At 62.9% G+C, this 56,466-nt stretch carries 54 protein-coding genes, 1 tRNA gene and 1 pseudogene (2 of these 56 cut by a window edge); 27 read left to right on the top strand and 29 right to left on the bottom strand.

The window, feature by feature from the left end:
* Nucleotides 1–586, bottom strand: partial view of a glutamate synthase large subunit gene (gene gltB, locus NKG99_RS00850; RefSeq protein ID WP_352863272.1) — the start only. It extends 4,166 nt beyond the left edge of the window; 586 of the gene's 4,752 nt are visible here — the first part of the coding sequence; it begins with the start codon at nt 584–586; its stop codon lies beyond the left edge, outside the window.
* A gap of 502 nt (nt 587–1,088) precedes the next feature.
* Here gltB and NKG99_RS00845 point away from each other — a divergent pair.
* Entirely contained in the window at nt 1,089–2,138 is a 1,050-nt protein-coding gene (locus NKG99_RS00845) for a threonine aldolase family protein (RefSeq protein ID WP_352863271.1), read from the top strand.
* A gap of 70 nt (nt 2,139–2,208) precedes the next feature.
* Here the strand turns inward: NKG99_RS00845 and NKG99_RS00840 are convergent, their stop codons facing one another.
* Nucleotides 2,209–2,676 (bottom strand): Hsp20 family protein, encoded by a 468-nt coding sequence (locus NKG99_RS00840; protein WP_352863269.1) that lies wholly within the window; start codon nt 2,674–2,676, stop codon nt 2,209–2,211.
* 478 nt (nt 2,677–3,154) lie between these two features.
* On the opposite strand from NKG99_RS00840, the gene NKG99_RS00835 reads away from it, so the two are divergent.
* Nucleotides 3,155–4,132, top strand: a complete 978-nt coding sequence (locus NKG99_RS00835; RefSeq protein ID WP_352863267.1) for an alpha/beta fold hydrolase — start codon at nt 3,155–3,157, stop codon at nt 4,130–4,132.
* Nucleotides 4,117–4,374, top strand: a pseudogene (locus tag NKG99_RS00830) (AraC family transcriptional regulator); the annotation flags it as partial. The gene NKG99_RS00835 and the pseudogene NKG99_RS00830, both read left to right, overlap by 16 nt.
* Nucleotides 4,375–4,383: 9 nt before the next feature.
* On the opposite strand, the gene hisN reads toward NKG99_RS00830, so the two are convergent.
* Nucleotides 4,384–5,157: a histidinol-phosphatase gene (hisN, locus tag NKG99_RS00825; RefSeq protein WP_352863266.1), complete on the bottom strand. Its 774-nt coding sequence runs from the start codon at nt 5,155–5,157 to the stop codon at nt 4,384–4,386.
* A gap of 355 nt (nt 5,158–5,512) precedes the next feature.
* Nucleotides 5,513–6,460, bottom strand: a complete 948-nt coding sequence (locus tag NKG99_RS00820) for an N-formylglutamate amidohydrolase (RefSeq protein ID WP_352863264.1) — start codon at nt 6,458–6,460, stop codon at nt 5,513–5,515.
* Between the two features lie 163 nt (nt 6,461–6,623).
* On the opposite strand from NKG99_RS00820, the gene cpdR reads away from it, so the two are divergent.
* Together cpdR and NKG99_RS00810 are read left to right on the top strand one after the other, a co-directional pair.
* Nucleotides 6,624–6,986, top strand: a complete 363-nt coding sequence (cpdR, locus tag NKG99_RS00815) for a cell cycle two-component system response regulator CpdR (RefSeq protein WP_010911372.1) — start codon at nt 6,624–6,626, stop codon at nt 6,984–6,986.
* Nucleotides 6,987–7,102: 116 nt separating this feature from the next.
* Nucleotides 7,103–7,177, top strand: a tRNA-Val gene (locus NKG99_RS00810).
* 155 nt (nt 7,178–7,332) lie between these two features.
* Here NKG99_RS00810 and NKG99_RS00805 read toward each other — a convergent pair.
* Nucleotides 7,333–7,542, bottom strand: coding sequence for a hypothetical protein (locus tag NKG99_RS00805; RefSeq protein ID WP_352863263.1), 210 nt, complete (start codon nt 7,540–7,542; stop codon nt 7,333–7,335).
* Between the two features lie 227 nt (nt 7,543–7,769).
* Nucleotides 7,770–8,924, bottom strand: coding sequence for a dihydrodipicolinate synthase family protein (locus NKG99_RS00800; RefSeq protein WP_352863262.1), 1,155 nt, complete (start codon nt 8,922–8,924; stop codon nt 7,770–7,772).
* A gap of 241 nt (nt 8,925–9,165) precedes the next feature.
* Between NKG99_RS00800 and NKG99_RS00795 the strand changes: the two genes are divergently transcribed.
* The 13 genes from NKG99_RS00795 (at nt 9,166) to NKG99_RS00735 (ending at nt 23,993) form a co-directional block, all read left to right on the top strand.
* The gene (locus tag NKG99_RS00795) at nt 9,166–10,224 is read left to right on the top strand and encodes a LacI family DNA-binding transcriptional regulator (RefSeq protein ID WP_352863261.1); all 1,059 of its coding nucleotides are present in this window, start codon (nt 9,166–9,168) and stop codon (nt 10,222–10,224) included.
* Nucleotides 10,221–11,237, top strand: a complete 1,017-nt coding sequence (locus NKG99_RS00790) for a Gfo/Idh/MocA family protein (RefSeq protein WP_352863260.1) — start codon at nt 10,221–10,223, stop codon at nt 11,235–11,237. The genes NKG99_RS00795 and NKG99_RS00790 overlap by 4 nt, the downstream gene beginning before the upstream one ends.
* Nucleotides 11,234–12,835, top strand: coding sequence for an acyl CoA:acetate/3-ketoacid CoA transferase (locus NKG99_RS00785; RefSeq protein WP_352863259.1), 1,602 nt, complete (start codon nt 11,234–11,236; stop codon nt 12,833–12,835). The genes NKG99_RS00790 and NKG99_RS00785 overlap by 4 nt, the downstream gene beginning before the upstream one ends.
* The gene (locus NKG99_RS00780; protein WP_352863257.1) at nt 12,828–13,604 is read left to right on the top strand and encodes an enoyl-CoA hydratase/isomerase family protein; all 777 of its coding nucleotides are present in this window, start codon (nt 12,828–12,830) and stop codon (nt 13,602–13,604) included. Before NKG99_RS00785 ends, NKG99_RS00780 begins: the two co-directional genes overlap by 8 nt.
* 9 nt (nt 13,605–13,613) lie before the next feature.
* Nucleotides 13,614–15,125, top strand: a complete 1,512-nt coding sequence (locus NKG99_RS00775) for an aldehyde dehydrogenase family protein (RefSeq protein ID WP_352863255.1) — start codon at nt 13,614–13,616, stop codon at nt 15,123–15,125.
* Nucleotides 15,126–15,183: 58 nt separating this feature from the next.
* On the top strand, nt 15,184–16,437 hold the full coding sequence (locus NKG99_RS00770) for an ABC transporter substrate-binding protein (RefSeq protein ID WP_352863254.1): 1,254 nt from the start codon (nt 15,184–15,186) through the stop codon (nt 16,435–16,437).
* Nucleotides 16,438–16,526: 89 nt separating this feature from the next.
* The gene (locus NKG99_RS00765) at nt 16,527–17,483 is read left to right on the top strand and encodes a carbohydrate ABC transporter permease (RefSeq protein ID WP_352863252.1); all 957 of its coding nucleotides are present in this window, start codon (nt 16,527–16,529) and stop codon (nt 17,481–17,483) included.
* Nucleotides 17,480–18,424, top strand: a complete 945-nt coding sequence (locus NKG99_RS00760; RefSeq protein ID WP_352863250.1) for a carbohydrate ABC transporter permease — start codon at nt 17,480–17,482, stop codon at nt 18,422–18,424. Before NKG99_RS00765 ends, NKG99_RS00760 begins: the two co-directional genes overlap by 4 nt.
* A 4-nt stretch (nt 18,425–18,428) precedes the next feature.
* Nucleotides 18,429–19,544: an ABC transporter ATP-binding protein gene (locus NKG99_RS00755; RefSeq protein WP_352863249.1), complete on the top strand. Its 1,116-nt coding sequence runs from the start codon at nt 18,429–18,431 to the stop codon at nt 19,542–19,544.
* Nucleotides 19,545–19,549: 5 nt separating this feature from the next.
* Nucleotides 19,550–21,064 carry a GMC oxidoreductase gene (locus tag NKG99_RS00750; RefSeq protein ID WP_352863247.1) on the top strand — a complete coding sequence of 505 codons (1,515 nt, stop codon included), beginning with the start codon at nt 19,550–19,552 and terminating at the stop codon, nt 21,062–21,064.
* 208 nt (nt 21,065–21,272) lie between these two features.
* The gene (locus NKG99_RS00745) at nt 21,273–22,034 is read left to right on the top strand and encodes a 3-ketoacyl-ACP reductase (protein ID WP_352863246.1); all 762 of its coding nucleotides are present in this window, start codon (nt 21,273–21,275) and stop codon (nt 22,032–22,034) included.
* A gap of 12 nt (nt 22,035–22,046) precedes the next feature.
* Nucleotides 22,047–23,675, top strand: coding sequence for a GMC family oxidoreductase (locus tag NKG99_RS00740; protein ID WP_352863245.1), 1,629 nt, complete (start codon nt 22,047–22,049; stop codon nt 23,673–23,675).
* Between the two features lie 9 nt (nt 23,676–23,684).
* On the top strand, nt 23,685–23,993 hold the full coding sequence (locus NKG99_RS00735; RefSeq protein WP_352863244.1) for a Dabb family protein: 309 nt from the start codon (nt 23,685–23,687) through the stop codon (nt 23,991–23,993).
* A gap of 99 nt (nt 23,994–24,092) precedes the next feature.
* Here the strand turns inward: NKG99_RS00735 and NKG99_RS00730 are convergent, their stop codons facing one another.
* The 3 genes from NKG99_RS00730 to NKG99_RS00720 all read right to left on the bottom strand — a co-directional run bounded on the left by NKG99_RS00730 (nt 24,093) and on the right by NKG99_RS00720 (nt 27,592).
* Nucleotides 24,093–24,938: an EamA family transporter gene (locus NKG99_RS00730; protein WP_352863243.1), complete on the bottom strand. Its 846-nt coding sequence runs from the start codon at nt 24,936–24,938 to the stop codon at nt 24,093–24,095.
* Nucleotides 24,935–25,849 carry an endonuclease/exonuclease/phosphatase family protein gene (locus NKG99_RS00725; RefSeq protein WP_352863242.1) on the bottom strand — a complete coding sequence of 305 codons (915 nt, stop codon included), beginning with the start codon at nt 25,847–25,849 and terminating at the stop codon, nt 24,935–24,937. Before NKG99_RS00725 ends, NKG99_RS00730 begins: the two co-directional genes overlap by 4 nt.
* A 192-nt stretch (nt 25,850–26,041) precedes the next feature.
* Nucleotides 26,042–27,592, bottom strand: a complete 1,551-nt coding sequence (locus tag NKG99_RS00720; RefSeq protein ID WP_352863241.1) for a cation:proton antiporter — start codon at nt 27,590–27,592, stop codon at nt 26,042–26,044.
* A gap of 87 nt (nt 27,593–27,679) precedes the next feature.
* Between NKG99_RS00720 and NKG99_RS00715 the strand changes: the two genes are divergently transcribed.
* A complete protein-coding gene (locus tag NKG99_RS00715; protein WP_352863240.1) occupies nt 27,680–27,841 on the top strand; it encodes a hypothetical protein in 162 nt (53 codons plus the stop codon).
* 16 nt (nt 27,842–27,857) lie between these two features.
* Here the strand turns inward: NKG99_RS00715 and NKG99_RS00710 are convergent, their stop codons facing one another.
* The 12 genes from NKG99_RS00710 to NKG99_RS00655 all read right to left on the bottom strand — a co-directional run bounded on the left by NKG99_RS00710 (nt 27,858) and on the right by NKG99_RS00655 (nt 39,955).
* A complete protein-coding gene (locus NKG99_RS00710; RefSeq protein ID WP_352863239.1) occupies nt 27,858–28,922 on the bottom strand; it encodes an ABC transporter ATP-binding protein in 1,065 nt (354 codons plus the stop codon).
* A gap of 11 nt (nt 28,923–28,933) precedes the next feature.
* Nucleotides 28,934–29,725: an ABC transporter permease gene (locus tag NKG99_RS00705; protein WP_352863238.1), complete on the bottom strand. Its 792-nt coding sequence runs from the start codon at nt 29,723–29,725 to the stop codon at nt 28,934–28,936.
* A complete protein-coding gene (locus NKG99_RS00700) occupies nt 29,722–30,636 on the bottom strand; it encodes an ABC transporter permease (RefSeq protein ID WP_352863237.1) in 915 nt (304 codons plus the stop codon). Before NKG99_RS00700 ends, NKG99_RS00705 begins: the two co-directional genes overlap by 4 nt.
* A 66-nt stretch (nt 30,637–30,702) precedes the next feature.
* Entirely contained in the window at nt 30,703–31,809 is a 1,107-nt protein-coding gene (locus tag NKG99_RS00695; protein ID WP_352863236.1) for an ABC transporter substrate-binding protein, read from the bottom strand.
* Between the two features lie 242 nt (nt 31,810–32,051).
* Nucleotides 32,052–33,224, bottom strand: a complete 1,173-nt coding sequence (locus tag NKG99_RS00690) for an iron-containing alcohol dehydrogenase (protein WP_352863235.1) — start codon at nt 33,222–33,224, stop codon at nt 32,052–32,054.
* A gap of 33 nt (nt 33,225–33,257) precedes the next feature.
* Nucleotides 33,258–33,746: a DUF2569 domain-containing protein gene (locus tag NKG99_RS00685; protein ID WP_352863233.1), complete on the bottom strand. Its 489-nt coding sequence runs from the start codon at nt 33,744–33,746 to the stop codon at nt 33,258–33,260.
* Between the two features lie 41 nt (nt 33,747–33,787).
* Nucleotides 33,788–35,173, bottom strand: coding sequence for an aldehyde dehydrogenase family protein (locus NKG99_RS00680; protein WP_352863232.1), 1,386 nt, complete (start codon nt 35,171–35,173; stop codon nt 33,788–33,790).
* A gap of 15 nt (nt 35,174–35,188) precedes the next feature.
* Entirely contained in the window at nt 35,189–35,608 is a 420-nt protein-coding gene (locus tag NKG99_RS00675; protein ID WP_352863230.1) for a type II toxin-antitoxin system VapC family toxin, read from the bottom strand.
* Nucleotides 35,598–36,035 carry a helix-turn-helix domain-containing protein gene (locus tag NKG99_RS00670; protein ID WP_352863229.1) on the bottom strand — a complete coding sequence of 146 codons (438 nt, stop codon included), beginning with the start codon at nt 36,033–36,035 and terminating at the stop codon, nt 35,598–35,600. The genes NKG99_RS00675 and NKG99_RS00670 overlap by 11 nt, the downstream gene beginning before the upstream one ends.
* 60 nt (nt 36,036–36,095) lie before the next feature.
* Nucleotides 36,096–37,466 (bottom strand): glutamine synthetase family protein, encoded by a 1,371-nt coding sequence (locus NKG99_RS00665; RefSeq protein WP_352863228.1) that lies wholly within the window; start codon nt 37,464–37,466, stop codon nt 36,096–36,098.
* An 86-nt stretch (nt 37,467–37,552) separates the two neighbouring features.
* Complete coding sequence (locus tag NKG99_RS00660) at nt 37,553–39,115, bottom strand: amino acid permease (RefSeq protein WP_352863227.1); 1,563 nt, start codon at nt 39,113–39,115, stop codon at nt 37,553–37,555.
* 21 nt (nt 39,116–39,136) lie between these two features.
* Nucleotides 39,137–39,955 (bottom strand): N-formylglutamate amidohydrolase, encoded by an 819-nt coding sequence (locus NKG99_RS00655; protein WP_352863226.1) that lies wholly within the window; start codon nt 39,953–39,955, stop codon nt 39,137–39,139.
* A 235-nt stretch (nt 39,956–40,190) separates the two neighbouring features.
* Here NKG99_RS00655 and NKG99_RS00650 point away from each other — a divergent pair, with 235 nt between their 5' ends.
* From NKG99_RS00650 to NKG99_RS00640, 3 genes are all read left to right on the top strand, one after another.
* Nucleotides 40,191–41,018, top strand: coding sequence for a MurR/RpiR family transcriptional regulator (locus NKG99_RS00650; RefSeq protein WP_352863225.1), 828 nt, complete (start codon nt 40,191–40,193; stop codon nt 41,016–41,018).
* Nucleotides 41,019–41,174: 156 nt separating this feature from the next.
* Nucleotides 41,175–42,338 (top strand): efflux RND transporter periplasmic adaptor subunit, encoded by a 1,164-nt coding sequence (locus NKG99_RS00645; protein WP_352863223.1) that lies wholly within the window; start codon nt 41,175–41,177, stop codon nt 42,336–42,338.
* Entirely contained in the window at nt 42,335–45,466 is a 3,132-nt protein-coding gene (locus tag NKG99_RS00640; protein ID WP_352863222.1) for an efflux RND transporter permease subunit, read from the top strand. Before NKG99_RS00645 ends, NKG99_RS00640 begins: the two co-directional genes overlap by 4 nt.
* A gap of 35 nt (nt 45,467–45,501) precedes the next feature.
* On the opposite strand, the gene NKG99_RS00635 is transcribed toward NKG99_RS00640, so the two are convergent.
* The 6 genes from NKG99_RS00635 to NKG99_RS00610 form a co-directional block, all read right to left on the bottom strand.
* Nucleotides 45,502–45,912 carry a GtrA family protein gene (locus NKG99_RS00635; RefSeq protein WP_352863220.1) on the bottom strand — a complete coding sequence of 137 codons (411 nt, stop codon included), beginning with the start codon at nt 45,910–45,912 and terminating at the stop codon, nt 45,502–45,504.
* Nucleotides 45,909–46,730: a ChbG/HpnK family deacetylase gene (locus NKG99_RS00630; RefSeq protein WP_352863219.1), complete on the bottom strand. Its 822-nt coding sequence runs from the start codon at nt 46,728–46,730 to the stop codon at nt 45,909–45,911. The genes NKG99_RS00635 and NKG99_RS00630 overlap by 4 nt, the downstream gene beginning before the upstream one ends.
* Complete coding sequence (locus tag NKG99_RS00625) at nt 46,727–47,716, bottom strand: glycosyltransferase family 2 protein (RefSeq protein WP_352863217.1); 990 nt, start codon at nt 47,714–47,716, stop codon at nt 46,727–46,729. Before NKG99_RS00625 ends, NKG99_RS00630 begins: the two co-directional genes overlap by 4 nt.
* Complete coding sequence (locus NKG99_RS00620) at nt 47,709–48,872, bottom strand: glycosyltransferase family 87 protein (protein ID WP_352863216.1); 1,164 nt, start codon at nt 48,870–48,872, stop codon at nt 47,709–47,711. Before NKG99_RS00620 ends, NKG99_RS00625 begins: the two co-directional genes overlap by 8 nt.
* A 218-nt stretch (nt 48,873–49,090) precedes the next feature.
* Nucleotides 49,091–50,128 (bottom strand): zinc-binding dehydrogenase, encoded by a 1,038-nt coding sequence (locus NKG99_RS00615; RefSeq protein WP_352863214.1) that lies wholly within the window; start codon nt 50,126–50,128, stop codon nt 49,091–49,093.
* Nucleotides 50,129–50,180: 52 nt separating this feature from the next.
* Nucleotides 50,181–51,422: an acyl-CoA dehydrogenase family protein gene (locus tag NKG99_RS00610; RefSeq protein WP_352863212.1), complete on the bottom strand. Its 1,242-nt coding sequence runs from the start codon at nt 51,420–51,422 to the stop codon at nt 50,181–50,183.
* Between the two features lie 114 nt (nt 51,423–51,536).
* Here NKG99_RS00610 and NKG99_RS00605 point away from each other — a divergent pair, with 114 nt between their 5' ends.
* The 5 genes from NKG99_RS00605 (at nt 51,537) to NKG99_RS00585 (ending at nt 55,233) form a co-directional block, all read left to right on the top strand.
* Nucleotides 51,537–52,352, top strand: a complete 816-nt coding sequence (locus NKG99_RS00605) for an SDR family oxidoreductase (RefSeq protein ID WP_352863211.1) — start codon at nt 51,537–51,539, stop codon at nt 52,350–52,352.
* 39 nt (nt 52,353–52,391) lie between these two features.
* The gene (locus NKG99_RS00600; protein ID WP_352863209.1) at nt 52,392–52,877 is read left to right on the top strand and encodes a MaoC family dehydratase; all 486 of its coding nucleotides are present in this window, start codon (nt 52,392–52,394) and stop codon (nt 52,875–52,877) included.
* Nucleotides 52,874–53,908, top strand: a complete 1,035-nt coding sequence (locus NKG99_RS00595) for a phosphotransferase family protein (protein ID WP_352863208.1) — start codon at nt 52,874–52,876, stop codon at nt 53,906–53,908. The genes NKG99_RS00600 and NKG99_RS00595 overlap by 4 nt, the downstream gene beginning before the upstream one ends.
* A 232-nt stretch (nt 53,909–54,140) precedes the next feature.
* Nucleotides 54,141–54,785 (top strand): TetR/AcrR family transcriptional regulator, encoded by a 645-nt coding sequence (locus NKG99_RS00590; RefSeq protein ID WP_352863207.1) that lies wholly within the window; start codon nt 54,141–54,143, stop codon nt 54,783–54,785.
* A gap of 205 nt (nt 54,786–54,990) precedes the next feature.
* The gene (locus tag NKG99_RS00585; protein WP_352863206.1) at nt 54,991–55,233 is read left to right on the top strand and encodes a DUF680 domain-containing protein; all 243 of its coding nucleotides are present in this window, start codon (nt 54,991–54,993) and stop codon (nt 55,231–55,233) included.
* A 43-nt stretch (nt 55,234–55,276) separates the two neighbouring features.
* Here the strand turns inward: NKG99_RS00585 and NKG99_RS00580 are convergent, their stop codons facing one another.
* Together NKG99_RS00580 and NKG99_RS00575 are read right to left on the bottom strand one after the other, a co-directional pair.
* Complete coding sequence (locus NKG99_RS00580) at nt 55,277–56,326, bottom strand: Gfo/Idh/MocA family protein (protein WP_352863204.1); 1,050 nt, start codon at nt 56,324–56,326, stop codon at nt 55,277–55,279.
* Between the two features lie 43 nt (nt 56,327–56,369).
* A protein-coding gene (locus NKG99_RS00575) for a ThuA domain-containing protein (RefSeq protein ID WP_352863203.1) crosses the window boundary here: on the bottom strand, nt 56,370–56,466 show its final stretch. The gene runs 689 nt beyond the window's last position; the window shows 97 of its 786 coding nt (coding positions 690–786); its start codon lies beyond the right edge, outside the window; its stop codon occupies nt 56,370–56,372.

Here is a 56,466-nt window from a genome sequence, read left to right as displayed (position 1 = left end):
TGTCTGGCGTGCGTCCGATGAAGATCTGCCGGTGGAACGGCTCGGACGCCACGATATCAGCCGCCTTCGACAACGACGAATTGTCGACGGGCACGTCACGGAAACCGATGAGCGGAAGCCCCTCGGATTGCGCCGATTCGGCGATGATGTCCTCGATATGGGCGCGAAGTGCCGCGTCCTGCGGCATGAACCAATGTCCGACTCCGTACTGGCCCGCCGGTGGCAGGTCGATGCCCTGGGCCGCCATCTCCTCGCGGAAGAAACGATCGGGAAGCTGCACCAGCACGCCGGCGCCATCGCCGACCAGGGGATCGGAACCGACGGCGCCGCGATGCGTCAGGTTTTCGAGCACGGCAAGCCCGTCCTTGACGATCTGATGCGACTTCACGCCCTTCATGTTGACGATGAAGCCGACGCCGCAGGCGTCATGCTCGTTGCGCGGATCGTAGAGGCCTCGGGCGGAAAAGCCGTTGCCGGTGCGGCCAATGTTGGATCTACCGATATTGGTCAGGGACGTATTTTTGACGGCTGCCGCTTTCGTCTGCGCGGCCTGGCCGTTCGTCGCAGAGTGCGTCATGTCCGTCATCTCCTGTCCTCCGTTCCCAGCCCGTCGGGCGCTGGTTTGCCTCGGCAAGCGCTTGGCTCACCCTGATCCTTGCGGCACGTCTTGCGAAATCCTTGCCGGACCAGGCGGCTTTCCACATGGTTCGTATCGTACAGGCCAGATTGAGGCCGTCCACCTGTCGCTCGCGGCAACAGCCGGAGAGGCCCAAATGATACGCCAATCCAGCTCGTTTTGTGCGACAAAATAAGACAGCACTACTGTCCTAAATTTTTATGACAGAAATTCCGGACGCATACAAGACCGATTCACAAAAAACTTGGGCCTTTCGCGACAGAAAATTACGTGAAGTCGGGTAAAAACGTAAGGTTCAGTCGCCAATCTCTGCCCTGCCGGCCTGGCTGGCGTTACCGATTTTCCGGCGTCTGGCCCCTTGCGATCAGCACGCGAAACCGGTCAACTTCAGGCTGACTTCCCCAAACCCCGATTTCCCCAAAACCCCGATTCCCTAGACATAGGCAGATGCATGTTCTTCGCTTCCGACAATTGGGCAGGCGCCCATCCCAATATCGTTGCTGGCCTGTCGGCCAATGCCGGCGGCTTTTCCAACGCCTATGGCGACGGTGCGCTCGACAAGGCAGTCTATCAGCGATTCAATGAGATTTTCGAACGCGAGGTCGCGGTGTTCTTCGTCGCAACCGGCACTGCCGCCAACTCGCTGGCGCTGACCGCCTATAACAAGCCTGGCGGCATCTCCTTCGCCCACCGCGAATCGCATGTCATCGAGGACGAATGCGGCGCGCCGTCATATTTTTCCGGCGGCTCGCGCCTGCATGAGATCGATGGCGCGCTTGGCAAGATCGACCCGCACAATCTGGAACGGACCATCGGCCGTTTCGCGCCCGAAATCGTCCATTGGGGACGGCCGATGGCCGTTTCGATCACCCAGTCGACCGAGGTCGGCACTATCTACGGGCTGAATGAGATCGCGACGATCTCGGTGATCGCCAAACGACATTCGGTGCCCCTGCACATGGATGGCGCCCGCTTCGCCAACGCGCTCGTCGCGCTCGACACGACGCCAGCCGAAATGACCTGGAAACGCGGCGTCGACATCCTCTCCTTCGGCGGCACCAAGAACGGCTGTTGGTGCGCGGAGGCGATCGTGCTGTTCGATCTCGACCGCGCCAGGGAATTGGCCTTCCTGCGCAAGCGCGCCGCCCAGCTGTTTTCGAAATCCCGCTTCGTCGCGGCGCAGTTCGAGGCCTATTTCAAGGATGGATTGTGGCTGGACACCGCCCGCCACGCCAACGCCATGGCCGCGCGCCTTGCGGCGGCGATCGAGGATTCGGCCACGGCAAAGCTGGCCTGGCTGCCGCAGGCGAATGAGGTGTTCGCGGTGATCAAGAAAGCCGACGCCGAAAAGCTGCAGGCAGCCGGCGCTGCCTTCTACGACTGGCATAAGCCACATGGCTTTGACGGCCACATCAGCGAGGACGAGCTGCTCTATCGCTTCGTCACCAGCTTCGCCACCACGGCAGGGGAAGTCGACCGCTTTGGTCAGTTGATCGCTTGATAATCGATGTCCCGGACAACAAAAAAGGCGACGCCTTTCGGCGCCGCCTTTGCCTTGGGAGGCTACAGGTTTAATTGGCGGACTTGGCCTCGATCTGCTTGGCCTTGGCCGGAGCCGAGGTGATCGCAATCTTGCGCGGCTTCAGTTCCTCGGGAATGTTGCGCGTGAGGTCGACGAAGAGCAGGCCATTCTTCAGCGCGGCGCCGACAACTTCGACGTGATCGGCAAGCTGGAAGCGGCGCTCGAAAGCCCTCGAAGCGATACCGCGGTAGAGCAGTTCGGACCCTTCGCCGGTGCCCTCGTCCTTGCGCTCACCCTTCACGGTCAACACATTGCGATGGGCTTCGATCGAGATTTCCTCGTCCGAGAAGCCGGCAACCGCCATCGAGATGCGATAGGAATCCTCGCCGGTGCGCTCGATGTTGTAGGGCGGATAGGTCTGCGCGCCATCCGGCTGCGCAAGCGAATCGAGCATGGTGAAGAGACGGTCGAAGCCGACGGTCGAACGATAGAGCGGGGAAAAATCAACGTGACGCATGAGTGTTCTCCTGTTGAGCAACATGGTTTGCGTATGGCCGGTGCGAAACCCTTGAGCGGCGTTTCGGCTGGACCAGCGGCCCCAACATTGGCGGCCGCACCAGACATTTGGGGAGCGCTCGAATGCATTTCAAGATTACATCCGGTGGCAAAGAAGCCGTGCGGCTGGTGCCTTGATGAACGGCAGATGAACCGTCGCTTCGGCGCGCGTTCAGACAACCGGGGCTAAGGTGCATTCCAGGATCAAGGATTGGCGGCGCCGATTGCACAACAGGCACCGCACCGAGGCCGACCGGGTGTCAACGTCCCTTCCTCCCGGATCGACAGAGGCCGGAAGCATGCTTTCAAGCGGCTTCCGGCCTTCCCCGTTCCAGCCTCCGTTGCCGTGAATTGCTTTGCTTTTGGCGCATGGGCGTCTATCACCTTAGCGAGCCGGCCGGCACAGGCAGGCATGCGAGACGCCAAGCACGAAGCGCCGAATGACGGATCTTTTCAACGACAACCCCCTTTTTCACGAAATTGAGGGCAATCCGCGGCCGGAAAACGCTTCCGGCGGCTTCTTCACCACGCGCGAAGGCAAGAAGATCCGCTACGGCCTGTTCGGCGCGGTCGCTCGCCCGATGAAGGGCACCGTGGTCCTGCTGTCTGGCCGCAACGAGTGCATCGAGAAATATTTCGAAACCATCCGCAACCTCGCCGATCGCGGCTTTGGCGTCGCCACCCTCGACTGGCGCGGCCAGGGCGATTCCGACCGGCTGATCCGCGATCGCCAGCGCGGCTATGTCAGGAGCTTCGGCGACTATACCGCGGACCTCGAACAGTTCTTCGAGGAGATCGTGCTGCCCGACTGCCGGGGTCCCTACTACATCCTGGCGCATTCGGCGGGCGCATTGATCACCCTGCTTGCCGCGCGGTCGATGGTGAACCGCGTGCGGCGCATGGTGCTGATCGCGCCCTTCCTGACGCTGCCCGATCTGCCGGTCTCGATATCGACGGTTCGCCGCGTGTGTTCGCTGTTTTGCGCTGTCGGCCTCGGCCGGCTCTATGCCGCCTGGGGCCCGCGGCCGAAGGTGACGGCCCCGTTCGAGACCAACAAGCTGACGAGCGACCCGGTGCGCTATCGGCGCAACACGCGGATCTACGAAGAGTACCCGCAACTGGCACTTGGGGGCCCCACGATCCGCTGGCTGCGGGCAGCCGCGAAAGCCTCTGAAGCCGTCAGCGACCCCGACTTCATGGCTCGGATCCAGATTCCGCTGCTGATAATCGCCGCCGGCGCCGACCAGGTCGTCTCGACCAGGGCCGTGGAAGCCTACGCCAGGCGTCTGCGGCTCGGTTCGCTGCTGATGATCGACGGTTCCCGTCACGAAATCCTGCAGGAAGCCGACATCTACCGTGAGCAGTTGCTCGCCGCCTTCGATGCCTTCATTCCCGGCAGCGACGACCCGACTGCCTGATAAGCGCCGATCGCTGGCTGTCACGGCGCTGGACATTGGCTGACATTGCCGCCGAGGTCGGCGTCTCGCCGGTCTATCTGACGCAAGTCTTCCAGCAGGTCGAGGCCATGCCGCTCTACCGCTACCATCTGCGCCTGCGGCTGGCGCGCGCGCTCTCCAGCCACAGCCATTTCAGTTCCGCTTTCAGACAGGTTTACGGCCGCACGCCAGCGGAATTCCAGCGCTCGATAAGGTCGCGCTGAAATATAATATCAGCCGCGCAAGGCGGCCATGGCAGCCGCGTGAAGCTCCGGCGTTGCTGCGGCGAGCACGTCACCGCCCTGTTCCGCTGGTCCGCCATCGAATGTGGTGACGACACCACCGGCCTTCTCGATGATCGGGATCAGCGCCACGATGTCGTAGGGCTTCAAACCGGGATCGGCGACGATATCGACGCTTCCCGACGCGATCATGGCAAAGGCGTAGCAATCGGTGCCGTAGCGAGCGAGCTGAACCTGTTTCTCGAACTGGTCGTAGCGATTGCGCGCCTCGTCCTTGAACAGTGCCGGCGTGGTGGTGAATAGCGTCGCCTCGGCCAGCTTCGTCGTCTTGCGGGTTGTCAGTTTTCGCGGACCGCCTGGACCCTCATAGTGAGAGCCGGAGGCGTTGGCGTAGAAAAGCTCACCGGTGAAGGGCTGTGACATCATGCCGGCCACAGCATCGCCATCTACCGTCAGCCCAACCAGCGTCCCCCATACCGGCAGGCCGGAAATGAAGGCGCGGGTGCCGTCGATCGGGTCGATCACCCAGACATGCCGGCTCGAAATGTTCTCGCTACCGTGCTCCTCGCCGAGGATACCATGGTCGGGATACCGCGCCGATATCAGCGTCCGGATGGCGCGCTCAGCCTCGCGATCGGCCTCGGTGACCGGGTCGAAACTGCCCTTTTCCTTGTTGGCGACAGTCCCCTGGCTACGAAAGCGCGGCAAGGTCTCCGCCGCCGCTGCCTGCGCGATGCGGCGCATGAAATCGATGCTGATGTCCAACTGATTCTCCCGCATTGCAGCATGCTCAAGCCGTGCTCTGCCGCCAATTTTGTGCCAAAACAAGGGTGTTCGACGATTTTTCCGCAGCGCCATCTGTTGCCTGGATGTCACACAAGCACCGTCGAAACGCAATTTCCACATCAGAGTGAATTAAAAAAGCCTGAAGGTCGCTTGACATTTGTGCAGCGCACAATACCCTCATCCTCGGACAGGTTTTCCTGTCCATGCCCTCCTTGGGCGTTTCCTCCCTAGACTTCGACCGTATCGTGCAAACGATGCGGTCTTTTTTTACGCCGCGATTTCCAATGCATGTCGCCCAAAAGCATGGGGCAACGACATGCATACAAGGCGGATTTCACTCCGCGGCCAGTGGCAGGTCGACGAAATGATGGTCGGGCATCGACATCAGGTCGGCTGAAAATCGCGTCAAATCGTCGGCCAGAGCGTCGAAGCCGGCGGCCTTCTCGAATGTCCGCTCGTTCATGTAGAGCCCGCGATTGACCTCGATCTGCAGCGCATGCAGATGGCGCGCCGGGCGGCCATAGTGCTCGGTGATGAAGCCGCCGGCATAGGGCTTGTTGTGGGCGACGGTATAGCCCATGGCGGTGAGCAGGCCGATCGCGGTCTCGGTCAGGGCCGCGGCGGCCGAGATGCCGAAACGATCGCCGATGATGAAGTCGGGCCGCACGCCGCTGTCGCCGACACGAATGCTCGCCGGCATCGAGTGGCAATCGATCAGCACGGCGAAGCCGAAACGCGCATGAGTCCTGGTCAAAAGCCGCTTCAGCGTCTCATGATAAGGCTTGTAGACGGCCTCGATGCGGGCGACCGCTTCGGCCAGCGGCAAGCGGCCGGGATAGATATCGAGCCCCTCGCCGACCAACTTCGGCACCGTGCCAAGTCCACCGGCCACCCGCGCCGAGCGGATATTGCAGAAGGACGGCACCGGCTCGGCGAACATACGCGGATCGAGCTCCCACGGCTCGCGGTTGACGTCGAGATAGGCCCGCGGGAAATTCGCCGCCAGCATCGGTGCGCCGAGCGCGACGGCGCCGCCGAACAGCTCATCGACGTAACAGTCTTCCGATCGGCGGATGGCGTTGCGGTCCAGCCTCGCCATGGCCAGGAAGCGTTCTGGATAGTGGCGGCCGCTATGCGGTGAGTTGAAGAGGAAGGGGGAGGGGACGCGCTGCTCGGCGCCCAACCGGATTTCGAAGGGTGGAAAGACCGAAAAATCCTCGGCTGCCGTCTTCAATTTGAACGAACCCGAAAACACCAGTGCATCATCATGTGAAAGTGCCACCTTGCTGGCCGCGTGTCCAGCATTTCAGCGGCCGCGCAGCCGGGGCAAATATGGATCATCGCCTTCCGCGTTCACTTGATGTTTACCCTCACCTCCTCATATACAGGATGGTTAACGGGCTTGCCCAACGGCAACCTCGGGCGGGTGATTCGGACGGGATATCATGGCACGCATTCTTCTGGCGGAAGACGACGACGATATGCGTCGGTTCCTCGTCAAGGCGCTTGAGCGCGCGGGTTACCAGGTTAGCGATTTCGACAATGGCGCCAGCGCCTATGAGCGGCTGCGCGAGGAGCCGTTCTCGCTGCTGCTGACCGACATCGTCATGCCGGAGATGGATGGCATCGAGCTGGCACGCCGCGCCACCGAGATAGATCCTGATTTGAAAGTCATGTTCATCACCGGTTTCGCCGCCGTTGCGCTGAACCCGGATTCCAAGGCACCGAAAGACGCCAAGGTGCTGTCGAAGCCGTTCCACCTGCGCGACCTCGTCAACGAGGTCGAGAAGATGCTGCACGCGGCCTGAGCCGCTTTCCAAGCGAGGCGCCGCACCTCTTCGCCACTGCGGCGAGACGACGCCTTCTTTCCTTTTTCCTGCTATTGACGCGCTGGATCAAAAATGGTGTATGCGCGGCTTCGGATGGGCGTGTAGCTCAGCGGGAGAGCACTGCATTGACATTGCAGGGGTCACAGGTTCAATCCCTGTCACGCCCACCATCCAATCCAGACAGTCAGATCTTAAAGCGGCACCCTGGCCGGCTCGCCAGAGCTGGACGATTTCGTTCGCCCCAAGGGAAACTGGACGTTGGCGGGCTTTTCGAGCGCAACGCGCCCGTCCCGGCGCCAACCGGAACGGGCTGCGGGCGATCAGATCATTGCGGCTCTGGATCGGGTGTATTTCCCGGCCTGTCCGGCGTGCCGCCCTTGCCTTCGCGGCAAGGCTCGCCGGTGCCGCAGCATTTGCCGTTGTAGGTTACGCCAGGCTTCTGCCTGTCGCATTCCCTGGGACTGGTTGTCTTGCAGCCGGCCAGCACCGAAACGGCGATGGCGGCCAAAAGGACGTTTCTCGAAACAGTAAACATGAGACATTCTCCTTGATGGACCATGTTTGGACACATCGCTTGGTCGCGCCTCGGGAGAAATTTGTTCAAAGAGAATTGCGCATGCCGGCGAAGATCATTTTGTGCCGCATGGCGACGAAGGGCCTCACGAGACCTCCATGCCCCGGAGCTATTGTTTGAAGCAGGCGCGGCGTTCGCGTGACAGCAAGTCCCGCACGACCGGCTACTTCGAGGGCCTCGTCGCGGACCTAGACACCCGCGACGGCGCAAAGACTTTTCATCCTGGCAACCGCCAGGTCCGGAGCGGCCAGCAATCCGGCTTGGTCGGCAAGGCGGAAGACATCGGCATAGTGACGGATGCCGCGCGCCGACTGCATGCCGCCGACCATCGCAAAATGGTCCTGATGGCCGTTCAGCCAGGCCATGAAGACGATGCCGGCCTTGTAATATTCGGTCGGCGCCTCGAAGATCTTTCGCGACAGCGGCACGGTCGGCGCCATCAATGCGTCATAGCCGGCGCGGTTCCCCTCCGCCAGTTTCGCCAGTGCTGCATTGGCGACGGGCGCGATGGCGTCGAAGATACCGAGCAGCGCATGCGAATGCCTTTGCTCGTCGCCGGCGATCAGTTCGGGGTAGTTGAAGTCGTCACCGGTGAACATGACGACGCCCTCCGGCAGGCGGTTCCTGAGCGCGACCTCCTTGCCGGCATCGAGCAGCGAGATTTTTATCCCTGCCACCTTGTCGGCGTGGCGTTCGATGATGGCGACGACTGTGTCGAGCGCGGCCTCGAAATCGCTGCTGCCCCAATAGCCCTTGAGCGCCGGATCGAACATGTCGCCCAGCCAGTGCAGGATGGCCTTGCCGGATGCCTGGGACAGGATGCGGTCGTAAACACGCGCATAGTCATCCGGGCCCTTGGCCGTCGCCGCGAGCGCCCGGCTGGCCATCATGATCGCCTTGCCGCCAAGTCCTTCGATGAAAGCGAACTGCTGCTCATAGGCGGTGATCACGTCATCGAGCGTCCTGGCAGCGGCCGGCGCCAGATGATCGGTGCCGGCGCCCGAGGCCAGGTCGGCGCCATCGATGGTACGCGCCTCGGCGATCGAGCGGCGGATCAATTCCTGCGCGTTTGTCCAGTCGAAGCCCATGCCGCGCTGCGACGTGTCCATCGCCTCGGCGATGCGGAAGCCGAGCCGCCACAGATGGCGCCGGAACGCCATCGTCCTGTCCCAGTCGACCACCGGCCTGGACCACGGATCGGTCATCGCAAGCGGATCGGCAACGACATGCGCGGCGGCATAGGCGATGCGGGAAAACCGCGCGCCGATCACAGGCTGCACCGGCTGGCCGGCAAGCGCGTAGCGGGTACTGCGGCCATCCTCACCAGGCAAGGAAATGTCCATCGATCTCTCCTTTCCCGCGCCTATTAAATGGAACGTTCCAATAAATCAAGAAGCTTTGAGATTCAGGGTTCATTCACAGGCGAATGCTGCATTGCAACACAGAAAGCCTTATAACACATGCCGTTTGAGCGCATACAGTCGATCATTCAGCACCATTGAAAAATCCGGATTGACTCGGGATCGACGCGATGATTAGAACGTTCCAATAGATTTGACCATCAAATCGGAAGGGTGCATCTGAATGGCCAGCCGGGCCAAGGCGACGATATTCGACATCGCCCGCGAAGCGGGCGTGTCCAAATCGACGGTATCGCTCGTGCTCCAGGGCAGCGGGCTGATCCGGCCTGAGACCGCAAGCAAGGTGCGCAAGGCGATCGAGGATGTCGGCTACGTCTACAACCGCGGCGCCGCCAATCTGCGCAAGGCTCACTCCAATGTCATCGGCATGGTCATCAACGATCTCACCAATCCTTTCTTCGCGGAACTGGCGGTCGGCATGGAACGCGTCTTTCAGTCGGCCGGCATCGTGCCATTCATCGCCAACACGGCGGAAAATCCGGTGCGCCAGGAAGAAGTGCTGAAGTCGCTGATGGAGCAAGGTGTCGCCGGCCTCATCGTGTCGCCGGCGCGCGGCACGACGCCGGGCGCCTTCCGCAGGATCGAGACGGCGGGCCTGCCGGTGGTCTTCGCCATGCGCCGGCTACCGGAAAGCCGCATCCCCGTGATCGCGCCCGACAATCATCGCGGTGCCTATCTCGCCACCGCTCATCTGATCGGCAAGGGACATCGCCGGCTGGTCTTCTTCGGCGGCTCGTCCGATATGGTGGTCTATCACGAGCGGCTTGGCGGATTTCGCGAAGCCTGCGAGACGCAGGGCATTGCCGCCGGTGACGCGCTTGTCGTCGAAGGCGAGACCAGCCGCAGAGGTGGTATCGCGTGCCTGGAGACCGCTCTCATGATGGCTGAACCGCCGACCGCGGCACTCTGCTTCAACGACGCCGTCGCCTTTGGCGCCATGCTGGCGCTGCGCAAGCGTGGGCTTGAGCCGGGCGCTGATTTCGCCATCGTCGGCTTCGACGACGTGGCCGAGGCCGAGCATTACATGCCGGCTCTGACCAGCGTCGCGGTGGACTCGGCGGGCCTCGGCGAACGTGCCGCCCATGTCATGCTGAAAATGATCCAGTCGCGCACCACGCGGGCCGAGGATCATATCGGCGCGGTCAATCTCGTGGTCAGGGAAAGCTGCGGCCCGGATCGCCGCGCCCGAAACAGGCCCGCGGGTTCGGGGGACGCGGCATGAGCGTCAGATGGGGGTTGATCGGCGCCAGCACGATCGCCAGACAGTTCATGATCAACGCCATCCGTGCGCAAGGCGACGGCGAGATCGCGGCGGTGATGAGTTCCAGCCCCGAGCGCGCCACCGCCTATGCCGGGGAAAACAACATTCCGCTTGCCGTCTCGACGCTCGATGCCCTGCTCGGCGCCGACATCGACGCCGTCTACATCTCGACCACCAACGAATTGCACCTCGAGCAGGCGCTCGCCGCGATCAAGGCGGGAAAGCACGTTCTGTGCGAAAAGCCACTGGCGCTGAGCAGTGCCGGTGCGCGCACGATGGTCGCTGCCGCCAGGGCCGCCGGCGTCGTACTCGGCACCAACCATCATCTGCGGAACGCCGGCGCGCATCGCGCCATGCGCGAGGCGATCGCCGCCGGCCGCATCGGCAAGCCGATCGCCGCGCGTGTCTTCCATTCCGTCTATTTGCCCGAAAGCCTGCAGGGCTGGCGCATTGCCAAGCCCGAGGCAGGCGGCGGTGTGGTGCTCGATATCACCGTGCATGACGCCGACACGCTGCGTTTCGTGCTCGGCGACGACCCGGTCGAGGTGTCTGCTTTCACCCAGTCGGCCGGCATGGCCGGCAACGGGCTGGAAGATGGCGCCATGTGCATCTGGCGCTTCAAATCGGGCGTCATTGCCCAGTCGCATGAGGGCTTCACCACCAAGTTCGCCGGCACCGGCTTCGAGGTGCATGGCTCGGAAGGCTCGCTGATTGCCGGCAATGTGATGACACAGAGGCCGGTCGGCTCGGTGATGCTTCGCACCGCGGCAGGCGAAGAGGAATTGAGCTTCGACCGCGAGGATCTTTATGCGCGCTCCGTGCGCCAGTTCCACACCGCGATCCGTGGCGAGGGTCAGCCCTCCGCCACCGGCGAGGACGGCATTTGGTCGCTGACCGCTGCCGAAGCAGCGCTGCAATCTGCCAGTTCCGGCAAGTCCGTCAAGATCGACCCGAAACTCGGGAGCATGAATTGAGCAAGGTCGTTTCCGCAGCTGAAGCCGCCGGCCTGATCAAGGATGGCATGGTCGTGTCCGTGTCCTCATCCAGCGGCCTCGGCTGCCCGGACGCCGTGCTGGCCGCCATCGGCGAGCGCTTCGATGGGGAAGGCCATCCAAAGAACATCACCACACTGCATCCTATCGCCGCCGGCGACATGTATGGCATTAGGGGTATCGACCATCTTGCCAAACCCGGCCTGCTGAAGCGCACTTTGTGCGGCTCCTATCCGTCCGGCCCCTCCTCTTCCGAGCCGCCGCAGATCTGGAAGATGATCGGCGACAATTCGGTCGCCGCCTACAACGTGCCGTCCGGCATCCTATTCGATATGCACCGCGAAGCCGCCGCCAAGCGGCCGGGCGTGCTGACCAAGGTCGGTCTCGATACCTTCGCCGACCCCCGACACCAGGGGTGCGCCATGAACGCCGCCGCCAGCGAGCCGATCGTTTCGGTGCAGCAGTTCGATGGCGAGGAATGGCTCTATTTCCGCTCGATCGTGCCTGATGTCTCGATCATCCGCGCCACCACGGCCGACGAGCGCGGCAACCTCACGTACGAGCACGAGGGCGCCTATCTCGGCGGCCTCGAACAGGCGCTCGCCGCCCGCAACAATGGCGGCGTCGTCATTGCTCAGGTCAAGCGCGTCGTCGAAAACGGCACACTGAAGCCTCATGATGTGCGCGTTCCCGGCGTGCTGGTCGACCATATCGTCGTCGCGCCCGACCAGTTGCAGACGACGCTGACGCCCTACGACCCGGCCATCTCGGGTGAAATCTTCCGGCCGCTGTCGAGCTTCCGCAATGCCGAGATGAACGTCCAGAAGGTGATCGCGCGCCGCGTCGCCATGGAGCTGCGCGACGGCATGGCCGTCAACATCGGCTTCGGCATCTCCGCCAATGTGCCGCGCATCCTTCTCGAGGAAGGCCAGCACGGCAAGGTCACCTGGGTGATCGAACAGGGCGCGGTCGGCGGCGTGCCGCTGCTCGACTTCAAATTCGGCTGCTCATCGAACGCCGACGCCTTCATGCCCTCGCCGCACCAGTTCATCTACTTCCAGGCCGGCGGCTTCGATGCCTCGCTGCTGTCCTTCCTGCAGATCGACCGCCACGGCTCGGTCAACGTCTCGAAGCTTTCGGCAAGGCCGCACGTCACCGCCGGTGCCGGCGGCTTTGTCGACATCACCGCACGGGCGAAGAAGATCGTCTTCTCCGGTTTCTTCAATGCCGGGGCCAAGCTGTCACTGGCCGATGGCGGCATCCGCATCGACGCGGAGGGCAAGGTCAAGAAGGTGGTCGCGGAGGTCGAGCACATCTCGTTCTCGGGCAAGCGCGCGGTCGCGCAGGGACAGGACATCACCTACGTCACCGAGCGCTGCGTGATGAAGCTGACGCCGGACGGGCTGGTGGTAACCGAACTCGCACCCGGCATCGATCTGCAGCGCGATGTGCTGGCGCAGGCCGAATTTCCGCTAGGCATTACCAAGGACCTCAAGACGACACCGAGCGCGCTCTACCTGGACCAGCCGATGGGCCTGTCGCTGAATGGCGCCGCCTCGCTCGGAGGCGCGCATGGCTGAGCGTCTCGTCACCTTCGAGCAGGGTGGTGCCATCGGCATCGTCACGCTGCGCCGGCCGGAGAAATTCAACGCGCTCGACATCCCGATGCTGCGGGCGCTGGAGACGGCGCTCGACGCGGCCGAGATGGCGGAAGGCGTACGCGTCGTGTTGCTGCGCGGCGAAGGCAAGGGCTTTTGCGCCGGCGGCGATGTCGAGGCCTGGGCGCGGATGAGTGCCGCCGATTTCCAGGTGCAATGGGTGCGCTATGGCCATCGCGTCTTCGACAGGCTGGCGCGGCTCAGGCAACCGACCATCGCCGTTCTGTCCGGCCATGCGCTGGGCGGCGGGCTGGAACTGGCTGTGGCTTGTGATTTCCGCGTCGCGGAAACACATGTGAAATTGGGCTTTCCCGAAACCTCGATCGGCGTTGTTCCCGGCTGGTCCGGCACGCAGCGCGCCGTGCGCCGCTTCGGTGCGCAGACGGTGCGCCGCATGGCACTGGGCGGCGAGATCTTTCTCGCCCCTGAAGCACTGGCCCTGGGTGTGGTCGACCGGGTGGTCGAGACCGGCGAGGCGCACGACGAAGCCAAGGCATGGGCCGAAAAGATCGCCGAGCGCGGTCCGCTGGCGACGGAAGCCGCCAAATTGATGATCGCTGTCGCCGAAGGCGAGGAAAGTGCCGCCGCCACTGAAGCGCTGGCCAGTGGCTTAATCGCCATGACGGGCGATCTCAAGGCCGGCGTCGGTGCTTTCAAGACCAAGCAGAAGCCGGCCTTTTCGAGATCCTAGAGGAAACACATGAACGCACCCCTCAAGATTTCCATGCCGGCCGAGGCGTCCGCGGCGCCGAAAGCCTACAGGCTGCTGATCGACGGCAAGCATATCGATGCCCGCGACGGCCGCACGATTGCTCGCAATAGCCCCGGCCACGGCTTCACCGTCTCGCACTATGCACAAGCCGGCGAGGGCGAAGTGGAAGCCGCGGTGCAGGCTGCTCACAAGGCGTTCGAAACCGGCCCGTGGCCGCGCATGAAAGCGGCCGAACGTGCCGCGATCCTGCTCAAGGCGGCCGACCTGATCGAGGCGCGGCTGGAAGAGATCGCCCGGCTCGACGCGCTGGAATCGGGCAAGCCGATCGCCCAGGCGCGCGGCGAGATCGGCGGCGCCGTCGACATCTGGCGCTATGCCGCATCGCTCGCCCGCACGCTGCACGGCGAATCCTACGCCAATCTCGGCGATGCCATGCTGGGTGTCGTGCTGCGTGAACCGATCGGCGTTGTCTCGATCATCACACCGTGGAATTTCCCCTTCCTGATCGTCAGCCAGAAGCTGCCCTTCGCGCTCGCCGCCGGCTGCACGGCGATGGTCAAGCCGAGTGAGATGACCTCGGCCTCGACCTTCGTGCTCGGCGATATCCTGATGCAGGCCGGCCTGCCCGCCGGCGCAGTCAACATTCTCGCCGGCCTCGGCGCTGATGTCGGTGCGCCGATGGTCAGCCATCCCCTGGTCGAGATGGTGTCGTTCACCGGCTCCACCCGCGTAGGCAAGATGACGATGGCCTCGGCCGCACAGTCGCTGAAGAAAGTTTCGATGGAGCTCGGCGGCAAGAACGGCCAGATCGTCTTCCCCGACGCCGACCTCGATGCGGCCGCCGACGCGGCGGTGTTCGGCGGCTTCTTCAACGCCGGCGAATGCTGCAATGCCGGCAGCCGGCTGATCGTGCACGAGGCGATCGCCGACGATTTTCTCAGCGCCGTCAAGGCGCTCACGGCCAGGGTGACGGTCGGCGATCCGCTCGACGACCAGACCAAGGTCGGCGCAATGATCTCATCCGACCACTTGGCCAAGGTGGCGGATTACGTCGCGGCAGCTGCCAACGAAGGCAGCAGCGTCTACAGCGGTGGCAAGCAGTTGGCCTCCAATGCCGGCCAATACCTCGATCCCACCATCATCCGCGGCGTCACCGAGGATATGGCCATAGCGCGCGAGGAAGTGTTCGGACCGGTGCTCTCGGTGCTGACTTTTGAATCGATTGAAAAGGCGTTGCACATCGCCAACAACACGCCCTATGGTTTGTCGGCGGGCGTGTGGAGCGCCAGCATCGACACTTGCATGTCGGTGGCGCGTGGGGTGCGTTCGGGGACCGTTTGGGTGAACACATTCATGGAAGGTTATCCCGAGCTGCCTTTCGGAGGCTACAAGCAGTCCGGTCTCGGACGCGAACTCGGCAAACGCGCCGTTGAGGATTATACCGAGGAAAAGACAATCCAGTTTCATCGCGGCCAACGCACCGGATGGTGGGTCGGCTGAGTTGAGAAGAACCCGGTGGGCTTCCACCGGTCGTGTAATGCAACAAGGGAGGAAGTACATGTTGCGCAAACTGCTTATCGGAACGGCTCTCGCATCGGGTCTGGCTTTCGCGGCTCATGCCGAGGACGTCAAGGAAGTCCAGATGCTGCATTGGTGGACGTCGGGCGGCGAAGCGGCTGCTCTCAACGTGCTCAAGGGTGACCTGGCCAAGGAAGGTTACGCCTGGAAGGACGTGCCGGTGGCCGGCGGTGGCGGTGACGCTGCCATGACCGCGCTGAAGGCGATGGTCGCGGCCGGCAATTACCCGACCGCCTCGCAGATGCTCGGCTACACAGTGCTCGACTATGCGGCCGCCGGCGTCATGGGCGACCTGACCGAGACGGCGAAGAAGGAAGGCTGGGACAAGTCCGTTCCGGCCGCCCTGCAGAAGTTCTCGGTCTATGAAGGCAAGTGGGTCGCGGCTCCGGTCAACGTCCACTCGGTCAACTGGCTGTGGATCAACAAGGCCGTCATGGACAAGATCGGCGGCACCGAGCCGAAGACCTTCGACGACTTCGTTGCCCTGCTCGACAAGGCCAAGGCGGCAGGCGTGATCCCGCTCGCCCTCGGCGGCCAGAACTGGCAGGAAGCCACCATGTTCGACTCGGTCGTGCTGTCGACCGGCGGACCTGAGTTCTACAAGAAGGCCTTCAACGACCTCGATGACGAGTCCCTGAAGTCCGACACGATGAAGAAGTCGTTCGACAACCTGGCCAAGCTCGTCACCTATGTCGACCCGAACTTCTCGGGCCGTGACTGGAACCTTGCCACCGCCATGGTCATCAAGGGCGATGCCCTTGTGCAGGTCATGGGCGACTGGGCCAAGGGCGAGTTTAACGCCGCCAAGAAAACGCCGGGCACGGACTTCCTGTGCTATCGCTTCCCGGGCACCGAAGGCTCGGTGGTCTACAACTCCGATATGTTCGGCATGTTCAACGTTCCGGACGACCGCAAGGCCGCCCAGATCGCATTGGCCACAGCCACCCTGTCGAAGAGCTTCCAGTCGGCCTTCAACGTTGTCAAGGGTTCGGTTCCGGCTCGTACCGACGTTCCGGACACCGACTTCGACGCTTGCGGCAAGAAGGGCATCGCTGACCTGAAGGCAGCCAACGAGGGCGGCACGCTGTTCGGTTCGCTGGCCCAGGGCTATGGCGCGCCTCCGGCGGTCGCCAATGCCTACAAGGATGTCGTCTCCAAGTTCGTCCATGGTCAGATCAAGACCTCGGACGAGGCCGTGACCGAACTGGTCAAGGCCATCGACGACGCCAAGTAAGCGCCACACACAAAAACGCCTTCCCCGTTCCGGCGGGGAAGGCTCCGATCCGCGAAGCTGGATGGCCGCGTGTCGACGGGAGGAGCCTCATGAGCACGGTAGCGACAAGCCAGATCAAGCTGACGCCGGAGCACGCGCGCCCGCGCGCCTCGGTGCGCTCGCGCCTGCAGGATGCGCTGCCTAAGATCGTGTTGGCGCCGAGCTTCGCCATCACCATCGTCTTCGTCTACGGCTTCATCCTGTGGACGATCTATCTGTCCTTCACCAATTCCAAGACCTTCCCATCCTATGTCATCACCGGCCCGCGCGCCTATCAGCGGCTGTGGGGCTGGACCTTCGACACCGACCCGCCATCGAGCTGGTACACGTCGATCACCAACATGGGCATCTTCGGCTTTCTCTACATCTTCATCTGCCTGGCGCTCGGCCTGTTCCTGGCCATCCTGCTCGATCAGAAGATCCGCGGCGAAGGCGTGCTGAGGCCGATCTATCTCTACCCGATGGCGCTGTCCTTCATCGTCACCGGCGTTGCCTGGAAATGGTTCCTCGACCCCGGCCTCGGCCTCGAGCAGACCTTGCATCAGTGGGGCTGGACGAGCTTCCATTTCGACTGGATCAAGAACAAGGATTTCGTCATCTACACGGTGGTCATCGCCGGCGTCTGGCAGGCCTCCGGCTTCATCATGGCGATGTTCCTGGCAGGCCTGCGCGGCATCGACGGCGAGATCATGAAGGCGGCGCAGATCGATGGCGCCACCACCTTCCAGCTCTACCGCCGTATCGTCATTCCGCTGCTGCGGCCGATCTTCCTGTCGGCCTTCATCGTCCTCGCACACCTCGCCATCAAATCCTACGATCTGGTCGTGGCTCTGACCAGCGGCGGACCGGGCGGCTCGGCCTGGCTGCCCTCCAATTTCATGTACGAGTACACGTTCAAGCGCAACGAAATGGCCGTCGGCTCGGCCAGTGCCGTGATCATGCTGATGACCATCGTCGCCATCATCGTGCCCTATCTCTATTCGGAACTCAGGGAGAAGCCGCGATGAGCGCCGTCACCACTCCCGCCCGTCAGGCTTCAGGCGTCGTCAACGTCAAGATCGTCAACCGCATCGTCATTTACGGACTGCTGGCGCTGTTTGCGCTGTTCTACCTGATGCCGCTGTTCGTCATGCTGGTCACCTCGTTCAAGACCATGGACGAGATTCAGAACGGCAACATGCTGGCATTGCCCCAGGCGCCGACCTTCGATCCATGGCTCAAGGCCTGGGGGGAGACCTGCGTCGGCCTCACCTGCGCCGGCATCAAGGGCTATTTCTGGAACTCCATCAAGATGGTGGTTCCGGCCGTGCTGATCTCGACGATGCTCGGCGCCCTCAACGGTTACGTGCTGACCAAATGGCGCTTCCGTGGCGCGACGCTGGTGTTCGGACTGATGCTGTTCGCCTGCTTCATTCCGTTCCAGTCGGTGCTGTTGCCGATGGCAACCATCCTGGGCAGCCTCGGCCGCTTCGGCGTCATGCTGCGGAATTCGGTCGGCACGAGCTTCGGCCTCGGTAACCCGACGGTCAACCTCGTCTTCGTCCACGTCGTCTACGGCATCGGCTTCACCACGCTGTTCTTCCGCAATTACTACGAGGCGTTCCCGACCGAACTGGTCAAGGCGGCACAGGTGGACGGCGCTTCGTTCTTCCAGATCTTCCGTCGCATCATGCTGCCAAATTCGATGCCGATCTTCGTCGTCACGGTGATCTACCAGTTCACCAACATCTGGAACGACTTCCTGTTCGCCTCGGCTTACGCCGGCACCGGCGACTCGATGCCGATGACGGTGGCGCTCAACAACGTCGTCAACACCTCGACCGGCGTCGTCGAATACAACGTCAACATGGCCGCCGCGATGATCGCGGCTCTGCCCACCCTTCTCGTCTATGTGCTCGCCGGCCGCTACTTCGTGCGCGGTCTCATGGCTGGCGCCGTCAAAGGATAATCTGATGGCTTTTCTGGAAATTGATGGTCTGAGAAAGCGCTTCGGCCAGGTCGAGATTCTGAAAGGGATCGATGTCGAGCTCGAGAAAGGCGGCTTCCTGGTGCTGGTCGGCCCGTCCGGCTGCGGAAAATCCACTTTGCTCAACACCATCGCCGGGCTGGAGACGATCACGTCGGGCGAAATCCGCGTCGACGGCCGCCAGATCAACGATCTGCATCCCTCCAAGCGCGACATTGCCATGGTGTTCCAGAGCTACGCGCTCTACCCGAACATGACGGTGGCGGGAAACATCTCCTTTGGCATGGAGATGCGCGGCGTGCCGGCGGTGGAGCGCCAGAAGGCGATCGACAAGGTGGCCAAGGTGCTGCAGATCGGTCACCTGCTGCAGCGCAAGCCGAGCCAACTTTCGGGCGGCCAGCGCCAGCGAGTCGCAATGGGCCGGGCCCTGGTGCGCGACCCCAAACTGTTCCTGTTCGATGAACCTTTGTCCAACCTCGACGCCAAGCTGCGCGTCGACATGCGCATCGAGATCAAGCGCCTGCACGCCACCACCGGCACCACCATCGTCTACGTCACCCACGACCAGATCGAGGCGATGACGCTGGCGACCAAGATCGCCGTCATGCGCGACGGCGAGGTACAGCAGTTCGGCACTCCAGCCGAAATCTACAACAACCCGACCAATCTCTTCGTCGCAGATTTCATGGGCTCGCCGGCGATGAACCTGATCCCGGCGACCATCGGCACCAACGGCAACGCGCTGTCCGTCGTGCTCCAGCGCGAGGCGCGCGAGCCGATCAACCTGCCGATGGCCAATGCACCGGCGGGCCTGTCGGCATTCCAGGGCAAGCCGATCATCTTCGGCGTCCGCCCTGAAGCGCTGACCGACCCGGAAGGCGCCGAGCGCAATGCGTCGAACATCGCCACCGCCGACTGTCACATCGAGGTCATCGAACCGGCAGGCTCCGACACCTTCGCCGTCACCAATCTCGGAGGCAAGGGCGTGGTGGCGCGGCTGCGTGCCGACGCCAACATCCAGCCGGGCACCAACACGCCGCTCGCCTTCAACCTGACAAAGGCTGTGTTCTTCGATCCGGCGACCGAGAGCCGCATTCGCTGACGGCCATGACAAATCCGGACATCGTCATCATCGGCTCCGGCATAGGCGGCGCAACGATCGCCTCCGGCCTTACCGGCAGCGGCGCCTCGATCCTGATGCTGGAGCGTGGCGAGCCGTTGCCGGCAACGCCGCATGCGCGTGACACGCGCTCGATCTTCGTCGACGGCCACTATCGGCCGAAGGAGATGTGGCGCGAGGCCGGTGGCGGTGCCTTCAATCCCGGCAACTACTACTATGTCGGGGGCAATTCGAAATTCTACGGCGCTGTGCTGATCCGCTACCGCAAGGAAGACTTTGCCGCCATGGAGCATTTCGGCGGTGTTTCGCCGGCCTGGCCGTTTTCCTATGAGGAGTTCGAGCCCTGGTATTCGAAAGCCGAACAGCTGTTTCGCGTGCGCGGCGCGCTGGGCGAGGACCCGACCGAACCGTTCCATTCGATCCCCTACTCCTTCAAGCCGGTTCCCGACGAAGCCCCCATCGCCCGCGCCCGCGCCGAGCTCAAGGGACTCGGTCTGCATCCAGCCTCGCTGCCGCTCGGTGTCGACATCGACATCTGGCTGAAGGAGGGCAGGACCGGCTGGGATGCGTTTCCCAACACCGGGCAGGGCAAGGTCGACGCGCAGACCGGTCCACTGACGGCGGCACTCAAGGACAGTAATATCCAACTCAAGACCAGCGCCTATGTCGAATATCTCGAGGCGTCGGCCGATGGCAAAACCATATCAGCCATTCACTATCGCCAGAATGGCGCATTGAAGAAGGTATCGCCGAAACTGGTCATCCTCTCGGCCGGCGCGGTCAATTCCGCCGTCATCCTGCTGCGCTCGCCCTCACCCAACAACGGCAAGGAAGGTGGCAAGGGCCTTGCCAACCGCTCCGACCAGGTCGGCCGCAATTTCATGAACCACAATTCGAGCGCCATGCTGGCGATCGATCCGCGCCGCCGCAACGATGCCGTCTACCAGAAGACGCTGATGCTGAACGACTATTACCTGTCCGACGGCAAGGGCGGCAAGCCGCTCGGCAATGTCCAACTGCTCGGCAAGATCGACGGCAACATGCTCAAGGCCAACGTGAAATTTACGCCGAAATTCGCGCTCGATTTCATCGCCGGCCACGCCGTCGACTGGTATTTGATGTGCGAGGACCTGCCCGATCCCGAAAGCCGCATCATGGTCGACGGCAAGGACATCGTCATGCAATGGCGGCGCTCCAACATGCAGTCGCTCGACGGGCTGACCAAGGTGATGCGCGAGAACTTCCGCGCCTGCGGTTATCCCCTGGTGCTGTCGCGGCCCTTCGACAAACGCACGCCGTCGCACCAGTGCGGCACGGTCAAGATGGGCGACGATCCGGCGACCGCGCCGCTCGACCCCTTCTGCCGGTCGTTCGACCATCGGAACCTGTTCGTCGTCGATGCCAGTTTCCTGCCCAACTCGGCCGCCGTGAACCCGGCCCTCTCGATCGCCGCCCAGGCGCTGCGTGTCGCCGACCATATCCGCAAGGGCGAACTGGCATGATCAGTTTGCGCTGCCCCTCATCGCCCTGCCGGGCACTTCTCCCCGTAAACGGCGTAAACGGGGAGAAGAAAGCTGGCCACAACCTCGGCGCTCCTTTGACGATCGGCGAAAGCGGTGGCGACAGTGTCCTTCTCCCCGTCTCTGTACGGGGAGAAGTGCCCGGCAGGGCGATGAGGGGCGGCGACCACGCCTGCGGAGGTAGCCTCCAATGACCCGCCCCGCAGCCATCATCACCGGCGGCGCACGCGGCATCGGCCTTGCTTGCGCCGAGGCGCTCGCCGATGCCGGCTTCAATATTCTGGTCGCCGACCTTGCCGAAACAGCCGCCGACGGACTTGCCACCGACATCGCCGGGCGCGGTGCGAAATTCGCTTATGCCCCTTGCGACATCGCCGATCTCGACAGCCACACCACACTTGTCGATGCCGCGATGCGCGCCTTCGGTCGTATCGACTGCCTGGTCAACAATGCCGGTGTCGGCGCGGTGGCGCGCGGTGACCTCCTGGACCTCAAGCCGGAGAATTTCGACCGCACGCTGGGCATCAATCTGCGCGGCACCGTGTTCCTCAGCCAGGCCGTCGCCAAGGCGATGCTGGCAACACCGAACGACCATACAAAATCAATCATAACCATCACCTCGGTCAGCGCCGAAATGGCGTCGCCCGAACGGCCGGATTACTGCATCTCGAAAGCCGGGCTTTCGATGTGGGTGAAGAACCTGGCGCTGCGGCTGGCGCCCGAAAACATCGGCGTGTTCGAGGTGCGTCCCGGCATCATCCGCACCGACATGACATCCAGCGTGGCCGCCAAATACGATTCGCTGATCGACGGTGGGCTGGTGCCGGCCAAACGCTGGGGCGAAGCGGCCGATATCGGTGCGGTGGTGGCGACGCTCGCTAGAGGAAAACTAGGCTTTTCGACCGGCTCGATCATCAATGTCGACGGCGCGCTCTCCGTGCCGCGACTGTAAATGGACAGTGTCATGACCGACTACATCATCGTGGGCGCCGGTCCGGCCGGCTGCGTTCTGGCCAACCGATTGAGCGAGGATCCGGCAAATTCGGTCCTGCTGCTGGAAGCCGGCGGCAAGGACTGGCATCCCTATATCCACATGCCGGCCGGCTTCGCCAAGATGACCAAGGGCATTGCGTCCTGGGGCTGGTCGACCGTACCGCAGAAGCACATGAAAGACCGCGTTTTTTGGTACACGCAGGCCAAGGTGGTTGGCGGCGGTTCGTCCATCAACGCCCAGATCTACACGCGCGGCAACGCCCGCGACTATGACGCCTGGGAGAAGGAAGAGGGCCTTGCCGGCTGGGGCTATCGCGACGTGCTGCCCTATTTCAAGCGCGCCGAAAACAACCAGCGCTACGCCAACGATTACCACGGCGACCAGGGCCCGCTCGGCGTGTCGAACCCGATTTCGCCGCTGCCGATCTGCGAGGCCTATTTCCGCGCCGGCCAGGAGATGGGCATCCCCTTCAATCCGGACTTCAACGGCGCCAGCCAGGAAGGCGTCGGCTATTACCAGCTGACCCAGAAGGATGCCCGCCGCTCCTCCGCTTCGGTGGCCTATCTCAGACCGATCCGCGCGCGCAAGAACCTCACCGTCAGGACCGATGTGCTGGTGACCCGCATCGTCGTCGAGAAGGGCCGTGCCGTCGGCGTCGAAATCGTCGACAGGCCGGGCGGCGAGAAGAAAATCCTGCGGGCCGAGCGCGAGGTGATCGTCTCCTCCGGCGCCATCGGCTCGCCGAAACTGTTGATGCAGTCGGGCATCGGCCCTGCCGACCATCTGAAGGCGGTCGGCGTCACGCCGGTTCATGACCTGCCCGGCGTCGGCTCCAACATGCAGGACCATCTTGATTTGTTCGTCATCGCCGAATGCACCGGCGACCACACCTATGACAATTATGCAAAGCTGCACCGCATGGCCTGGGCCGGCCTGCAATACCTGCTGCTGAAGAAAGGGCCGGTGGCCTCCAGCCTGTTCGAGACCGGCGGCTTCTGGTACGCCGACCCGACTGCCGCCTCGCCCGACATCCAGTTCCATCTCGGCCTCGGCTCCGGCATCGAGGCCGGCGTCGAGAAGCTGAACAACCCGGGCGTGACCCTGAATTCAGCCTTCCTGCGGCCGCGCTCGCGCGGCACGGTGCGGCTGAAGAGTGCCGATCCCGCCGACCATCCGTTGATTGACCCGAACTACTGGTCCGATCCCTATGATCGCGATATGTCGATCAAGGGGCTGAGGCTGGCGCGCGAGATCATGCGGCAGAAGGCGCTTGCCCCTTACGTGCTGCGCGAAGTGCTGCCCGGCCCGTCGCTCGCCAGCGATGACCAGCTGTTCGATTATGCCTGCCGCAGTTCCAAGACCGACCACCATCCCGTCGGCACCTGCCGCATGGGCCATGACGACATGGCTGTCGTGACACCGGATCTGCGGCTGCGCGGCATCGAGGGCCTGCGCGTCTGCGACGCCTCGGTGATGCCGCGCATCCCCTCCTCCAACACCAATGCGCCGACCATCATGGTTGGTGAAAAGGGTTCGGATATCATTCTTGGCCGCGAGCCGTTGCCGCCGGCCGTGTTCTCTGGAAACCGGGCGGCTTAGGGACAAAAAATGATCAGGCACTGCGTTTTTGCTAGATTCCGCAACGATGTTCCCGCCGCTGAGCGCATGGCGATCCATGCAGATCTCGAGGCACTGCGACAGGTGATCGACGGCATGGACGCGGTCCAGTTCAGCGCCAATGTCAGCCCGGAGCCATTCGCGCGCGGCTTCACCCACGGCTTCACAATCGACTTCCGCGATGCTGCCGCGCGCGACGCCTATCTGGTGCATGAGGCGCATCAGCGCGCCGGCGCCCGGCTGGTCGCCGCACTTGAAGGCGGCACCGACGGACTGATGGTCTTCGACCTGGGGCTCTAGCGCGCTGCAATCGAAAAATTGGCGCACATTTGTAGATGTGCTTGGTTTCGTCGTCCCATACCTAGTGGTGAAATGGGTGATCGCGAGACGACACCTGGACTAACCGAGCCTGAGCGCGACGACACCGGCGACGATGCCGAGCGCGGCGGCACCGCGCCAGCCCGTCATCTTCTCGCCGAGCGCGAACACCGAGATCATCATGGCAAACAGGATCGAGGTTTCGCGCAGCGACGCCACCGAGGCGATCGGCGCCTTGGTCATCGCCCACATGACGATCCAGTAGGCCGCGCCACTGAGCACGCCGGTGAATAGCCCTGCCTTCCAGTCGCGCGCCAGTACCGGCAGCGCCTTCGGCCCACGGAAGATCAGGCACAGCACCAAGGCGCCAAAAGCATCGCAGATGAACAGCCAGGCGGCGTAGCTCTGCGCCGAGGCGGCCAGCCGCGCGCCGCTGCCGTCGGAGAGCGTGTAGCTGGCAATGAAGATCGAGGTGCCCAGCGCAAAGCCGACCGCGCGTAAATTCAGCTTTTCCAGATGCGCGCCGCCGCGAAACGACATCACCAGCGTGCCGGCCGACAACAGAAAGATGCCGAGCATGGCGAACGGGCCAGGAATCTCGGCAACGACGAACATGCCGCCAAAGGCCGAGAGCAGCGGTGCGGTGCCGCGCGCCAGTGGATAGGTCTGGGCGAAATCGCCGGCCTTGTAGGCTCCGATCAGGAAAGTCCGGTAGCCCATGTGGAAAAACACGGAGGCGATGATGTAGGGCCACACCTCCGCCTTCGGCACTTCGACGAACGGCAGCACCAGCAGGGCCGCGGCGCCCATACCGAGCGTCATCAGCGTGATCGACAGGAAGCGGTCGAGATGGACCTTGACCAGCGCGTTCCAGACCGCGTGCATGGCGGCGGCGGCAAGCACCGCGAAGAAGACGAAAAGTGTCATGCGCGGCTCATGGGGCAATGCCGGGCGTTTTCGAGATCGATGTCGACCCGCAGCGGGAAATGGTCCGACGCAACCTCGCCGATATCGGCACTGATTGAACGCACGCGCCCGGCTAACATGCCGCCGACGAAGCAATGGTCGAGCCGCCGCTTTGCCACCTTGCCGTCGATGGTCTTCACATGGGTGTGGAAATCCGCGGCCGGCTCGCTGGCAATGGCGGCGGCATCGACGAAGCCGTCAAGATAGGCCGCGCCGCGATGGTAAGGCGTGCTGCCGACGATGCGGCGGTATTCGGCGCTGCCCGGCTCCATGTTGAAATCACCCATCCAGATCGCCGCCGGTGGGTTTTCCGGTTCCGCTTCGCCGCTGGTCCAGTTGCGCGTGGGCTCGTCGTCGACGCCGCTCCACGGCCCGCCATCGGATGGTGCCCGGCGATGCTCGGCCATGAGATAGTCTATCTGCTCCAGCCGCTCCTCGACCGCGATATGGGCGAGATGCAGCGACAACACCCGCACCGGGCCGGCAGGCGTGCGGATCATGCATTCGAGTGCCGCATTGCGCGTATTGAGCGGCCGCAGCGTACGGCGCATCGGCAGCGCATGCAGCCGCGACCAGACGATCGGCAACTTGGACAGCACCATGGTGCCGAACTGCCGGCGTCGGTTGACCAGATGGCCGTCGCGCCGCTCGCTGGCATCCATGTCGAAGGCTGGGCCGTAGACCCAGTGATAGTCCGGCAGCAAGCGCGAAAGCAGCTCCGGCTGGTCGTCGAAATTGCTGCGCTGCCAGTGCCGCTCGACCTCTTGCAGCGCAATGATGTCGGCGCCGGCAACGATGCGCGCGGCGCGCGAAAGATCGTAGCTCCCGTCGCCGCCGAACCCGTATTGGATATTGTAGCTGACCAGCTTCATTGTTTATCCGGCTTACTTTCGAATTGGCAGTATCGGTTCGGCAGATTGGTTGCAATGTGCCGCGCGAGCGATGGGGCTGGGCCAGCGGCCAGAGTATCATCCCGAAAAGTGGAATCACGTTTTCGGAATAGAGCATGCTCAAACAACAACCAGCCCCTGCTTCATCTTGAGTCCATCGGGATGGAGCAGGCTCTATGTCGTCAGCGGTTGGAACCGGCCGGGTGGCGACGCCGCCAGTTCGGTCCAGTCGATCTCTTCCTCAAGGCGGTGATAGGCTTCGTCACCGATCGTGCCGTTGCGGCGCAGTTCCTCCAGCGCGTCGCGCTGGCTCTTGATGGCATAGAGGCGCAAGCGGTCATATTCGGTGGCCGCCTGGGCGTCGTCAGGATTTTTGGCGATCTTGCGTTGAGCGGCATATTGCTCGCGCACCGCAGCCGCCGCGTCCGATGTCTTGCCGCTCAATATGTCGAGGGCGGCCTGCATGACCACAACGCGTGCCTGCGCAACCTCGCGGTCGACCATTTCATCCGGGTCGAGGTTGAGCAGGCGCAGCAGCGGTTTCAGGCTCATGCCCTGGAGCACCAGCGTGCCTAGCACGACCGTGAAGGCAGCGAGCACGATCGGGTCGCGGGCGGGAAATTCAGCCGGCAAGGCAAATGCCGCCGCAAGCGTCACCAGACCGCGCATCCCGCACCAGCCGATGAGCATGCCGCCGCGCAACGATGGCGCGTCTCGCCGACGATCCGCATTGCCGAAACGGGCCAACCACCTGATGATCGCGCCGCAGCCCAGCACCCAGATCAAACGTGAAACGATGACGATGGCAAGTACGGTCCCGGCCAGGAAGAAGGCATCGGTCTGCCCCTCGCCGGCAAGCCTGCCGACAATCGAACGCGCCTGCAGGCCCATCAGCACGAAAGCCAGCACGTTGAGCACGAAGACCGCCGTTTCCCAAACCGAATAGGAACTGATGCGGTTTCTGGCCGGCATGCGGCGCGGCGCGGTGCGGGCGATGGTCATGGCATAGACCACGATGGTGATGATGGCGGAAAGGCCCAGCCTGTCGGCCAGGATCCAGACCCCGAATGTGCCGGCAAATTGCACCACAGTGCCGCTCGCCGGGTCTTCGATACGGTCCAGCGTCATCAGAGACAGCCGGCCAAGCAGATATCCGGCCGCAAGGCTGCCCAAGGTGGACAGCAGGATCATCGGCACGGCGCTGCTCAGCAGAATGCTGCCCGCTGCCGCCGAAACCGCTATCCGGTAGATCAGCAGCGCGGTGGCATCGTTGAGCAGGCTCTCGCCTTGCAGGATGGCTGTGATTCGATGCGGCACCTTGAACTGGCCAAGCACCGCCGACGCCGCCACCGCGTCGGGCGGTGCCACAATGGCGCCGAGGGCTATGGCCGCGGCGATCGGCAGGCCTGCCATCGCCCACCCGACCAGAGCCACGGTCGTCGTCGTGAAAAGGACAGCGCCGAGTGCCAGCAGCACAAGCGGCACCCTGTAGCGATTGAGGTCGCGCAAAGACGTATCATAGGCGGCATCGAGCAGCACCGGCGCGATGAACAGAGCAAGCGCCAGTTCCGGGTCGATCTCGATCGTCGGCACACCAGGTACGAAGGCGATGCCCACCCCTGCCAGCGCCAGCAAGGAGGGATAGGGAATCTGCGCACGCCGCGACAGCGCCGTTAGCGCGACGGCGATCAACAGCAGAATGAGTGTCAGTTCGAAGAGGGCCATGGCTTGTTATAGCCGGGAAGCGGGATCGTCGGCAGTGGCAAAGCAGCTGGAAAAAGCCTGGCCAGCAAGCTCGGGCTGGCAGGCAATGTGCCCCTACCAGCTTTGCTTCCACCCTCTGCAGGTTTCGGCGAGCGCATCGACCACACCAATGTCGAAATCACCGCGCCGTCGTCGGAAGCCTATGCCACCCAAATGGAAGCACTGCCGGTTTTTCAGGCGGTGATGCAGCCATTCATGGTTCCAGCCTGAAGGAGCGCTGTCACGCCTAGTGCAACACCAGCATATCGCTCGATGAGAACGATATCTCGGCCTTTTCACCGACCGCCGGGGGCGGCGTTGCCGGGCTGTTGAAGGTGTCGAGCGAGACTATGTTGCCGCCGATGCCGACGCGAACCCGGATCACCGAGCCGAGGAAATGCACCTCGGAGATTTCGCCCGAAAGGCTGGAGTCGCGGCCGGGCTGACGGCCAAGCGAGATCGCTTCCGGACGCAATGCCAGCGACAGCGTGTCGCCAGACTTGGAGCCGTTGAGCTTGCCCTTCAGCGAAACCTGCTCGGAATTGACCCGCACCGTGCCCGCGGCGGCGTCGGTGACGGTGCCTTCGAGCACGTTCAGCGTGCCGACGAAATTGGCGACGAACTTGGTTGCCGGGCGGTTGTAGATCTCGAACGGCGTGCCGACCTGCTCGGCCTTGCCGCCATACATGACGGCGATGCGATCCGAGATCGACAGCGCCTCTTCCTGGTCATGGGTGACGAAGATGGTGGTGATGCCGAGCTTCTTCTGGATCGAGCGGATTTCCTCGCGCAGCGACACGCGCACCTTGGCGTCGAGCGCCGACAGCGGCTCGTCGAGCAGCAGCAGTTTCGGCTTCGGCGCGATGGCGCGGGCCAACGCGATGCGCTGCTGCTGGCCGCCCGAGAGCTGATAGGGATAGCGATCCGCCATCTGCGGCAGCTTGATGATACCGAGCATCTCGGCGACACGGGCATCGATGTCCGCCCTCGGCATGCCGGCGACCTTCAAGCCGAAGCCAATATTTTGCGCAACGGTCAGGTTGGGAAACAGCGCATAGGCCTGGAACACCATGCCGACATTGCGCTGGTTGGGCTTCAGCCTCGTAATGTCCTTGCCACCGACGACGATCGTGCCCGCGCTCGGCTCCTCGAAGCCCGCCACCATGCGCAGCACGGTGGTCTTGCCACAACCGGACGGGCCGAGGAAGGAGACGAATTCGCCGCGCTCGACGTCGAGATTGAAATCCTCCACGACCGTGGTGGCGCCGAAGGATTTTCGAACGTGCTGAATGGAAAGGAACGGGTCGGCCATGGCTTTGACTCTCAGTTCGGACGGTTCGCCGATCTCGGCGCGAAACGGGACAGGATCTGAATCAGCGACATGCAGCCCCAGGTGATAGCGAAGGCGATGATGGCAAGCGCCGCCGGCTCATAGGCCCGGTTGGCGCCGATATTCTGCAAATAAGGGCCGAAGGCAGGCCGGTTGAGCAGGCTCGCCATGGTGAACTCGCCGATGACGATGGCGAAGGTGAGGAAGGCGCCCGACAGCACCGCGATCAGCACATTGGGCAGGATGACACGGGTGATGATCGTCCCCCAACCAGCACCAAGGATCTGTGCCGCTTCCGTCAGGGTACGCACGTCGATGGTGCGAAGCCCGGTGTCGACGGCGCGATACATATAGGGCAGCGCCAGTGTCGCATAGCCGATGACCAGCAAGGCATTGGTGCCTGTATCGGTCGCCAGGAACGGCAGCGGCGAGTTCGACCCGTACATTCTGATGTAGCCGAAGACGATGACGATGGCCGGGATGACCAGCGGCAGCAGCGTGATGAACTCGACGACCGGCCGCAACTGCGGCAGCCGAAGCCGGATCCAGTAGGCGGCCGGCACCACGATGAGCACGCCGAGAATAATGGTGAAGATGGCCGCGAGCACCGAATAGCCGAAGGTCGCCTGGAAGCGGGCATCGCCGAGCACGACCTTGTAGGCGTCGAACGAGTACTCGCCACGCCGCATGCGCATGGAGAACTCCACTGTCGCGATCAGCGGAATGAAGAAATAGGCCGCGCCAAGGGCGAAGACGACCCAAGCCCAGAACCTGCCAGCCTTCATTTGAGCCACCTCTCGGAACGGGTGCGGAACCAGATGTAGAAGACATTCGCTAGGCCGGTGATGAAGATCATGCCGAAGGCTATGGCATAGCCAAGATGGGCATTGTGCAGCACGTCGCCGCGGATCTGCGCATAGAGCAGGATCGGCACGATGTTGAGCGACGAACCCGTTAACGCATAGGCAGTGGCGATGGCGCCGAAGGCGTTGGCGAACAAAAGGATGACGGTGCCGAGGAAACTCGGCCAGATCACCGGGATGACAACCATGCGCCAGTATTGCGCCATGGTCGCCCCAAGCGTTGCGGCGGCCTCGCCCCATTCCTTTTTCAGACCATCGATTGCCGGCACGATGATCACTACCATCAGCGGAATCTGGAAATAGACATAGGTCAGCGTCAGCCCCCAGAATGACAGGATGTTGAAGCCGTGAGCATAGATGTTGAGGCCGAACAGGGTGTTTAGGATCACCGTCGCAAGGCCGAGGCGGCCGAGCGTGGCGAGGAAGGCGAAGGCCAGCGGCACGCCAGCAAAATTGGAAGCTACGCCGGAAAATGTCAGTGTCGCCGAACGTATCCAGTCCGGCAGGCCGCCGCGCACAATGGCGATGGCGATGGCGAGACCTGCGAAGGCGCCGATCAGCGATGAGGCGAGGCTGACCTTGATCGAAATCCAGTAGGCGGCAACGATCGACGGCTGCGCCAGCGCCATGATGTTTTCGAGGGTGAACTCGCCGGCATCGTTCTGGAACGCGCCCAGCATCAAGTAGAGCGTGGGCAAGATCAGGAACATGACGGCGAAGATGAAGAATGGCGCGACGCCGAGCCACTGCGTCGGCAGCCTCAGGCTGCGCGCCTCGGCGGGGGGCGCGGTCTTGCCGGCAACCGCGTGATCGGAAAATGAGAGATCGGTCATGCGCCTGCTACCGTCTTCGAGAGGACGAACCGGGCAGCCGTGAAGCCGCCCGGTGGATTTCAGGTCTTACTTGACGTTGGCGCCGACAACGGCATCCCAGTTCTTGGTGATGGCTTCCTTGGCCTTGCCCTGCTCGTCGAGCGTCGGGAACGCCGCGGCCGCATAGGACTCAGCCGGCGGCAGCTTGGCCAGCACGTCCGCCGGGATCTTGTTGTTCTTGGCAAGATCGTTGAAGCGGATCGGGTGGCAGTAGCCTTTCAGCCAGGCGATCTGGCCTTCGTCGGAATAGAGGTATTCCAGCCAGAGCTTGGCTGCGTTCGGGTGCGGCGCGAAAGCGCTGATCGCCTGCACGTAGACGCCGGCGACGACACCGGACTTCGGCACGACGACGTCGACGGGCGGGTTGCCCTTCAGTGTGTCACGGCCGGCGAGCGCGTTGTAGTCCCAGGTGACGAGGATCGGGGTCTGACCCTGGGCGAGCGTGGCGGCCTTGCCGATAACCGGCACGAAATTGCCGGCGGCGTTGAGCTTCTTGAAGAAGTCGAGGCCAGCGGTGCCGGCGGCTTCGCCAGCAGCCGCACCCGACGACAGGCCAGCGGCATATACCGCCTGGATGGCCTGGTTCGACGCGCGCGGATCACCGGCCAAAGCGACCGAGTTGGCGAATTCCGGCTTCAGCAGGTCGGCCCAGTCCTTCGGCGATTCCTTGACCAGATCCTTGTTCACCTGGAAGGACAGCACGCCGTAGTAGTCGCCGGTCCAGAAGCCTTCCGCATCCTTGGCGCTGTCCGGGATCGAGTCCCAGGTCGACACCTTGTAAGCCTGGATCAGGCCATCCTTCTTGGCCGACGGGCCGAACGACAAGCCGACGTCGATGACGTCGGGCGCCTGCGGGCCCTTGTTGTCCTTGTTGGCCTTGATCGCCTCGACCTCATCGCCGGACCCGGCATCGGGGTTGAGTTCGTTGATGGCAATCCCAGGATACTTGGCCTTGAAGCCATCAATGACGGCACCGTAGCCGCACCAATCATGCGGCAAAGCGATGGTAGTTAGCTGGCCTTCTGCCTTGGCGGCCTTGACGAGATCGTCCATCGAATCCGCGGACGAAATCACCGTCGACGCGAAAAGCGCCGCGGCCGAAAGGGAAAGCACTTTCCCCGTGAATTTGAACATGTGTTCTCTCCGTTGAACTGACGCCGTTGGACGCCTGCGATGCGGTATCGTTTTCATGTGACAGCCAGATGAAAGCTTTATGAAACCGGCTGCTCGCAGTACGAAAAAGTAAACTCTTTTTAACCGGCTGTAGCAATCGCTTCGCGATTCTTTTTCCGGCTAACTATTTTGTCCCTTGCCCGTCATCCTCCCCCTTGTTTTTCTAGCCCCTTTTCAGATCACTTCGCGGTGCGGAAAACGCCTCAGACCGTGCCGGCGATGGCGTTTTCGAGCAGGGTCAGCGCCGCCTTCTTGGTCAGCTTGACCGGGTTGCCGCCAGCGGTCGGATCGACCACCGCCATGTCGGCGATCAGCGCCTTGCGCTTCTTGTCCATGTCGAGCCCCTTGATCAGGCCCGGCAGCGCGTGCGGCACCTTCAATTCCTTACGCAGCTTGATGATCGCCTTGGCGAAGCCGTCGAAGCCGCCCTTGATGCCGCAATAGGCGGCGAGCCGGCCAATACGCTCCTCGATGGCGTCGCGGTTGAAGGCGAGCACATAAGGCATGAACACCGCATTGGTCATGCCGTGATGGGTATCGTAGAGCGCACCGACCGGATGCGACAGCGAATGGATGGCGCCGAGCCCTTTCTGGAAGGCGGCGGCGCCCATCGCGGCGGCGCTCATCATATGGGCGCGCGCGACGAGATCCTTGCCATTGGCAAAAGCCTTCGGCAGGTTCTCGAAGGCCAGCCTCACACCTTCGACGGCGATGCCGTCGGCCATCGGATGATAACCCGGCGCGCAATAGGCTTCGAGACAGTGGGCCAGCGCATCCATGCCGGTACCGGCGGTGATGAAGCCGGGCATGCCGACCGACAGTTCGGGATCGGCGATGACGATAGAAGGCAACAATTTGGGATGGAAGATGACTTTCTTGGTGTGCGTCGCCTCATTGGTGATGACACCGGCGCGGCCGACTTCCGATCCGGTGCCGGCGGTGGTCGGCACGGCGATGATCGGCGCGATGGCATCCGAATTGGCGCGCGTCCACCAGTCATCGACATCCTCGAAGTCCCACACCGGCCTGACCTGGCCGGCCTGGAAGGCAATCAGCTTGCCGAGATCGAGCGCCGAGCCGCCGCCGAAGGCGATGACGCCGTCATGCTTGCCCTTCTTGAACACGGCGATGCCGGCGGTGAGATTGGATTCGACCGGGTTCGGCCTGACCTCCGAGAAGACGCCGTAGGGCACCTTGGCGTCGTCGAGAATCTTCAGCGTCGAGGCGACGACCGGCAGTTTCGCCAGGCCAGGATCGGTGACGAACAGCGGCCGCTTGATGCCGGTGGCCGCCAAAACCTCTGGCAATTCCTTGATGCGCCCGGCGCCGAAGCGGACGGTGGTGGGATAGTTCCATTTGGAGATCAGCTTGGACATTTTTTCTCGATTTCAGGACATTGTGGGTGGTGACTATTGAGTGAAGGTGTTCTGAACCCGCCGGGACTTCTGCATGTATAGAATCCAGATTACGGAATAGACGATCGAGTGTTGAATATTCTTTGCCGCCTCTCCATCGAACAAAGCCACGCCTTGCGCCTCAAAGATATCGCCAAGAAGGACGCTCGCGGCCGCAAGATCGGTCAGGATAGAGACGGGACTGACGGCGGCCCAGACGATGTAAAGGCGTGGAAAAGCCCGCCGCTTGCCAATCAGCAAAACAAGCAAGCCCAGCGGGCAGGCGACCGCGATCGCCAGATATCCGAAAATCTCCGCCACGACGAAGACCTGCTGCGCACCGGTTAGTAGGCTAAAATACTCGGACAGGCCGATATGGTGCTCGAACACAACCAGGCCAGCCAGAGGCATGAAAATGAGGCCAAGCATCGGCACGACGAGATAGCCGCCAATACCCTCTGGCCCCTCACGGGCCAATGGTGCGGACGGCTGTATCTCAGACATTTCTCCTCCTTGAGTGGCCCAATGCTCGGTACTCAGGCAGCTCAGATGGCTTCGCGCAGATGGAATGACTTCGGCCTGGTCAGATTGTCATAGCCGATGGCGGACAGGCCGGCACCCTTGCCGGTGTCCTTGACGCCGGTCCAGACCAGCGCCGGATCGAGGTAGTCGCAACGGTTCATGAACACCGTGCCGGTTTCGACGCGGTTGCCGATCGCCACCGCATGCTCGGTATCGCGCGTCCAGATCGAGGCCGTCAGCCCGTAGGGACTGTCGTTCATCAACGCGATCGCCTCTTCGTCGTTGCGCACCTTCATGATGCCGACGATCGGCCCAAAACTCTCCTCGCGCATGACACTCATCTGATGGTCGACATTGGTCAGCACTTCCGGCGCCAGATAGGGCGAGCCGGCCTTGTCGTTCGCCACCTTCATGTTGACGTGCGCCGCCGCGCCCTTGCGCAATGCCTCGGCCTTCTGCTCGCGGATCAGGTCGGCGAAGCGCGCCTGCGCCATCGGCCCCATCGTCGTCGCTTGGTCGAGCGGATTGCCGACGACATAGTTCTTCGTCTCGGCGATGAAGCCTTCGACGAATTCGTCATAGACCTTTTCGTGCACGTAGACGCGTTCGATGCCGCAGCAGCACTGGCCGGAATTGTAGAAGGCGCCGTCGACCAGATTGGCGACCGCATGGTCCATCTTGGCGTCGGGCAGCACATAGGCCGGATCCTTGCCGCCAAGCTCTAGGCCGAGGGTCATGAAAGTGCCCGCCGCCACTCTTTCGATGGCGCGGCCGCCGGCGACCGAACCGGTGAAATTGACATGGTCGATCTTGCCCGAGCCGAGCAGTTTCTCGGTCTGGGCGTGGTTCAGCACGATATTCTGGAACACACCCTTCGGCAGACCGGCCTTGTCGAAGGTCTGCTGAAAGCGCTCGCCAACCAGCAGCGTCTGCGCCGCATGCTTGAGGATCACGGTGTTGCCGGCCATCAGCGCCGGCACGATGGTGTTGACGGCGGTGAGGTAAGGATAATTCCACGGCGCGATCACCATGACCACGCCGAGCGGATCCTTCTTCACATAGCGGCGGAAGCCATCCTTCGGATTGGAGGCCGGCACAGACTTGAGCGCCGCCTCGGCGATCTCGACCATGTAGTTGGTGCGTTCCTTGACACCGCCGAACTCACCGCCATAACGAACAGGCCGCCCCATCTGCCAGGCGATTTCCGGCACGATCTCGTCTGTCATCGCGACCAGCGCTTCCAGCATCGCCAGCATGTACTTGCCGCGCTCGACGATCGGTGTCTCAGCCCACTTCTCCTGCGCCGCCTTGGCACGTTCTACCGCGGCGTTGATCGCCTGGTCCGTTGCCACGGGCCTCTCGGCATAGATCGAGCCATCGACGGGGGATATGAGTTTCACGGTTTCCAATTAAACGTCTCCAAATCAACAAGGAACTGTTTTGACGAAGCCAGCCGAGCCATAGGCAAGGATCGCGCGATCGCGGGTGATAATTTCCAAATTCTTCGAGCGCGCCGTAGCTATGATGATCCGATCTGTTGGATCGTTGTGAACGACGCCGGGCAGGAACGAAGACTCGACCAAGAGCTCACTGTCGATGCCTTCAACGCTCGTTGCACCAGCCTGCACGAACCGTTCAAACCATGCGAGCGGTGACTTGATGAACGGAAGCCGGCCTTTAGAAACCAGCATTCCGATTTCCCAGGCGGACATGACGGAAACGGCGATCACGTCGCCATTTTTGCGCGCGCTGGTCACCCTCTCAACCGCCGCTCTCGCGACCGGTTGTTCCGTCGACAGCCACAGCATGAAGCATGTGTCCAGAAGCACCCCATCAGTCCTCATACACCTTGCCCCAGTCGGGATCCGCGGGTGCGGTGTAATCGACGTCCGGGAGAAGCGTGAGCGTCCCAGCCATGCATCCAAACAACGGATCGGCGCCTCGCGGCGGCACGATGTATTCTCCAGCGGTGTCGTTTACGTCTAACGCATTCTCGAAATCCACCTGCCCCTCCATGAAGCCGGGACGACGCTCCGCCGCCTTCGCATCCGAAGAGCCCAGGTGGACCAAGACCTCGCTTTCCGGCTGGTCGAAAATTTCAGCGATCCTGCGTATTTCATCGACTTGCATACGCCGCTCGCCGTTCAGTGTCCGCGACAAGGCGCTGGGATGCATGTTCATGCGGCTGGCCATACGGCGCAACGATATGTTGCGCTCCTTCATCTGATCCGCGAACCATGTTTTGTCGACATTGGCTTTGCCTTTGAGCAACACTGCCTCCGATATGTTGCGGTGCTTATATCGCAACATATCGCAAAAAACGCAACAGCGTCAATATCGCTCGAACCCCCTGTGCAGTTCCCAATCCGTGATGCGGCGGTCATATTCGAACTGCTCCCATTTTGCGGTGTGGACATAGTGTTCGAGCACATCCTCGCCGAGCGCCTGCCTCAGCATCTTCGACTTCGCCAGCGTCTCGGTCGCATCACGCAGTGTCTTCGGGATCTCCGGCAGGCGAGATGCCTGATAGGCATCGCCGACAAACGGCTTCTGCAATTCCAGCTTCTCGTCGATGCCGGCGAGGCCGGCTGCGATCAGCGCCGCGAAAGCAAGATACGGGTTGAGATCGGCGCCGCCGATGCGGCATTCCATGCGGATGCCCTTGGTGCCCTCGCCGCACAGGCGGAAGCCGGCGGTGCGGTTGTCCTCGCTCCACATGATCTTGGTCGGCGCAAAGGTACCGGCCTGGAAGCGCTTGTAGGAGTTGATGTAGGGCGCCAGGAACCAGGTGAATTCCTTGGCGTATTTGAGCTGACCGGCGGCCCATTGCTGGCCAAGCGTCGACAGCGTCCAGTCCGCTTTCTTGTCGAAGAACAACGGCGTCTTGCCGTCGGCGCTCCACAGCGAATTGTGGATGTGGCTGGAATTGCCGGCGAGCCCGTAATTGTATTTGGACATGAACGAAATCGCCTTGCCTTCGGACTCGGCGATTTCCTTGGCGCCGTTCTTCAGGATGACGTGGCGGTCGGCCATGTCGAGCGCCTCGGCATAGCGCACATTGATCTCTTCCTGGCCCGGACCCCACTCGCCCTTGGAATTCTCGATCGGAATGCCGGCCGCTTCCATCTCGTTGCGAAGCCGGCGCATGACGCCTTCTTCCTTGGTGGTGATGCCGATCTGGTAGTCGCCGATATAGGGCGAGGCGGTGTCGAGGCCCTGCCAGTGTTTCTTGCGGGCGGAATCGTAGGTCTCGTTGAACAGATAGAATTCCAGCTCGGAAGCGAAATAGCCGATATAGCCGCGCTCCGTCAGCCGCTTGACCTGCTTCTTGAGGATGGCGCGCGGCGAATGCGGCAGGTCATCGTGGGTGTGGTGGTCGAGCACGTCGCAGATCACAAGTGCGGTCTTTTCCAGCCAGGGAATGCGCCGCAGCGTGGCCAGATCCGGCTTCATGACGAAGTCGCCATAGCCCTTCGACCAGCTCGCCGCCTTGTAGCCGGGCACGGGCTCCATATCGATGTCGGCAGCCAGCAGATAGTTGCAGCCATGCGTTTCGTCATGCGCGGAATCGACGAAGTACTGCGCCAGGAACCGTTTTCCCGCCAGCCGGCCCTGCATGTCGACGATGCAGGCGAGCACCGTGTCGATCTCGCCGCTGGAGACCGCTTTCTTCAACTGATCGAACGAGAAATTTCCGGCCATTCCTTTGGCACTCCAGCGCTTGACGATTGAGAGGGCAAACGAAACCATGGCCGGCAAAACGCCGGCCATGGCCGTGATGGTTGATGTTAGTGGCCGGTTTCGCCGACGGCCAGTTCGGCGGCCGCGATGGCAGCCCTGCGCTTGGCAATCTGGTCGCCGATCGGTGGACCCTGGAAGCGGCGGTTTTCGAAACCGAACCAAAGGACGGCGGTCAGCACAATGAAGCCAATGGTGATGTAAAGCACCTTGTCGTTCGGCGGCTGGATGGCGATGTAGAAGATGATCGCCATGCCGACAATCGACAGGGCGCAAAACAGCTTGAACAGCCCGGCGCCGAGGTTCCACGGGCCTGGAGTCGGCCATTTCGCCGTTCCGAAGGTCATCATGCCGAGTACGATCGGAATGATGAACGACAGAAACAGGAAAACCAGCGTCGAATTGACGACGATGGTGTAGATGTTGGTGCCGCCAATCGAAATGAACTGTGCAAGAAAGACATAGATGATCTCAAGCACAGCAGCGGTCCAGATCGCGTTGACTGGCGTGCGCCAGGTCGGGTTGACTTTGGCGAGCGACGCGGAACCGAACGGCATGCCACCGTCACGCGAGAAGGCAAACAACATGCGCGAGGCCGAGGTCACCGTGGCGAGACCGCACAGGAACTGCGAGATCAGGATTGCGAGATACAGCAACGTCTTCAGCCAGACGGGCATGATCGCGTCCATGGTGGCGAAGAACACGTTCCAGCCCTGCTTGGCGCCGGCGGCCAGGTCGGGGATAGCCAGGACGATTGCGCACAGCATCACCCAACCGATTAGCGAAGACCAGAGCACGGACGAAACGATCGCCTGCGGCACCGAGTGTGCTGCCTTCTCTGTTTCTTCGGAGGTATGCGCCGACGCGTCGTAGCCGGTGATGGTATAGACCGGCAGAAGCAGGCAGAGCAGGAACAGGTAGCTCATGGAGTCGGACTGCGGGAAAACACCGCCACCGGCATCGCCCGAATAGTTGGTGAAGGTCCAAAGCCGCGTGATGTCGATCGCCGGCGCAAACACCAGGCAAGCCACGATTAGGACCGCCGTTGCTCCGAGAATCAGGAAGCCGGAAGCATCCGTCAGCATAGCCGTCAGCTTGATACCGAAATGGTTGAACAGCGCCTGCAGCACGGTGATGAAGGCTACGAACCCGACGATTTCGCCCGGCGTGCCGGTGATGCCGAACCAGCTTCCGAACGTTCCGACAAAGAAGAAGGCGGTGCCGATGTTGATGGCGCCGAGCACGGTGATCAGGCCAAACAGATTGAGCCAGGCCGTCAGCCAGCCAGTGAAGCGGTTGCCGAGGATCGACGACCAATGATAGAGGCCGCCGGCGGTCGGAAATGCCGAGGCGATCTGCGCCATGGCAAGGGCGAAGAAGCCCGATACGCAGCAGCCGACGATCCAGCCGATGCCCGCGCCCGCGCCACCGATCGACGATGTCGCCTGCGCGAAGGAATTGATGCCACCTGAAAGGATGCAGATGATCGAGAACGAGATCGCGAAATTCGAGAAGCGGCTCATGCTTCGCGACAGTTCCTGAGCATAGCCCATTCCATGGAGAACCTTGAGGTCCTCCTTCTTGTCAACTTCAGTATAACCCGGTGCTGCCATTTTGGTGTCCCCTGTTGGTTCTTAGCTGGCCGATTGAACTGACTTTCCGACTGAATGCGATCTGGTGTGTCCGGCCTCCTCTGGCTCCAGATCCGAAAAAATGCCCGTGAGCATATCCGCCCATTTCCGCTGCCCGGTCTCGCCGGCGATTTCATCGTTGCGGATTTCGATCATCGCGCAAGGCAAGCCGCGCGAGCGCGCATGGCGTTCCAGCGTGAAATAGACGCGGTCGGCCGGGGAATAGGGCTCGTTGACGCCGACGGTGACGCCAGCAAGCCGCTTCAGCGCCGATATCAGCGGTGATGCCAGCCGGCGATCCTTGTCGTGGATGATGCCTATATGCCAGGGCCGGTTTTTGGATTTGTAGACCGGCGTGAAGGAGTGGACCGAAACCAGGCGGGTCGCCTGCCCGCGCGCCAGCCGGTCGCAGACAATCTGATCGATGGCGGCGTGAAACGGCTGCCACGACAAGGCGATGCGCGCCGCGCGCTCACCTTCCGACAGGCCGGCATTGCCTGGTATGGCTGTTGTCTCACTGACAGGCGGTATCAAATCGGGCGCATCGAGCGGCCGGTTGCAGTCGATGACGAGACGCGAAATTCGGGTTTCGACCAACGTAGCATCGAGCGCCTGCGCCATGCGGCGGGCAACCGGCAGCGCGCCGGGATCCCACGCGATGTGGCGCGACAGGTCCTCGGCGGCAAGGCCAAGCGTGCCGAATTCGGCGGGAACGAAGTTCGAGGCGTGATCGCAGGTCAGCACAAAAGGGCTCGATCCGCCGGGGTTCGTCACCCTCACGGTATCAGACGCTGCAAGGCTGGCGGGCCGTGCTTTCTCCATAGTCTACCGTCCCCGGGGAGCGCTGTATCGTATGTTACGTATTTTGTCTCATTGCGTCCCTGTGGATGATTTCATACAGTTTGGCCGGTTTTGTCAAATGCGATTTCGGAAAAGACCTTCGACCGGGCCGAAGCGTTTTGCAGCCAGGTAGAATCGCTTGGCGTCGCAGAAATGGGCCAAGACAAACAGACGGAGCGGAATGGTTTGCCATCCCGCTCCAGGGGGTGGGGGAAAGATGATTTCCAGTATTGCCGAACTGATTGCCGACCGCATCGGCACGATGCCGGCCGGCGAACGACGCGCGGCCCAGACGCTGATCGCCAGCTACCCGATGATCGGCCTGAAGACGGTCGCCGAGTTCTCGGCCGCGGCCGGCGTCTCCTCGCCGACGATCCTGCGCTTCGTTGCCCGGCTGGGCTTCCAGAACTATCCGGAATTCCAGTCAAGCCTGCAGGACGAACTGGCGGCGCAATTGCAATCGCCGGCGATAAGGACGCTCAACCCGCCCTCGCCCGGCGGCGGCACGGTGTCACCAATGCTGGAAGCGACGCTCGACAACATGCGCGAAACGTTCAGGCACCTGTCCGACAGGCAGCTTGCCGACATCGCCGCCCGGCTTGTCGACCGGCGCGGCAAGACATTCCTGATCGGCGGCCGCTTCACCGATCCGCTGGCGCGTTACATGGCCGCCCACCTCGCCGTCGTTCAGCCCGATGTCTTTCACCTTGCCGGTCAGGAAAGCATGTGGCGCGACAGGCTGATCGACATGGGCAAACGCGATGTGCTGGTGATCTTCGACATCAGGCGCTATCAGGACAGCCTCGCTCGCTTCGCCGAAAAGGCGCATCAGCGCGGCGTGCAGATCGTGCTGTTCACCGACCAATGGCTATCGCCGATCGCGCGTTTCGCCCGCCATGTCATCGCTGGACGAACGGCCGTGCCGTCGGCGTGGGATTCCTCCGCCGCCCTCTTCGTCGTTGCAGAAATGCTGATCGGCGCTGTCACAAGGCAACTGGAAGCAGAGGGCGCCAAGCGCATTCGAGAGATGGAAAGTCTGCGTTAGGCGTCACGTTACATATATTTAATGTGCGCAGACACCGGAGAGTTGTCATAAAGACGCGATATCGGGCTGGCTTCTTGCCTTACAATAGCCTCGCCGCGTCTGCTTCATTTCGGGAAACTGGTAGACGAAAGGACTGTTTTACCAACCGGAGTGCCGATGGCCGCCTGGAAACAGATAGTTTTTGCGCTTGTGGTGCTGGTGGTGGCGGCATCCGCCTGGCTGCGCTTTTATCCGGGCGCTCACGACGTGCTGGCAGGCTGGGGCATTGACTGGGCTTATGCGGCAACGTCTCCGGCTGAAAGCGGCGCCGTCAACGCGAAGCAGGCAATCGGCCGCGGTGGTGGCAACCAGCGGGTGAACGTGGTTGCCCTGGCGGCCACTTCGGCTGTTATCAACGACCGCTTGCAGGCGATCGGTACCGGCCGTGCCAATGCCTCGGTGACCGTCAATCCCTACAGTTCCGGCCGCCTCGCCGAGTTGCTGGTCGAATCCGGCAGCCATGTCGACAAGGGACAAATCATCGCCACCCTCGATTCCGAGACCGAAATGATCGCCCAGGACCGCGCCAAGCTCGCCTTGCAGGATGCGCAGGCCAAGCTTGACCGCGTCAAGTCGCTGCGCGCCTCCAACGCCGCGACACCGGTTGCCGTGGCCGACGCCGAAGTGGTGTTGGCGGGCGCCAAGCTGGCGCTTCAGGACGCGGAACTTGCACTCCAGCGTCGGTCGATTCTGGCACCGATTGCCGGCACCGTCGGCATCCTGCCGATCTCCGCCGGCAATTATGTGACCAACCAGTCGGCAATCGCCACGCTCGACGACCGCTCCAGCATTCTGGTCGATTTCCTGGTACCGGAGCGTTTCGCCGCCGCTGTGAAGGTCGGCGCGCAATTGACGGCGACGCCGATCGCCAATCCCAGCAATGCCTATACCGGAACGGTTTCGGCCATAGACAATCACATCGATGAGAAGAGCCGCACCCTTCTGGTCAAAGCCAAGATCGCCAATCCGGCCGATTCCCTGCGCGCCGGCATGTCGTTCGGCATCACCATGAAATTCCCGGGACAGACCTATCCGGCCATCAGCCCGCTGGCGATCCTGTGGGGTTCGGACGGCGCCTATGTCTGGCGGATCGCGGACGGCAAGGCCAGGCGGGTCCCGGTGCGCATCATCCAGCGCAACACCGAGACCGTGCTGATCGACGCGGAGATCGACAGCGGCGACATGGTGGTCACCGAAGGCACTCAGAGCGTCAGCGAGGGCGGCGCGGTCCGCGTTGCCGGCGAAGAGCAGCGTGCCGTGGAGGCGGCCGAGGGCTCATGACCGGCACCATCAACACCGCCAGCGATACCGGCTTCACCGCGCTGTTCATCCGCAGGCCGGTCATGGCCTTCGTTCTGAACACCCTCATCGCCGTTGCTGGCCTTGCCGCCTTCTATGGCGTCGAGATCCGTGAACTGCCTGACGTCGATCGCGCGGTCGTTACTGTTTCCACCGCCTTCGAAGGGGCGGCGGCAGAAACCGTCGACCGCGAATTGACCGACACGATCGAGGGCGCCGTCGCCCGCGTCTCCGGCGTCAAGTCGATCTCGTCTTCTTCCTCGTTCGGTTCGAGCCGCGTCACCATCGAGTTCAACGACGGTGTCGATCTCGACGTCGCCGCCTCGGACGTGCGTGATGCCGTCGGCCGCGTCGCCAACCAGATGCCGGACACCGCCGATCCGCCGCGCATCGTCAAGGCCGATGCCAATTCCGAACCGGTGCTGCGATTGGCGGTGACCTCGGACAATATGTCGATCCAGGACATGACAGTGGTGGTCCAGGACCAGATCGAGGACGAGCTGGCCGCCGTGCCCGGCGTTGCCGACGTCCAGGTCTATGGCGACCGCGACAAGATCTTCCGCATCGATGTCGACCAGAACAAGCTTGCCAGCCTCGGCTTCACGGTGGCCGACCTCAGGGCGGCGCTTGCCTCTGTCGCCTTCGATTCACCCGCTGGTTCGATCACCACGACCAATCAGGACCTGATCGTCCGCACGACCGCCGACGTGACCACGCCGGAAGAGTTCGAAAACATCATCATCGGCGGCACGACGCGCATCCGCGACGTTGCCACCGTCACGCTCGGCCCCGATGTCGGCCAGACCGCGCTGCGTTCGGATGGCAAGACCGGTATTGGCATCGGCATCATCCGCCAGGCGGAATCGAACACGCTGGACATCTCGACCGGTGTCCAGGCCGCCGTCGCCAAATTGCAGGAAAACCTGCCCAAGGGCATGTCGATCAAGATCACCAGCGACGACGCGGTCTTCGTCAACGGCGCGGTGCACGAGGTCGAGATCGCGCTCGGCCTGTCGGTGACCATGGTGCTGATCGTCATCTATGTGTTTCTGCTCGACTGGCGCGCGACGCTGATCCCGGGACTATCGATGCCGGTTGCCATGATCGGCACCATCGCCGCCATCTATCTGGCTGGCTTCTCGGTCAACATCCTGACCCTGCTCGCCCTGGTGCTGGCGACCGGACTGGTCGTCGACGACGCCATCGTCGTGCTGGAGAACATCGTGCGACGGCGCAATGAAGGCATGGGGCCCCGCGCAGCCGCCGTGCTCGGCGCGCAGGAGGTGTTCTTCGCCGTCATTGCCACCACCTTGACGCTCGTCGCCGTCTTCGTGCCGATCTCGTTCCTGCCCGGCCAGACCGGCGGTCTGTTTCGCGAATTCGGCTTCGTGCTTGCCATGTCGGTGCTTCTGTCCTGCGTGGTGGCGCTGACGCTGTGCCCGATGCTCGCTTCGCGTATGCTGACCAGCGCATCGCTCCACCACGAAGGCGGTCACGGCGTCGGCGCCCGCATCGGCGGCGTGCTCAATACTGCCTACAAGCGCGGCCTGCACGCCTGCCTCGATGCGCCATGGATCGTGCTTCTGGTCGCGGTGCTGTTTGCCGGCACCGCCTTCACGCTGTTCGGCACCATACGCCAGGAACTGACGCCGACCGAGGATCGCGCCGCCGTGCTGCTGCGCGTCAGCGCCCCGCAGGGCGTCAGCCTCGACTACACCACCCAGCAGATGCAGAAGATCGAGAAACTGATCCAGCCGATGCGCGATTCCGGCGAGATCCGCAGCACTTTCGAGAATGCCGGCCAGAACGGCTCCTATAACTCAGGCTTCATGGTGATGACGCTGGCACCGTGGAACGAGCGCAGCCGCAGCCAGCAGGAGATCATGGCCGAGATCAGCCGGTTGACCAGACAGGTGCCGAGTGTGCGCATCTTCCCGGTGCAGCCCAACAGCCTCGGCATCCGCGGCGCCGGCAACGGCCTGCAGTTCGCGCTGGTCGGCAACGACCGCAAGGCACTCGGCGACGCAGCGGTGAAGATCATCGCCGAGATGCAGAAGGATCCGCGCTTCCAGACCCCGCGCCTGTCGATCGACCCGACGCAGCCGCAGCTGGCGGTGGCCATCGACCGCGAGCGCGCCTCCGACCTCGGCATCGACATCACTGGGCTGGCCAACACCTTGCAGGCCATGCTCGACGGCAACGACGTCGCCGACGTCTACATCGCCGACCGCAGCTATGGTGTGAAGCTGGTCTCGACCACCAATCCGATCAACGACCCGACCGATTTGGAAAACATCTTCCTGAAAACCGCCGACGGACGCTTCGTGCCGATGTCGACCATCGCCACGCTGACCGAGCGCGCCGTGCCGCCATCGCTGTCGCGTGAGCAGCAGCAGCCTTCGGTGGCCATCACATCCAACCTCACTGGCGACTTCGCTCTTGGCGATGCGCTCACCCGCGCCGAGGAAATCGCCACGCCGCTGCTGCCTGCGGGCAGCCGCATACTGCCGCTGGCCGAGGCCGCGACGCTGGGCGAGACCAACAGCGCCATGGTCACCATCTTCGGCTTCGCGCTGGTTATCATCCTTTTGGTGCTGGCCGCCCAGTTCGAAAGCTTCGTCAGCGCCGTCATCATCATGGCGACGGTGCCGCTCGGTCTCGCCTGCGCCATCTTCGCGCTGCTGCTCTCGGGCACCAGCCTCAACGCTTACAGCCAGATCGGCCTGGTGCTGCTGGTCGGAGTCATGGCCAAGAACGGCATCCTGATCGTCGAATTCGCCAACCAGCTGTGTGATCGTGGGCTTGGCGTGCGCGAAGCGATCGAGCAGGCCTCGATCATCCGCGTGCGGCCGGTGATGATGACGATGATCTGCACCGTGCTCGGCGGCTTGCCGCTGGTGCTGGCGAGCGGCGCCGGTGCCGAGGCGCGCGTCGCACTCGGCTGGGTCATCGTCGGCGGACTGGGCCTTGCCACCGTCTCGACGCTGTTCCTGACGCCGGTCGCCTATCTCCTGCTTGGCCGCTTCGTCACCCCGAAGACCCATGAGCAAGCCCGGCTGAAGCGCGAACTCGAGGAAGCCGCCTACACCAAAGTGGAGCCGGCCGAGTAGAGACATTCCAGCAAAAGTGAGGGCGGTTTCCGCCGCTATTTCAGCAACCGGCCTTCGATCGACCAGCGCGCGGCGAGGAAATTCAGCACCGCCGCCACGACGACACCGCCGATCTTGGCCGGCCAAACTCCGACAGTCGTTGCGAACAGCGCGATCGAAAGGCTGGAGACGCCGAGCGAGATCAGTCCCCCCAGGGAGGCGAAGCGAAGGAACGCGTCATGCAGCCGGATGGCTCGATTGCGCTCGAACGACCAGAAACCGTTCGCCGCGAAAGAGAAGGTGACGGCGATGAACCACGCGGCGATGTTGGCCGGCAGCGGCGAAACCCCGAGCTTGAGCAGCAGGAAGAAGCTGGCAAGGTCGATGGCCGTGTTCGCAAGTCCGACAATGGCAAAGCGGACGATCTTGTTGCCGGTCGAACGCTGGGGCCGCTCGGCGTCGCTCATCCCTTGCCATCCATGATTGCGACACCGGCGCGGGTCAGGCTGGCACCGAACGCATCCGACGCCAGGGCCGCGAATTCGACCTCGCGCACGCCTTGCATCGTGTCGCGCGCGCGCAGCGTCGCGTCGACATGGCCGGGATGGCACATGAACAGCCCTCGTTCCGGCAATGCCTCGACGGCGGCTTGCAGCACGGAAGCGAATTTTTCGGGTTGCCGCCAGTCATAGATGCCGGTGAGCGGCTTAAAAAGGGTGAAGCCGGCGCGCTGCATCGACCGATTGAAGCCGACAGCGAGCGCGGCGATCGCCGCGACTTTCGGCGCCGAGGCGAATTGGCCGGTCAGTGCCGGAGCGCCGCGCAGCGCCGGCCTGTCGCTTCCTTCGCCAAGGCGCGCGCGCAGCCATGTGCGCACGACGGGAAGGAAATGCACATGCTGATGCCCGTCGACGAAATCGGGGCGACGCCCCAGCGCCTCGATGAAGCGGCCGTACTGGGCGTCGAGCTCGGCATGGACATCGCGCTCGGCAATGTGGCCGCGCAGGACAGGCAATGCCAACGAGCGAAGTGGCGGCAGCCGGCCTTCCGGCGCCAGGCTCGACCGGCCGGTGATCGCAGGCTGGTCGGTCAAGGTGAGATGCAGCCCGACCGCGACATGGCCACAGAAAGGCTTTATGTGCGCCGCCTCCGCTTCCCATTCCGGAAAGCCAGTCATGCAGCTGGTTCCGGTCAGCCGCCCGCGATCGAGAAGGTCGAGAATCCCGGCGGAGACGCCGGGCGCCAGGCCGTAGTCGTCGGCGATCAGGCGGATGCGGCGCGTCATCTGTCGCTAGCGCCCTGCTCCGGCCTGTCGGCGGAGATCTCGCTGCGCACGACATCGCGCACGAGATAGACCGGCCGATCCTTGCTCTCGCTGAGCGTGACCCAGACATATTCGCCGATCAGGCCAAGCAGGGTCAGGTTGAGGCCGCCGAGCAGCACGACAGCGACCAGAAGGCTGGGGTAGCCGGGAACGGCAATGCCGTAGAAAATCACCTCGAAGAACACTTTGGCGCCGTAGACCGCGCCGCCCAATGCCGCGAGCAGCCCGCTGAGGCTGATCAGGCGCAGCGGAATGACGGAGAACGAGGTGAAACCTTCGAGCGAGAAGGCGATCAGGTTGAGCCGGCTCCATTTCGACGTGCCGCTGGCGCGGCCCTCCGGCGAATAGGGCAACGCCTTCTGGCGGAAGCCCGCCCAGGCAAACAGGCCCTTGTTGAAGCGTCGCTTGTCGCGCAAGCTGGTCAGCGCGCGCGCCACGGCAGCGCGCATGACGCGGAAGTCGCCGGCATTTTCAGGAATGTCGAAACGCTGGCTGCTGTTGATCAGGCTGTAGAAAAGCCGGGCCAGCTGGCTGCGCCGCCAGCTCGCCTCGCGGCGGTCGTTCTGCGCATAGACGACATCGACATCAGGATGTTCCACCAGCTCGGTGATCAGCTTCAGGCTGATGTCCAGGGAATGCTGGAGGTCGGCGTCCATGATCAGCACCATGTCGCCGCGCGACCGATCGAGGCCGGCGAGCACAGCGACCTCCTTGCCGAAATTGCGGCTGAGGCGAACGAGCTCCCACGACCCCGTCAGCGCCTGCGAAAACCGCCCAGCGCCATCGTCACGGCTGCCGTCATCAACCAGGATCTTGTGCACGGTCATGCCGAAGCGCTGTGCCACGGCCGATTCGAGCTCGCCGAGCAGGCGTGCGAAGGCCGATGCCGATGGCGCCTCGTTGAAGAACGGCGCCACGATGTCGAGTGTCGACCGCAACTCAGCCATTTGCGACCCCTGCATTCACCACCTTTACCCGCGCACTGGCCCAGAACCACCAGATCAGCGAACCCGCGATGAACGTAACCGCGATCGGCCGAAACCAGGGGTAGAGGAAATCGTGCACATGGCGATCGACGCCGGTCAGTCCGGCCGCGAACAGCACCGTCGACAACACCGAGGCCAGAACGCCACCGCGTTCTTCGCGCCACAACAGGGCGATGGCGAGACCGGCGGGCACCGCGATCATCGCATAGGTGTTGGGCTCGACGCGCGGGTTGAAGACGCACATGTAGAAAGTGGCCGTTAGGAAGATCGCCAACCCCGCCGGTCCGCGTTCAAGCTTGCGGTCGAACCAGATGACAGCCGAAAGCGTAAACAGAGCCATGACCATGCGTATGACCGTTGCGCCGAATTCCGGAATCGGCAGCCCTATCCTGGTGAACGGCGCCGTGAAATCGGAGGGTATGAAATGGCTGGTGTTGTCGATGGCCATCGAAGTCAGCATCTGGGCGAAGACACGATACTGATCGTTGAGGTAGCCGGCGGGAGCGAAAGCGTAGGGCAGCGCGAGCACGAACAGCACCGCCAGCGCCAGCACCGGTATCAAACGGAGCCGAAGGGCTCCCACCAACAACAGCATGATGATCGCGGTCGGCTTGGCGATGACGGCAAGCGAAGCCCAGAAGAAGGTCTCCGCGCGCCGCCCGTCAAGCGCCGACAGGGTGAGAAGCCAGCAGGCCCCGGTGAGCAGGATTGTCGCCTGGCCGTTACGGATCGCCCCCGCCGCCATCGGCAAAGCGAGGAAAAGACCGAAAGAAAGCAGCCACGTCAGTTCGCCGCCGCCGAGCTTGCGCACCTGCCGCATCGCGGCGTAGGTCAGCACGGCAAAGCCAAGCGTGTGCCACACCACGCCGCCCAAATGCGAACCGAGTTTGACTATCGGAATATAGAGCGCGGCAAAGGCCGGCGCGTAGAGATACCCCATCTCGGACTGGGTGTCGTAGAGCGGCAGACCGGCCAGAAGGGCCTCGCTGCCGTCCAGATAAGCCTGCCATACCGTCCGCGTGTGGGGTGACCACAGGACCATGGCGAGAACGACCAGAAATGTTCCGACCCAGAGGCTGAACCCCAAACGGTCGAAGACCGGCTTGGATATCGTCATCAAATCACCCCACACTATCCCGGAACAGGCCCAGTCCGGCACCGTCCCGGCATTCGATGGCGGCGGCATATCACGGACAAAGCGGCGTGGCATAGGGGGCTGAAAGACGCGGATAGCCGCCTGACGATCCGGGCGGCGGCCAGATACCGACATCCTTGCGGCCGTCGAAAGTCCTCTGAAGGCTTCATGTCCAAGCTTCTCGCGTCTCTCGAATGGAGCTAAGGCCGAATGAACACCTTGCCATTGGGCCTGGCCAGTTCCTCCGGCAGCCGCGACATCGCCTCGGCGAGCGGCACCACCGCCGTCACGTCGGTCGACCATCGCCCGTCGGAAAAACGCTTCTGCGCTTCAAGGATCGCCGAGCCGCGGCGGTCGCGGAACTGGCGCATCCACTCGCTCAGCCAAAAACCTTCGATATGCTTGTGCTGGAAGATCAGCTGGCCGGGTTCGCGGATAACAGTGGCTTCGGGATCGAGCCGCCCATAGATGATCCAGCGCGAACGCTTCGGCATGGCGTCGAAGATGGCGGAGGCCAGCGGCCCGGTCACCGCGTCGAGGAAGATGCGCGGCTGTTCGGCCTTCATCACCTCGCGCAGCGACGTCTTGAAATCCGGCGCCTTTTCGTTGAGGACATGCGCCGCGCCAAGTTCTTTCAGCGAAGCGATCTGGTCGTCGCGGCGCACGGTGACGATCGGTCGGAATCCCTCTTCCCTGGCCAGCCCGATGATCAGCTTGCAGAGCTGGCTGGCGCCGGCGGTCATGACGAAGCCCTTTTCGCCTTCCTGTTTGACGATGTCGAACATGGCGAGTGCGGTGAGCGGGTTGACGATCATCGCCGCGCCGTCCTCGTCGCGGACGGTGTCGAGCAGCGGGATGCAGACCGCCGCCTCGGCGACGGCATAGTCGGCCCATGAGCCCCAGTTGGTGACACCGGTGGTAAAGGCGACGCGCTTGCCGATCAGGCTTTTGGGATAGGGCTCGTCACCGCTGGCGACGACGGTGCCGACACCCTCGAAGCCGGCCGGCTGGCCCTTGGCGCGCGGCTGGCCATACTGGCCCTTGATGAAGGCGACATCGGACGGATTGATCGAGGCGAGGCTGACCTTGATCAGCACCTGCGTCGGTCCGGGTGTCGGCACCGCGATGCTGCCCGGCTCGAGATAGGGCTCCATCGCCTCCAGCATACTGCCGCTCGGCGTCCTGGTGTAGCCGTCGCCGACCAGCAGCAGCGCCTTCATTTCGGAGGGGACGGTCATCGCAACACTCCTTGCCTGGACCTGTCGGCTTGCCGGATGACGATGCCGGCGTTCAGACCTTTTCCTGCGTGTATTTCTTCAGCTCCGTCCGCGCCACCTGCCGGCGATGCACGGCATCAGGCCCGTCGGCAAGGCGCAATGTCCGCAGGTGCGTCCACGACCGCGCCAGCGGCGTGTCCTGGCTGATGCCTTGCGCGCCGAACATCTGCACCGCCTCGTCGGTGACCTTGAGAGCGACGCGCGGCGCTACCACCTTGATCTGGCTGATCCAGGGAGCTGCGGCCCGCGCATCGCCCTGGTCGATCATCCAGGCCGCCTTGAGGCAGAGCAGGCGGGCCATCTCGATCTCCATGCGGCATTCCGCGATGATGTCGAAATTGGCACCGAGCTTTGCCAGGGGCTGGCCGAAGGCCTCGCGGCGCACGGAACGCTGGCACAGCATTTCCAGCGCCATCTCGGCCTGGCCGATGGCGCGCATGCAGTGATGGATGCGGCCAGGGCCGAGCCGCCCCTGCGCGATCTCGAAACCCCTGCCCTCGCCGAGGATCAGGTTCGATGCCGGCACCCGCACATTGTCGAAGCGAAGATGCATATGGCCATGCGGCGCGTCGTCGTCGCCATAGACCTGCATGGCGCGGACCTTGGTCACGCCCTTTGTGCCCGATGGCACCAGGATCATCGAATGGCGGCGATGCCGCGGCTCGCTGTCATCGCCGGTCCGGACCATGACGATGTAGATGGCGCAGCGCGGATCGCCGGCGCCGGACGCCCACCATTTCTCGCCGTTGAGCACATAGTCGTCGCCGTGCCGCTCGCAGCGCATGGCGATGTTAGTGGCGTCGGACGAGGCGATGTCCGGCTCGGTCATCAGATAGGCCGAGCGGATCGTGCCCTCGAGCAGCGGCTCAAGCCACGCCTTCTTGTGGTCCGCCGAGCCGTAGCGTTCCAGCACCTCCATATTGCCGGTGTCGGGCGCCGAGCAGTTGAAGGTTTCCGCGCCGAGATGCGCCTTGCCCATCTCCTCGGCCAGATAGGCGTATTCGACCGTGGAAAGGCCGTAACCGCGCTCCGAGCCGGTCAGCCAGAAATTCCACAGGCCGCGCTCTCTTGCGGTCTTCTTCAGCCCTTCGAGGATCTCGCTCTGGCGCGCCGTATAGACCCAGCGGTCGCCTTCCTTGCCCACTTCGCCGAGAAACTCCTTGTCAAGCGGCATGATCTCCTCGCGCACCATGGCCGCGACGCGCGCGTGTATCGGCTTCAGCCGCTCGGTCATGCCGAGATTCATGTCCGTCATCGGTCGCTAACCCTTCATGCATGCCAGGCATTTGTCAGTGGCAAGGATGACCGTACTTCGGATAGCCTTGTCAACGCGAACTGTTTGCCCGCATGCCGAGCGCGGAGGATTGTGATGAGCTATCTGGACGAGCTGTTTTCGGTGGCCGGCAAGATCGCGCTGGTCACGGGTGCCGCGACCGGCATCGGCCGCATGGCGGCGACCGCGCTGGTGCGGGCCGGCGCCAGCGTGATGATCGCTTCGCGCAAGGGCGAGGACTGCATCAAGGTCGCCGAAGAACTGAACGGTCTTGGCGCCTCGGGCCGGGCGGAAGGCTTCGCCGGCGATGTCTCCAGCGAGGCCGGCATTGCCGCGCTCGTCGCCGAGGTCAAGGCGCGGACCGATCGCCTGAACATCCTGGTCAACAATGCCGGCGTTTCCTGGGGTGCGCCGCTGGAGAGCTTTCCCTATTCGGCTTGGGCCAAGGTGCTCGGCGTCAATGTCACCGCGGTCTTCCATCTGACGCGTGAATTGCTGCCGCTGCTCGATGCCGCCGCCAGCGACGCCGATCCGGCTAGGGTGATCAACCTCGGTTCGGTGATGGGCACGCAGCCGCTGGCCGACGACGCCTATTCCTACACGGCCTCGAAGGCCGCGGTTCACCATTTGACACGCACCCTGGCGCTGGAGTTCGCCGCCCGACGCATCACCGTCAACGCTTTCGCCCCCGGGCCGTTCCAGAGCCGCATGACGGCGTTTGCCACCGGCACGGATGAACAGGCCAGACATGTCGGCAATCATGTTCCGATCGGCCGTATCGGCGCACCGGATGACATTGCCGGCGCAACGCTCTATTTGTGCAGCCGTGCCGGCAGCTATGTCACCGGCGCCATCCTGCCGATCGACGGCGGGCAGTCGGTGCAGCATGGGCTGACACTGTTCAAGGAATGACATTTTCCGGCCACAGAAGCCGGAGGTGAACTGGAGGACATGAGTTTGGAACCGATCAGTCTCGATGTGCTTCTGGCCAATATCGGCAAGGAGGTTGGCGTGTCGCCGTGGCGGGTGGTCACGCAACGCATGATCGACCAGTTCGCCGACGCCACCGACGACCACCAGTTCATCCACTGCGACCCGGAGCGGGCCATGCGCGAGACTCCGTTCGGCGGCACCATCGCGCACGGCTTCCTGTCGCTGTCGCTGTTGTCGGCAATGACCTTCGAGACAATGCCGCCGCTGGAAAACAGCAAGATGGGCGTCAACCACGGCTTCGATTCGCTGCGCTTCCTGGCACCGGTGAAGACCGGCGCGCGCATTCGCACCCGTTTCGTGCTGGCCGACGTCAAGGTCAGGCCGTCGGGCTGGGTGCAGACGGCGCACGACGTGACGATCGAGATCGAAGGCTCGAAGAAACCGGCGCTGACCGCGCGCTGGCTAACGCTGACCTTGATCGAACGTCAGCCAGAGACGGCATGAACGATCCGAACGTCCTCGACCAGGCGGCGCTCGCGCCTTACCTCGAGGCCAACATACCGGGCTTTTCCGGGCTTGCCGCAATCGAAAAGTTCAAATCCGGCCAATCGAACCCGACCTATCTGCTGACGGCGGCAAGCGGCCGTTACGTGCTGCGCGCCAAGCCGCCGGGGCAGTTGTTGAAATCGGCGCATCAGGTCGACCGCGAATTCAGGGTGATGAAGGCGCTTGCCGGCACCGCCGTGCCAGTGCCTCGGATGCTGCATCTTTCCGACGAAGACTCGCCGATCGGACGTATGTTCTACGTGATGGATTTCGTCGACGGCCGCATTTTCTGGGATCCGGCGCTGCCGGAGGCTCGCGATAACGATGAACGCGCCGCCATCTACGATGCCCTGAACGATACCCTCGCCGCGCTGCACGACGTCGATGTCGAGGCCGTGGGTCTCGGTGATTTCGGCCGGCCCGGCAACTACTTCGAGCGTCAGCTGGCGCGCTGGACCAGCCAGTACCGCGCCTCGGAAACCGGCACCGTCGCCGACATGGACCGGCTGATTGCCTGGCTGGAGACGCGCATGCCGGAAGATGACGGCCGCGTCTCGCTGGTGCATGGCGACTACCGGCTGGACAATCTGATCTTCGCGCCGGACCGGCCAAAGGTTCTGGCTGTGCTCGACTGGGAACTGTCGACATCAGGCCACCCCTTCGCCGATATCGCCTACCAGTGCATGCAATGGCGCCTGCCGCATAGCTCGGGCTTTCGCGGCCTGGGCGGTGTCGATCGTGCCGCACTCGGCCTGCCGCTGGAAGAGGAATATGTCGCCGCCTACTGCCGGCGGCGCGGGCTTACCGGCATCGGCAACTGGACCTTCTTCCTCGCTTTCTCCTTCTTCCGGCTGGCTGCGATCTGCCAGGGCGTCTTCAAGCGGGCGCTGGACGGCAACGCCTCTAATCCGGAAAAGGCGAGAACCTATGGCGAGGCGGTAAAACTGCTTTCGCATCTCGCCGCCAAACTGATCGACAAGGAGGCGTGATGATGGGCCGCTTCGAGGGAGCAACAAAGCTGATCACGGGTGCTGCCGTCGGGCTTGGCCGGGCGCCGCGAAAGGCTTTGCCACTGAGGGCGCCCGGATGGTGCTGTCGGACATCGACGAGCGTCGGCGCCATCTGGAGCTTTGTCGTTTGGGGAACTTCCCGTGCCCTTGTCCGTTTCCGTACAGCGTATATAATTCAGCCAGGCACCAACCCAAACAAAGGCACCAGATCTTGCCGCCGAGCGTCCAGACACGCCGCGAGAAACAAAAGGCCGAACTGCGCTCCGAACTGGTCGAGGCCGCGCACAAGCTCGTCCAGGAAGAAGGCTATGAAGGCCTGACCATCCGCAAATTGGCCAAGCGGGTCGGCTATGCCCCGATGTCGGTCTATTCCTACTTCGCCGACAAACAGGACATCCTGTTTGCGCTGGCGGAAGATGCGTTCGAGACGCTTGCCCGACGCATCGAGGAGCATTCGTCCGACGATCCGATCGAGGCGTTGCAGGCGGTCATGACGGAATATGCCGCCTTCGGGCTCGGCAATCCGAACGAATACCGCACGGTGTTCATGACCGAGAAGACCAAGCTGCCGGAAGGCAGGAGCTACGAGGACATGGAAGAGAGCAACCCGGCGATGAACGCGCTGATCAGCAGGGTCGAGGCCTGCGTCGCCGCCGGCAAGTTGCAGGGCGATCCACGCGCCATCGCCACCATGCTGTGGGCGGTCGGCCATGGCACGATCTCGCTGCTCATCACCTTTCCGTTCTACCCCTTCGGCGATCCGCAGGCTTTCGTGAAGCGGATGTGCGATTTCACGCTTGCCACGCTCAGCACGCAAAATGTGCCACCGCTGACCGGGACACCGGTCAACCGCTGAACGTCAGTACCTTTCGTTTCCATATTTCTCTCCGCCAGCCAAAGCGGGGTGAATTTCTTGGTTAACAAAAAATTTATCGTACGCGTACGGTTTCGCCTTGAACTTCGGGATCGACGGGCGTATCTGTACAGTGCATCGTACATGTACGAAAGAAGTTCACCGTAAGGTACGAATTGAATTCGACCTCAGAAAACGGAGACTGACTATGAAAAAGACACTCCTCACCCTCGCGCTGGCACTTTCGGGCTCGGCCTTCGCCGCCAGCGCCACCCACCCGGTCAAGCATGCGTCCGCCGCGACCTGCGTAGACACGAAGACCAACGTGAAGCTCGATTGCGCCTCGACCGGCTCGGTCGAGAAGAAGGGCACCACGGAAAACACCGCTGAAGGCAAAGGCCCGCGGCTCGGCATCAGCATCGACCCGTGGATCGTGCCGAGCTCGTTCTGATATTTGCGGGAAATCACTTCTGGCCGGCATAAGCCGGCCAGCTTCAGGCGATCGATACCGGCAGCCTTGCCGCTGAACTCTCGAAGGCGGCGTCGATCAGCTTCTGCATATCGGCGGCGCGCCGGAACGATGGATCGCCATTCCGGCCAGCATCCAGTGCATCGGCAAAGCGCCTGGCGTTGCGTTTGACATCGGGCAGCGCCAGCGTTTGCCAGCGCTGAAGATCGACATCCCCACCCAGGCAGGCGGACAGGTTCGATACCTTGCCGTCGGTCTCGACCTTAATAGCGCCCTTGATGCCGTGCAGGGCCAGCGACAGATCGTTGGCATGACCGGTCGTGTAGCGGCTCGCCACGATCGTGGCGAGCGCACCGGAGCTCAGCCGCGCCGTCATCGCGACGCTGTCATTGGCATCCAGCACATAGTCGCCGATGCGCTCACCCTCGGCCTTCGGAAACGTCACCAGATCGGCATGCAGACTGACGATATCCTGGTCGGCGCCATAGGTGGCGAAATCCAGGATATGAATACCGACATCGCCGAGCACGCCTGTCGAGCCATGCCGGCTCGACAGGCGCCACAGCCATTTGTCCTCGACCCGCCAGTCGCCCCATGATTTGCTGACCAGCCAGCTCTGCCGGTAGCTCGCCTCGACATGGCGCAACTCGCCGATCTCGCCGGCCTGCACCATGCGCCGTGCTTCCTGGATCGCCGGTGAGTTGCGATAGGTCAGGTTGACCATGTTGACCACCCCGGCTGCCTCGGCCGCTTCGGTCATTGCCAGCGCATCGGCGTGGTTCGGTGCCAGCGGCTTTTCGCAAAACACATGCTTGCCCTCGGCAAGCAGCGCAAGCGTCGTCGCCATATGCGCACCATCCGGCGTCGCGTTGATGGCGGCATCGAACTGACCCCAGGCGACCGCCGCTTCCAGACTCTCGAAGAAATCGCCGATCTTGCTGGCGGCGGCAAACGCGGCCGCGCGGCCGGGCACCTGGTCGACGCAAGCGACGATGCCGCAGCCCGGAATCCCGGCGAACTCCTCGACATGATGCCCGGCGATGCCGCCTGTGCCGAGCAAGAGAATTCGATGCATCAGTTCAGGCCCCCAACCCCTCACGCCCCAATCAACTCAGGCCTCAACTAAGGCCCTTGTCGCCATCGGCATGCAGACGCAGGCCCTTCTGGACGATCTTCTCCTTTGCCGCATCCGTCGGCACGTTCGGCGCATTGGTG

It is taken from the genome of Mesorhizobium sp. M1409 (genome assembly GCF_040317535.1).
Lineage (GTDB): Bacteria > Pseudomonadota > Alphaproteobacteria > Rhizobiales > Rhizobiaceae > Mesorhizobium.
The sequence above is the reverse complement of the archived record's forward strand: the minus strand, read 5'-3'. Positions and strand labels throughout refer to the sequence as shown.

Excerpts from the sequence above, each read along its gene's own strand:
- NKG99_RS00845 (WP_352863271.1), top strand. The coding sequence starts at position 1,089 with ATGTTCTTCGCTTCCGACAATTGGGCAGGCGCCCATCCCAATATCGTT.
- NKG99_RS00840 (WP_352863269.1), bottom strand. The coding sequence starts at position 2,676 with ATGCGTCACGTTGATTTTTCCCCGCTCTATCGTTCGACCGTCGGCTTC.
- NKG99_RS00835 (WP_352863267.1), top strand. The coding sequence starts at position 3,155 with ATGACGGATCTTTTCAACGACAACCCCCTTTTTCACGAAATTGAGGGC.
- cpdR (WP_010911372.1), top strand. The coding sequence starts at position 6,624 with ATGGCACGCATTCTTCTGGCGGAAGACGACGACGATATGCGTCGGTTC.
- NKG99_RS00805 (WP_352863263.1), bottom strand. The coding sequence starts at position 7,542 with ATGTTTACTGTTTCGAGAAACGTCCTTTTGGCCGCCATCGCCGTTTCG.
- NKG99_RS00800 (WP_352863262.1), bottom strand. The coding sequence starts at position 8,924 with ATGGACATTTCCTTGCCTGGTGAGGATGGCCGCAGTACCCGCTACGCG.
- NKG99_RS00795 (WP_352863261.1), top strand. The coding sequence starts at position 9,166 with ATGGCCAGCCGGGCCAAGGCGACGATATTCGACATCGCCCGCGAAGCG.
- NKG99_RS00790 (WP_352863260.1), top strand. The coding sequence starts at position 10,221 with ATGAGCGTCAGATGGGGGTTGATCGGCGCCAGCACGATCGCCAGACAG.
- NKG99_RS00780 (WP_352863257.1), top strand. The coding sequence starts at position 12,828 with ATGGCTGAGCGTCTCGTCACCTTCGAGCAGGGTGGTGCCATCGGCATC.
- NKG99_RS00775 (WP_352863255.1), top strand. The coding sequence starts at position 13,614 with ATGAACGCACCCCTCAAGATTTCCATGCCGGCCGAGGCGTCCGCGGCG.
- NKG99_RS00770 (WP_352863254.1), top strand. The coding sequence starts at position 15,184 with ATGTTGCGCAAACTGCTTATCGGAACGGCTCTCGCATCGGGTCTGGCT.
- NKG99_RS00765 (WP_352863252.1), top strand. The coding sequence starts at position 16,527 with ATGAGCACGGTAGCGACAAGCCAGATCAAGCTGACGCCGGAGCACGCG.
- NKG99_RS00760 (WP_352863250.1), top strand. The coding sequence starts at position 17,480 with ATGAGCGCCGTCACCACTCCCGCCCGTCAGGCTTCAGGCGTCGTCAAC.
- NKG99_RS00755 (WP_352863249.1), top strand. The coding sequence starts at position 18,429 with ATGGCTTTTCTGGAAATTGATGGTCTGAGAAAGCGCTTCGGCCAGGTC.
- NKG99_RS00750 (WP_352863247.1), top strand. The coding sequence starts at position 19,550 with ATGACAAATCCGGACATCGTCATCATCGGCTCCGGCATAGGCGGCGCA.
- NKG99_RS00745 (WP_352863246.1), top strand. The coding sequence starts at position 21,273 with ATGACCCGCCCCGCAGCCATCATCACCGGCGGCGCACGCGGCATCGGC.
- NKG99_RS00740 (WP_352863245.1), top strand. The coding sequence starts at position 22,047 with ATGACCGACTACATCATCGTGGGCGCCGGTCCGGCCGGCTGCGTTCTG.
- NKG99_RS00735 (WP_352863244.1), top strand. The coding sequence starts at position 23,685 with ATGATCAGGCACTGCGTTTTTGCTAGATTCCGCAACGATGTTCCCGCC.
- NKG99_RS00730 (WP_352863243.1), bottom strand. The coding sequence starts at position 24,938 with ATGACACTTTTCGTCTTCTTCGCGGTGCTTGCCGCCGCCGCCATGCAC.
- NKG99_RS00725 (WP_352863242.1), bottom strand. The coding sequence starts at position 25,849 with ATGAAGCTGGTCAGCTACAATATCCAATACGGGTTCGGCGGCGACGGG.
- NKG99_RS00720 (WP_352863241.1), bottom strand. The coding sequence starts at position 27,592 with ATGGCCCTCTTCGAACTGACACTCATTCTGCTGTTGATCGCCGTCGCG.
- NKG99_RS00710 (WP_352863239.1), bottom strand. The coding sequence starts at position 28,922 with ATGGCCGACCCGTTCCTTTCCATTCAGCACGTTCGAAAATCCTTCGGC.
- NKG99_RS00705 (WP_352863238.1), bottom strand. The coding sequence starts at position 29,725 with ATGAAGGCTGGCAGGTTCTGGGCTTGGGTCGTCTTCGCCCTTGGCGCG.
- NKG99_RS00700 (WP_352863237.1), bottom strand. The coding sequence starts at position 30,636 with ATGACCGATCTCTCATTTTCCGATCACGCGGTTGCCGGCAAGACCGCG.
- NKG99_RS00695 (WP_352863236.1), bottom strand. The coding sequence starts at position 31,809 with ATGTTCAAATTCACGGGGAAAGTGCTTTCCCTTTCGGCCGCGGCGCTT.
- NKG99_RS00690 (WP_352863235.1), bottom strand. The coding sequence starts at position 33,224 with ATGTCCAAGCTGATCTCCAAATGGAACTATCCCACCACCGTCCGCTTC.
- NKG99_RS00685 (WP_352863233.1), bottom strand. The coding sequence starts at position 33,746 with ATGTCTGAGATACAGCCGTCCGCACCATTGGCCCGTGAGGGGCCAGAG.
- NKG99_RS00675 (WP_352863230.1), bottom strand. The coding sequence starts at position 35,608 with ATGAGGACTGATGGGGTGCTTCTGGACACATGCTTCATGCTGTGGCTG.
- NKG99_RS00665 (WP_352863228.1), bottom strand. The coding sequence starts at position 37,466 with ATGGCCGGAAATTTCTCGTTCGATCAGTTGAAGAAAGCGGTCTCCAGC.
- NKG99_RS00660 (WP_352863227.1), bottom strand. The coding sequence starts at position 39,115 with ATGGCAGCACCGGGTTATACTGAAGTTGACAAGAAGGAGGACCTCAAG.
- NKG99_RS00655 (WP_352863226.1), bottom strand. The coding sequence starts at position 39,955 with ATGGAGAAAGCACGGCCCGCCAGCCTTGCAGCGTCTGATACCGTGAGG.
- NKG99_RS00650 (WP_352863225.1), top strand. The coding sequence starts at position 40,191 with ATGATTTCCAGTATTGCCGAACTGATTGCCGACCGCATCGGCACGATG.
- NKG99_RS00645 (WP_352863223.1), top strand. The coding sequence starts at position 41,175 with ATGGCCGCCTGGAAACAGATAGTTTTTGCGCTTGTGGTGCTGGTGGTG.
- NKG99_RS00640 (WP_352863222.1), top strand. The coding sequence starts at position 42,335 with ATGACCGGCACCATCAACACCGCCAGCGATACCGGCTTCACCGCGCTG.
- NKG99_RS00635 (WP_352863220.1), bottom strand. The coding sequence starts at position 45,912 with ATGAGCGACGCCGAGCGGCCCCAGCGTTCGACCGGCAACAAGATCGTC.
- NKG99_RS00630 (WP_352863219.1), bottom strand. The coding sequence starts at position 46,730 with ATGACGCGCCGCATCCGCCTGATCGCCGACGACTACGGCCTGGCGCCC.
- NKG99_RS00625 (WP_352863217.1), bottom strand. The coding sequence starts at position 47,716 with ATGGCTGAGTTGCGGTCGACACTCGACATCGTGGCGCCGTTCTTCAAC.
- NKG99_RS00620 (WP_352863216.1), bottom strand. The coding sequence starts at position 48,872 with ATGACGATATCCAAGCCGGTCTTCGACCGTTTGGGGTTCAGCCTCTGG.
- NKG99_RS00615 (WP_352863214.1), bottom strand. The coding sequence starts at position 50,128 with ATGACCGTCCCCTCCGAAATGAAGGCGCTGCTGCTGGTCGGCGACGGC.
- NKG99_RS00610 (WP_352863212.1), bottom strand. The coding sequence starts at position 51,422 with ATGACGGACATGAATCTCGGCATGACCGAGCGGCTGAAGCCGATACAC.
- NKG99_RS00605 (WP_352863211.1), top strand. The coding sequence starts at position 51,537 with ATGAGCTATCTGGACGAGCTGTTTTCGGTGGCCGGCAAGATCGCGCTG.
- NKG99_RS00600 (WP_352863209.1), top strand. The coding sequence starts at position 52,392 with ATGAGTTTGGAACCGATCAGTCTCGATGTGCTTCTGGCCAATATCGGC.
- NKG99_RS00595 (WP_352863208.1), top strand. The coding sequence starts at position 52,874 with ATGAACGATCCGAACGTCCTCGACCAGGCGGCGCTCGCGCCTTACCTC.
- NKG99_RS00585 (WP_352863206.1), top strand. The coding sequence starts at position 54,991 with ATGAAAAAGACACTCCTCACCCTCGCGCTGGCACTTTCGGGCTCGGCC.
- NKG99_RS00580 (WP_352863204.1), bottom strand. The coding sequence starts at position 56,326 with ATGCATCGAATTCTCTTGCTCGGCACAGGCGGCATCGCCGGGCATCAT.